This is a genomic window from Zwartia lucis (assembly GCF_965234455.1).
Taxonomy (GTDB): domain Bacteria; phylum Pseudomonadota; class Gammaproteobacteria; order Burkholderiales; family Burkholderiaceae_B; genus Zwartia; species Zwartia lucis.
On record NZ_OZ248474.1, the window covers coordinates 114,589 to 171,546 of the forward strand.

General features: G+C 52.0%; 56 protein-coding genes and 1 pseudogene (2 of these 57 cut by a window edge). 22 read left to right on the forward strand and 35 right to left on the reverse strand.

Translation table 11 applies throughout. The annotated features are described in order from the left end of the window. The 7 genes in view from AC8GE9_RS11215 to AC8GE9_RS11245 are tightly spaced (at most 23 nt apart) and all read left to right on the forward strand, a layout consistent with a single transcriptional unit that may run on beyond the window. A protein-coding gene (locus tag AC8GE9_RS11215) for an FAD-dependent oxidoreductase (RefSeq protein ID WP_506677255.1) crosses the window boundary here: on the forward strand, positions 1-958 show its 3' portion. The gene continues 419 nt to the left of window position 1, outside the view; the window shows 958 of its 1,377 coding nt (coding positions 420-1,377); its start codon lies beyond the left edge, outside the window; it ends in the stop codon at positions 956-958. 9 nt (positions 959-967) lie between these two features. Beyond that, complete coding sequence (locus AC8GE9_RS11220) at positions 968-2,374, forward strand: MmgE/PrpD family protein (RefSeq protein WP_506677256.1); 1,407 nt, start codon at positions 968-970, stop codon at positions 2,372-2,374. A gap of 23 nt (positions 2,375-2,397) precedes the next feature. Then, the gene (locus AC8GE9_RS11225) at positions 2,398-3,222 is read left to right on the forward strand and encodes an aspartate/glutamate racemase family protein (RefSeq protein ID WP_506677257.1); all 825 of its coding nucleotides are present in this window, start codon (positions 2,398-2,400) and stop codon (positions 3,220-3,222) included. Between the two features lie 9 nt (positions 3,223-3,231). Beyond that, the gene (locus AC8GE9_RS11230; protein WP_506677258.1) at positions 3,232-4,359 is read left to right on the forward strand and encodes a CobW family GTP-binding protein; all 1,128 of its coding nucleotides are present in this window, start codon (positions 3,232-3,234) and stop codon (positions 4,357-4,359) included. A 22-nt stretch (positions 4,360-4,381) separates the two neighbouring features. After that, positions 4,382-5,764 (forward strand): dihydroorotase, encoded by a 1,383-nt coding sequence (locus AC8GE9_RS11235; protein ID WP_506677259.1) that lies wholly within the window; start codon positions 4,382-4,384, stop codon positions 5,762-5,764. 23 nt (positions 5,765-5,787) lie between these two features. Continuing rightward, a complete protein-coding gene (locus tag AC8GE9_RS11240) occupies positions 5,788-6,468 on the forward strand; it encodes an isochorismatase family protein (protein ID WP_506677260.1) in 681 nt (226 codons plus the stop codon). Positions 6,469-6,482: 14 nt separating this feature from the next. Further along, complete coding sequence (locus tag AC8GE9_RS11245; protein WP_506677261.1) at positions 6,483-7,448, forward strand: Bug family tripartite tricarboxylate transporter substrate binding protein; 966 nt, start codon at positions 6,483-6,485, stop codon at positions 7,446-7,448. 36 nt (positions 7,449-7,484) lie between these two features. Here the strand turns inward: AC8GE9_RS11245 and AC8GE9_RS11250 are convergent, their stop codons facing one another. The 14 genes from AC8GE9_RS11250 to AC8GE9_RS11315 form a co-directional block, all read right to left on the reverse strand. Next, positions 7,485-8,429: a hydroxymethylglutaryl-CoA lyase gene (locus AC8GE9_RS11250; RefSeq protein WP_506677262.1), complete on the reverse strand. Its 945-nt coding sequence runs from the start codon at positions 8,427-8,429 to the stop codon at positions 7,485-7,487. 64 nt (positions 8,430-8,493) lie between these two features. Further along, the gene (locus AC8GE9_RS11255) at positions 8,494-9,672 is read right to left on the reverse strand and encodes a CaiB/BaiF CoA transferase family protein (protein WP_506677263.1); all 1,179 of its coding nucleotides are present in this window, start codon (positions 9,670-9,672) and stop codon (positions 8,494-8,496) included. A 34-nt stretch (positions 9,673-9,706) separates the two neighbouring features. Further along, positions 9,707-9,988: a type II toxin-antitoxin system RelE/ParE family toxin gene (locus tag AC8GE9_RS11260; protein WP_506677264.1), complete on the reverse strand. Its 282-nt coding sequence runs from the start codon at positions 9,986-9,988 to the stop codon at positions 9,707-9,709. Continuing rightward, complete coding sequence (locus AC8GE9_RS11265; RefSeq protein WP_506677265.1) at positions 9,988-10,212, reverse strand: ParD-like family protein; 225 nt, start codon at positions 10,210-10,212, stop codon at positions 9,988-9,990. Before AC8GE9_RS11265 ends, AC8GE9_RS11260 begins: the two co-directional genes overlap by 1 nt. A 72-nt stretch (positions 10,213-10,284) precedes the next feature. Next, positions 10,285-11,283: a lipoyl synthase gene (gene lipA, locus AC8GE9_RS11270; protein ID WP_506677266.1), complete on the reverse strand. Its 999-nt coding sequence runs from the start codon at positions 11,281-11,283 to the stop codon at positions 10,285-10,287. Positions 11,284-11,334: 51 nt separating this feature from the next. Next, positions 11,335-11,982, reverse strand: a complete 648-nt coding sequence (gene lipB / locus AC8GE9_RS11275) for a lipoyl(octanoyl) transferase LipB (RefSeq protein ID WP_506677267.1) — start codon at positions 11,980-11,982, stop codon at positions 11,335-11,337. Further along, positions 11,982-12,254, reverse strand: coding sequence for a DUF493 family protein (locus AC8GE9_RS11280; protein WP_506677268.1), 273 nt, complete (start codon positions 12,252-12,254; stop codon positions 11,982-11,984). Before AC8GE9_RS11280 ends, lipB begins: the two co-directional genes overlap by 1 nt. A gap of 30 nt (positions 12,255-12,284) precedes the next feature. After that, positions 12,285-13,169: a D-amino acid aminotransferase gene (locus AC8GE9_RS11285; protein WP_506677269.1), complete on the reverse strand. Its 885-nt coding sequence runs from the start codon at positions 13,167-13,169 to the stop codon at positions 12,285-12,287. A 38-nt stretch (positions 13,170-13,207) separates the two neighbouring features. Then, a complete protein-coding gene (locus AC8GE9_RS11290; protein ID WP_506677270.1) occupies positions 13,208-14,515 on the reverse strand; it encodes a D-alanyl-D-alanine carboxypeptidase family protein in 1,308 nt (435 codons plus the stop codon). Positions 14,516-14,601: 86 nt separating this feature from the next. Further along, positions 14,602-15,246 carry an alpha/beta hydrolase gene (locus AC8GE9_RS11295; protein ID WP_506677271.1) on the reverse strand — a complete coding sequence of 215 codons (645 nt, stop codon included), beginning with the start codon at positions 15,244-15,246 and terminating at the stop codon, positions 14,602-14,604. A gap of 63 nt (positions 15,247-15,309) precedes the next feature. Beyond that, entirely contained in the window at positions 15,310-15,948 is a 639-nt protein-coding gene (locus tag AC8GE9_RS11300) for an ABC-type transport auxiliary lipoprotein family protein (RefSeq protein WP_506677272.1), read from the reverse strand. Positions 15,949-15,958: 10 nt separating this feature from the next. Next, positions 15,959-16,915 carry an MlaD family protein gene (locus tag AC8GE9_RS11305; RefSeq protein ID WP_506677273.1) on the reverse strand — a complete coding sequence of 319 codons (957 nt, stop codon included), beginning with the start codon at positions 16,913-16,915 and terminating at the stop codon, positions 15,959-15,961. Continuing rightward, entirely contained in the window at positions 16,902-17,696 is a 795-nt protein-coding gene (locus AC8GE9_RS11310; protein ID WP_506677274.1) for an ABC transporter ATP-binding protein, read from the reverse strand. The genes AC8GE9_RS11305 and AC8GE9_RS11310 overlap by 14 nt, the downstream gene beginning before the upstream one ends. Further along, the gene (locus AC8GE9_RS11315; RefSeq protein ID WP_506677275.1) at positions 17,696-18,844 is read right to left on the reverse strand and encodes an MlaE family ABC transporter permease; all 1,149 of its coding nucleotides are present in this window, start codon (positions 18,842-18,844) and stop codon (positions 17,696-17,698) included. Before AC8GE9_RS11315 ends, AC8GE9_RS11310 begins: the two co-directional genes overlap by 1 nt. A gap of 81 nt (positions 18,845-18,925) precedes the next feature. On the opposite strand from AC8GE9_RS11315, the gene AC8GE9_RS11320 reads away from it, so the two are divergent. From AC8GE9_RS11320 to AC8GE9_RS11330, 3 genes are all read left to right on the forward strand, one after another. Beyond that, complete coding sequence (locus tag AC8GE9_RS11320; protein WP_506677276.1) at positions 18,926-19,858, forward strand: biotin--[acetyl-CoA-carboxylase] ligase; 933 nt, start codon at positions 18,926-18,928, stop codon at positions 19,856-19,858. 8 nt (positions 19,859-19,866) lie between these two features. Further along, positions 19,867-20,637 (forward strand): type III pantothenate kinase, encoded by a 771-nt coding sequence (locus AC8GE9_RS11325; RefSeq protein WP_506677277.1) that lies wholly within the window; start codon positions 19,867-19,869, stop codon positions 20,635-20,637. 69 nt (positions 20,638-20,706) lie between these two features. Next, entirely contained in the window at positions 20,707-20,880 is a 174-nt protein-coding gene (locus tag AC8GE9_RS11330) for a hypothetical protein (RefSeq protein ID WP_506677278.1), read from the forward strand. Here the strand turns inward: AC8GE9_RS11330 and AC8GE9_RS11335 are convergent. Genes AC8GE9_RS11335 through rfbD form a run of 3 tightly spaced genes read right to left on the reverse strand, consistent with a single transcriptional unit; the run spans position 20,831 to position 24,172 of the window. Continuing rightward, positions 20,831-22,249, reverse strand: coding sequence for a 3-deoxy-D-manno-octulosonic acid transferase (locus tag AC8GE9_RS11335; protein ID WP_506677279.1), 1,419 nt, complete (start codon positions 22,247-22,249; stop codon positions 20,831-20,833). The genes AC8GE9_RS11330 and AC8GE9_RS11335 overlap by 50 nt on opposite strands. A 9-nt stretch (positions 22,250-22,258) precedes the next feature. Continuing rightward, complete coding sequence (waaC, locus tag AC8GE9_RS11340) at positions 22,259-23,224, reverse strand: lipopolysaccharide heptosyltransferase I (RefSeq protein WP_506677280.1); 966 nt, start codon at positions 23,222-23,224, stop codon at positions 22,259-22,261. Between the two features lie 9 nt (positions 23,225-23,233). After that, positions 23,234-24,172 carry a dTDP-4-dehydrorhamnose reductase gene (gene rfbD / locus AC8GE9_RS11345; RefSeq protein WP_506677281.1) on the reverse strand — a complete coding sequence of 313 codons (939 nt, stop codon included), beginning with the start codon at positions 24,170-24,172 and terminating at the stop codon, positions 23,234-23,236. Between the two features lie 106 nt (positions 24,173-24,278). On the opposite strand from rfbD, the gene AC8GE9_RS11350 reads away from it, so the two are divergent. Both AC8GE9_RS11350 and AC8GE9_RS11355 read left to right on the forward strand, forming a co-directional pair. Next, positions 24,279-25,070, forward strand: coding sequence for an enoyl-CoA hydratase/isomerase family protein (locus AC8GE9_RS11350; RefSeq protein WP_506677282.1), 792 nt, complete (start codon positions 24,279-24,281; stop codon positions 25,068-25,070). Positions 25,071-25,154: 84 nt separating this feature from the next. Then, a complete protein-coding gene (locus AC8GE9_RS11355; RefSeq protein WP_506677283.1) occupies positions 25,155-26,426 on the forward strand; it encodes an O-antigen ligase family protein in 1,272 nt (423 codons plus the stop codon). Here the strand turns inward: AC8GE9_RS11355 and AC8GE9_RS11360 are convergent. Next, positions 26,415-27,179, reverse strand: a complete 765-nt coding sequence (locus tag AC8GE9_RS11360; RefSeq protein ID WP_506677284.1) for a sulfite exporter TauE/SafE family protein — start codon at positions 27,177-27,179, stop codon at positions 26,415-26,417. The genes AC8GE9_RS11355 and AC8GE9_RS11360 overlap by 12 nt on opposite strands. Positions 27,180-27,303: 124 nt before the next feature. Here AC8GE9_RS11360 and AC8GE9_RS11365 point away from each other — a divergent pair, with 124 nt between their 5' ends. Both AC8GE9_RS11365 and AC8GE9_RS11370 read left to right on the forward strand, forming a co-directional pair. After that, positions 27,304-28,101, forward strand: coding sequence for an ABC transporter permease (locus AC8GE9_RS11365; RefSeq protein WP_506677285.1), 798 nt, complete (start codon positions 27,304-27,306; stop codon positions 28,099-28,101). A gap of 17 nt (positions 28,102-28,118) precedes the next feature. Next, positions 28,119-28,865 (forward strand): ABC transporter ATP-binding protein, encoded by a 747-nt coding sequence (locus AC8GE9_RS11370; RefSeq protein WP_506677286.1) that lies wholly within the window; start codon positions 28,119-28,121, stop codon positions 28,863-28,865. Positions 28,866-28,947: 82 nt separating this feature from the next. Here the strand turns inward: AC8GE9_RS11370 and AC8GE9_RS11375 are convergent, their stop codons facing one another. Genes AC8GE9_RS11375 through AC8GE9_RS11390 form a run of 4 tightly spaced genes read right to left on the reverse strand, consistent with a single transcriptional unit; the run spans position 28,948 to position 32,948 of the window. Next, on the reverse strand, positions 28,948-30,057 hold the full coding sequence (locus tag AC8GE9_RS11375; RefSeq protein WP_506677287.1) for a glycosyltransferase family 32 protein: 1,110 nt from the start codon (positions 30,055-30,057) through the stop codon (positions 28,948-28,950). Positions 30,058-30,065: 8 nt separating this feature from the next. Next, the gene (locus tag AC8GE9_RS11380; protein ID WP_506677288.1) at positions 30,066-30,881 is read right to left on the reverse strand and encodes an enoyl-CoA hydratase; all 816 of its coding nucleotides are present in this window, start codon (positions 30,879-30,881) and stop codon (positions 30,066-30,068) included. Positions 30,882-30,883: 2 nt separating this feature from the next. Continuing rightward, entirely contained in the window at positions 30,884-31,765 is an 882-nt protein-coding gene (locus tag AC8GE9_RS11385; protein ID WP_506677795.1) for a FadR/GntR family transcriptional regulator, read from the reverse strand. Next, positions 31,755-32,948, reverse strand: a complete 1,194-nt coding sequence (locus tag AC8GE9_RS11390; protein ID WP_506677289.1) for a CaiB/BaiF CoA transferase family protein — start codon at positions 32,946-32,948, stop codon at positions 31,755-31,757. The genes AC8GE9_RS11385 and AC8GE9_RS11390 overlap by 11 nt, the downstream gene beginning before the upstream one ends. Before the next feature lie 182 nt (positions 32,949-33,130). On the opposite strand from AC8GE9_RS11390, the gene rfbB reads away from it, so the two are divergent. Then, a complete protein-coding gene (rfbB, locus tag AC8GE9_RS11395; protein WP_506677290.1) occupies positions 33,131-34,189 on the forward strand; it encodes a dTDP-glucose 4,6-dehydratase in 1,059 nt (352 codons plus the stop codon). Positions 34,190-34,336: 147 nt separating this feature from the next. Here rfbB and AC8GE9_RS11400 read toward each other — a convergent pair. Both AC8GE9_RS11400 and AC8GE9_RS11405 read right to left on the reverse strand, forming a co-directional pair. Then, positions 34,337-35,178: pseudogene (locus tag AC8GE9_RS11400) on the reverse strand (glycosyltransferase family 2 protein); the annotation flags it as partial. A 14-nt stretch (positions 35,179-35,192) separates the two neighbouring features. Continuing rightward, a complete protein-coding gene (locus AC8GE9_RS11405; protein ID WP_506677827.1) occupies positions 35,193-35,543 on the reverse strand; it encodes a hypothetical protein in 351 nt (116 codons plus the stop codon). Between the two features lie 5 nt (positions 35,544-35,548). Here AC8GE9_RS11405 and AC8GE9_RS11410 point away from each other — a divergent pair, with 5 nt between their 5' ends. Next, positions 35,549-35,761 carry a hypothetical protein gene (locus tag AC8GE9_RS11410; RefSeq protein WP_506677291.1) on the forward strand — a complete coding sequence of 71 codons (213 nt, stop codon included), beginning with the start codon at positions 35,549-35,551 and terminating at the stop codon, positions 35,759-35,761. 114 nt (positions 35,762-35,875) lie between these two features. Here AC8GE9_RS11410 and AC8GE9_RS11415 read toward each other — a convergent pair whose 3' ends face one another. The 5 genes from AC8GE9_RS11415 to rfbA are packed head-to-tail and all read right to left on the reverse strand — an operon-like array spanning position 35,876 to position 43,017. Continuing rightward, a complete protein-coding gene (locus AC8GE9_RS11415) occupies positions 35,876-39,715 on the reverse strand; it encodes a glycosyltransferase (RefSeq protein WP_506677292.1) in 3,840 nt (1,279 codons plus the stop codon). Further along, positions 39,712-41,010, reverse strand: a complete 1,299-nt coding sequence (locus tag AC8GE9_RS11420) for an ABC transporter ATP-binding protein (RefSeq protein WP_506677293.1) — start codon at positions 41,008-41,010, stop codon at positions 39,712-39,714. Before AC8GE9_RS11420 ends, AC8GE9_RS11415 begins: the two co-directional genes overlap by 4 nt. Beyond that, positions 41,000-41,536, reverse strand: coding sequence for an ABC transporter permease (locus AC8GE9_RS11425; RefSeq protein ID WP_506677294.1), 537 nt, complete (start codon positions 41,534-41,536; stop codon positions 41,000-41,002). Before AC8GE9_RS11425 ends, AC8GE9_RS11420 begins: the two co-directional genes overlap by 11 nt. A 51-nt stretch (positions 41,537-41,587) precedes the next feature. Further along, positions 41,588-42,133 carry a dTDP-4-dehydrorhamnose 3,5-epimerase gene (gene rfbC, locus AC8GE9_RS11430; protein WP_506677295.1) on the reverse strand — a complete coding sequence of 182 codons (546 nt, stop codon included), beginning with the start codon at positions 42,131-42,133 and terminating at the stop codon, positions 41,588-41,590. Next, positions 42,130-43,017: a glucose-1-phosphate thymidylyltransferase RfbA gene (rfbA, locus tag AC8GE9_RS11435; RefSeq protein ID WP_506677296.1), complete on the reverse strand. Its 888-nt coding sequence runs from the start codon at positions 43,015-43,017 to the stop codon at positions 42,130-42,132. Before rfbA ends, rfbC begins: the two co-directional genes overlap by 4 nt. A gap of 301 nt (positions 43,018-43,318) precedes the next feature. On the opposite strand from rfbA, the gene AC8GE9_RS11440 reads away from it, so the two are divergent. The 3 genes from AC8GE9_RS11440 to AC8GE9_RS11450 are packed head-to-tail and all read left to right on the forward strand — an operon-like array spanning position 43,319 to position 46,701. Beyond that, positions 43,319-44,296, forward strand: coding sequence for a glycosyltransferase family 2 protein (locus tag AC8GE9_RS11440; protein WP_506677297.1), 978 nt, complete (start codon positions 43,319-43,321; stop codon positions 44,294-44,296). Positions 44,297-44,299: 3 nt separating this feature from the next. Continuing rightward, complete coding sequence (locus AC8GE9_RS11445; protein ID WP_506677298.1) at positions 44,300-45,226, forward strand: NAD-dependent epimerase/dehydratase family protein; 927 nt, start codon at positions 44,300-44,302, stop codon at positions 45,224-45,226. Then, positions 45,223-46,701 (forward strand): sugar transferase, encoded by a 1,479-nt coding sequence (locus tag AC8GE9_RS11450; RefSeq protein WP_506677299.1) that lies wholly within the window; start codon positions 45,223-45,225, stop codon positions 46,699-46,701. The genes AC8GE9_RS11445 and AC8GE9_RS11450 overlap by 4 nt, the downstream gene beginning before the upstream one ends. Here AC8GE9_RS11450 and AC8GE9_RS11455 read toward each other — a convergent pair. Genes AC8GE9_RS11455 through gmd form a run of 5 tightly spaced genes read right to left on the reverse strand, consistent with a single transcriptional unit; the run spans position 46,698 to position 52,866 of the window. Next, on the reverse strand, positions 46,698-48,626 hold the full coding sequence (locus AC8GE9_RS11455; RefSeq protein ID WP_506677300.1) for a polysaccharide biosynthesis protein: 1,929 nt from the start codon (positions 48,624-48,626) through the stop codon (positions 46,698-46,700). The genes AC8GE9_RS11450 and AC8GE9_RS11455 overlap by 4 nt on opposite strands. 53 nt (positions 48,627-48,679) lie before the next feature. Further along, the gene (locus AC8GE9_RS11460) at positions 48,680-49,810 is read right to left on the reverse strand and encodes a glycosyltransferase (protein ID WP_506677301.1); all 1,131 of its coding nucleotides are present in this window, start codon (positions 49,808-49,810) and stop codon (positions 48,680-48,682) included. Positions 49,811-49,850: 40 nt separating this feature from the next. Beyond that, a complete protein-coding gene (locus AC8GE9_RS11465; protein ID WP_506677302.1) occupies positions 49,851-50,993 on the reverse strand; it encodes a glycosyltransferase family 4 protein in 1,143 nt (380 codons plus the stop codon). Then, positions 50,981-51,832 carry an NAD-dependent epimerase/dehydratase family protein gene (locus tag AC8GE9_RS11470; RefSeq protein ID WP_506677303.1) on the reverse strand — a complete coding sequence of 284 codons (852 nt, stop codon included), beginning with the start codon at positions 51,830-51,832 and terminating at the stop codon, positions 50,981-50,983. The genes AC8GE9_RS11465 and AC8GE9_RS11470 overlap by 13 nt, the downstream gene beginning before the upstream one ends. Next, positions 51,832-52,866 carry a GDP-mannose 4,6-dehydratase gene (gene gmd, locus AC8GE9_RS11475; RefSeq protein WP_506677304.1) on the reverse strand — a complete coding sequence of 345 codons (1,035 nt, stop codon included), beginning with the start codon at positions 52,864-52,866 and terminating at the stop codon, positions 51,832-51,834. The genes AC8GE9_RS11470 and gmd overlap by 1 nt, the downstream gene beginning before the upstream one ends. Positions 52,867-53,098: 232 nt before the next feature. On the opposite strand from gmd, the gene AC8GE9_RS11480 reads away from it, so the two are divergent. From AC8GE9_RS11480 to AC8GE9_RS11490, 3 genes are read left to right on the forward strand one after another with little or no spacing between them, the layout of a single operon-like run. After that, complete coding sequence (locus tag AC8GE9_RS11480; RefSeq protein ID WP_506677305.1) at positions 53,099-54,436, forward strand: MFS transporter; 1,338 nt, start codon at positions 53,099-53,101, stop codon at positions 54,434-54,436. 30 nt (positions 54,437-54,466) lie between these two features. Continuing rightward, positions 54,467-55,825, forward strand: a complete 1,359-nt coding sequence (locus AC8GE9_RS11485; protein WP_506677306.1) for a UDP-glucose dehydrogenase family protein — start codon at positions 54,467-54,469, stop codon at positions 55,823-55,825. A gap of 3 nt (positions 55,826-55,828) precedes the next feature. Further along, entirely contained in the window at positions 55,829-56,761 is a 933-nt protein-coding gene (locus AC8GE9_RS11490) for a UDP-glucuronic acid decarboxylase family protein (protein WP_506677307.1), read from the forward strand. Positions 56,762-56,802: 41 nt separating this feature from the next. Here the strand turns inward: AC8GE9_RS11490 and AC8GE9_RS11495 are convergent, their stop codons facing one another. Continuing rightward, a protein-coding gene (locus AC8GE9_RS11495; protein WP_506677308.1) for a hypothetical protein crosses the window boundary here: on the reverse strand, positions 56,803-56,958 show its 3' end. The gene runs 441 nt beyond the window's last position; only the last 156 of its 597 coding nucleotides appear in the window; its start codon lies off the right edge, out of view; the stop codon is at positions 56,803-56,805.

A 56,958-nucleotide genomic window follows, 5' to 3' on the forward strand; every position in this document is an offset into this window, starting at 1 on the left:
ATTAATAAACGGCCTCAGAAAAGCAGTTCAAAGCATGGACAACGTGACTTACGTTGATCGAACACCTGGCACGGGACTCCTCGTCAGCGAAAGCGGTGAAGTGCAAGGCGTGATTGCAAGCGCTGATGGACAAACACAGAATCTAGGCGCTAAGAAAGTCATATTGGCGTGTGACGGCTTTGGGTCAAATCAAGACATGATTGCCCAGTACATACCCCACATGCACGGCTTACCTTCGATCGGCGTTCAAGGAAACATGGGCGACGCGATCCGGTGGGGCATGGATCTAGGAGGCGCAGTGGCTCACATGTGTGGATACCAAGCCCATGGCTTGGTATGTGCAGGATATGGAACGCGCTTGGTGCCTGAGATTCCTCAGCTTGGCGCGATCATTGTGAATCGCCAAGGCAATCGGTTTGCGCGCGAAGATCAAGGTTACTCAGAATTTGCGCGTGAAGTATTGGCTCAACATGATCAAGTCGGAATTGCCTTCTTTGATCAACGCACAGTCGATATTGTGGCTCGGCTCGATCACTGGAAGGATACCGTGGCATCGGGTGCTGTGAAGTCGGCAGCCTCAATCGATGCCTTGGCCGCCCTATTCAAACTGCCAATAGAAGCAGTGCAACGTAGTTTTGACCAATGCAGTGGCCGACTACCCGATCCATTTAATCGAGCTGCATTGCCCATTCCTAGCCAAGGTCCGTTTTATGGCGCAGTCATCACCGGCGCCCTCGTTCATACCCAAGGCGGGCTTGTTGTGGACGTGCATGCGCGCGTCTGCAGACCCGATGGCTCCATCGTTCCAAATCTCTATGCGGGTGGTGGCTCAGCTGCAGGTTTATCAGGCGATCTGCCCGAAGGTTATCTTTCAGGTAATGGGCTACTGAGTGCCTATGGCCTGGGCCTCATCGCCGGCGAACACGCCGCAGCCACAATCATGGCAACTCAACACTAAAGGGTCAAAATGTCACAGCCTACCTCAGCTAGCAATGAGCGCGCCCTCTTGGAATCCTCTCTTCATGAGTTAGTGATGTGGGCGACCAATGTTGAAGCGAAAGACATTCCTGCTCACATTTTTCAGCGAGCGGCAGAGATCCTTTTTGATGACCTGTCTGCCATGATTGGGGCATGGGATGAGCCCGAGTTTCAACGCCTATACCCTTTGCTGTTTAAATCAGCTGGGCTGGCGAGCGCATCCATTTTTTGTAAACCTGGGACTCAGACAGATATCTACACAGCAGCATTAGTCAATGCGGTGTCGGCTAACTGGCTTGAACTTGACGAAGGCTATCGTTTGACCCCCTGCCATGCTGGCTTGTATGTGTTGCCCGCTTTATTAGCACAGGCCGAAACTGATGGCACGACCACCCAAGAGATGCTCACAACCTTGGTTGTCTCCTATGAAGTTATCACGCGCATTGCTCGGACATTTCCTCAACAACCGTCGGTCATGCAATCACATGGTCGATTTGCGGCGGTTGGTGCCGCCATTGCCACGGCTCGACACAAAGGGCTCGGGCCTGTCCAGATGGCTGACGCGATCAATTCTGCCAGTACGCTCATTACGCCAGCTCCGCGAAACCACCTTGCTGAAGGTGCGCTGGTACGAAACGTCTGGGCAGGGCTTGGCGCTCAATCGGGCCTAAGGGCATGCGAATGGGTTGATGCGGGCATCACCGGAACTCCTGCGAGTTTGTATGATGTTTATGTCACTGTACTGCGTGGTGGTTTCAAGCCCGAAGAGCTCACAAAGGACCTGGGCACCTCTTGGGCTGTTGAGCATGGATACACAAAGATTTATGCCTGTTGCCAGCATCTTCATTCCGCAGTCGAAGCAGTACTTGAAAGCAGGCCTGATCTTATACAAAGAGGTTTGGAGAAAATTGAAGGTATCAAGGTCTACACCCATGAACTCGCCTTGCCGCTTGATAACTCAACACCAACAAATACGCTTTCGGCTAAGTTCTCAATGTCGCACGCGCTCGCCTCGGTCCTCATCACAGGCACTGGGGGTGCCGAGGCATTCAATACAAGCACCTTAAGTCACCCTCAAATTAACAAGTTACGAGAGAAAATTAGTATGGCGGCATGGCCAGGTCCCATCCCTGCGTCACCTAACGATCGACCGGCGCGCTTACATATCCAACTCAATGATGGCAGCGAAGTTGTTACTGAATGCTTATCGGCCCGTGGCGGCTCTGATCAACCACTCACCAGCATCGAACGCCATGAGAAAGTGCGACAACTGACTCACGCTGGATACCCAGAGCTTGCAGCACTCGCTGTCGAGGTGATCGCAGGCAATGAATCTTATACGATGCGCCCCTGGTATGAACTCGTGGCGCTCATGCAGCCCAAACAATCCAGATAGCCCGAAAAGGCATAGGAAAGATCATGAAGATTTTGTTCCAGAGCCTGATTGAAATGGGACGCACGCCTACCTATTTTGCGGGGATGCAGGCCCGAGTAAAAACCATTGCCAGACCAGGCGTGACTGTGGACTTCGTGGGGATGCCTGAGGGCATCTATGGCCAGTACCCGCCCTCACAGGTCGTAAAGTACCCCTACATGGCGGCCATGACTGAGCAGTTCATTCTTGACAATGCGCTGCGAGCAGAAGCCCAAGGCTACGACGTGTTCGCGATTGGCTCGATTCAAGACCCAGCGCTTGAACAGGCGCGTGCACTCGTCGACATCCCTGTGGTGGGGTATGGCGAATCCGCCATGCATCTTGCTTGCTGCCTATCTTCAAAATTCGTTGTCATTGCCTTTGAGAAAGGCTTTGATCAAATGATTGATTTGCGCATCAAACGCTTGGGTTTAAGCGAGCGCGGATTACCGACGGTGATTATCGACGCTGACTTTAAACAAGTTAGCCAAGGATTTACTGAGGATAACGTGTTGATGGATCTATTCACCCAAGCCGCCCAACGTGCCATCGAACAGGGCGCTGAAGCAATCATTCCAGGTCAGCTTTACCTGAGCGAAGCGATCGCTCACGCCAAAATCACTCGTATTGAAGACGTCCCAATTATCGACGGCCTCAGTGCGAATTTGAAAATGGCAGAAATCATGCATGATTTAAAAAGCTTAGGCATCAGCACGACCCGTCGTGGTTATGTTCACGCCCGACCGCCCGCTGACATGATTGAGCATGCCCGAAAGTTTCAAGGGCGCGAGGATCTAAACAAGTCAACGTCTGCCAAACAGATGACTTGAAGGCTGATAATGCCCTCTTCCCAAACTCACCAAATTCCAGTCACCCTCATGACTGGCTTTTTGGGTAGCGGAAAGACTACTCAGCTGAATGCTGTGCTGAGTAACCCTGCATTCGCGGGAACGTTGGTCATTATCAATGAGTTTGGAGATGTGGGGCTTGACCATCTACTGGTCGATAGCGCCAAAGACCAAGTTCTTTTGCTTGATTCCGGGTGCTTATGTTGTGCTTCCTCCGGAAACCTTCGAGATACCTTGATTGATCTCTTCATACGTCGAAATTCGGGGGCTATTCCGCCATTTGACCGCATCATGGTTGAGACCAGTGGACTGGCACACCCAGGTCCTTTGACAGCCACACTCATCGGCGATTCAGCCCTGCTGTCGCGTTATAAACTTTCGCAAGTTCTGACGGTCGTCGATGCAGCCAACGGCGCGCAAACGCTTACATCTTACCAAGAGGCTCGTGATCAAGTTGCCCTGACTGACACTTTGGTGATCGGAAAAACCGACACCGCGAATCTCGCACAGATACAGCAACTCACGACAATGCTGTCGGGATTGAATCCATACGCGCCAATTCACCAATGGAAAATCGGACAGGATACGGCACATATCTTAGCTTCCGATTCCTCTACCAAAAACACTGTTATATCCAAACCAGAAGTATGGATTGAGAACCTGATGGGGTCACGCCATCTAACGTCCAAAGATGTCAAGCCTGCATCGTTATGGGGCAATGACCTCCTTAATAAAAAACGTTTGTCTGCGTTTACACATAGCAGTGCATTTCAGAGCATGCAAACTTATACATTACGTTTCGGCAACACTCCGATGAGTTGGCCTAGCTATGCGGCCCTAACGCAGGCGCTTTCACACAAGTTTGGCCGAATGATGCTTCGTTGCAAGGGTCTACTTAGATTACAAGGTGAGCATCCATGGGTCATTCAGGGTGTTCAAGGCTATTTTGCTAAACCCACTCGACTTTCGGAACATCAAGTCTGGAATGAAAGTTCATTTCTAGTGTGCATTGGCGCTACGCTCAGCGCTGAGCGTCTGCGCGCGATCACGGCAGAGATCCCAGAGCTCAGAGACCTTGTTATCTCATCCTCACACTCTTTAGACAAAATCAACAGCTGACAAATGAATGAAGGACTATGTAATGACTGACAAAGTGATATTTCGAGGCGGTACCGTTGTGCGTACAGATCACCCACCGCAAGCGCTAGATATCTTGATTGAGAACGGTGTCATTCAAGCACTGATGTTGCCAAACACACCTATTGACCAAACGGTTAGTGAGCGACGGATCGACGGACTACATGTATTTCCCGGTCTCATTGATGCACATGTACATTTCGGTTTCGGCGAAAAAATCACTGAGTACGAAACTGAAACTGCGCACGCGGCAATCGGTGGTTTCACCACAATTCTTGCCTACTTGCTCAGTAGCGAAGCCTACGGTGAAGTCTACGAGAGCGAGCAAGCCTTTGCCAAGCCCCGCGTTCATACGGACTACGCTTTGCACTTTAGCGCCGCCACTGAACAGCACCTCGAAGAGCTGGGGCGCTACGTAGAGGAGTGCGGTGTCACTTCGTTCAAATACTTTATGAATTTTAAGGGTGAAGAGGGGCGCTATTTAGGCTTAGATGGTACGGATGACGGTTTTTTCTACGCGCTGATGAATAAAGCGGTCTCGGTCGGTGGCCTCACTGTCGTGTGTCACACTGAAAATATCGAGATCGTGAATCGGCTTAGAAACACCCAACTCAACGTGGGCATGCACACGTTGAAAGATTGGGAGGCCGTCAAACCCCCCATCACCGAGGCAGAGGCCGCAATCAGGGCGATGCTTTTTGCCGAAAAATCAGGTGCGACCATTTACATTCCGCACATGAGCTCAAAGATGGGCCTCGATGAAGTCAGATTTTGGCGTAAGCGATACTCAAAGGTGTTTGTAGAAACCTGCCCTCACTACCTCACGCACACCAGTGATATGGACCTAGGGGGCATGGGCAAAGCAAATCCACCTTTTCGAGGCGTCGATGAACGCGAGGCGCTTTGGGAGGGTTTAATCGATGGAACAATCGATGTAGTGGCCTCAGATCACTGCCCACGCAAGCGTGCCACCAAAGATAAGAGCCTATGGCTCGCCTCTCAAGGGTTTCCTGGAACGGCCACCATACTGCCCGTGCTCTTGCATGAGGGCTATCACCAGCGGGGATTATCTTTACAGCGTATTGCGCAACTTGTTTGCCACTCACCAGCTCGAATATTCGGATTAGATCACCGTAAAGGAAATATCGCGCCAGGGCTTGATGCCGACCTGACCTTGGTAGATCTAACTCTAGAAAAAACGGTCAACCATGTTGATCTGCTTTCTTATTCTGACTACAGCATCTACGATGGCTGGACCTTCAAAGGCTGGGCTGTAGAGACTATTTTGCGTGGTAAGACAATCATGAAAGACGGTCAACTCACGGGTAAGCCTGGCGATGGGCAGTATCTATTTCGAACAAATGCTGGCTCAGTCACAGCAAAATAAGAACACTTTTTGGAGATGAAGAAATGAGACCTTGGAGCGGAATTGTCGGTGATGAAGAGCTACGTGCCTATGATGCATCAGGATTTGGACGCCCCAGCGGTTTAGGAAAGCGCCCCGCCCTACTGATCATTGATATTCAGTATCGCACTGTTGGAACGCAGCGCAAGCCCTTCTGGGAAGCGATCAAGGAGTTTCCAACCTCATGCGGTGAAGTCGGCTGGCAAGCTGTGGACTCAATCGTTCCGCTGCTTGCTTTGTTTCGTGAGCGAGGTTGGCCTGTTATCTATCCACACGTTGCTCCCAAGCAAAGCTATGACGGTGGACGCCTTGCAGAGAAAGTTCCCGCAATCATGGGTATTTCAGCGAAGGGGTACGAATTTGTCCAAGAGCTTGCACCCAACGCCCACGACATCCTACTGCCCAAAAAACACCCAAGCGCCTTCTTTGGCACGGCTCTTTGCAGTCACCTTATTGATAAAAACGTAGATACCCTGGTGGTCACTGGCTGCACGACCAGCGGCTGCGTTCGAGGCACTGTCGTTGATGCCTTTTCACTCAATTTCAAAGTCGCTATCCCCGAGGAATGCGTCTATGACAGAGGCAGGACCTCACACGCGGTGAACCTTTTCGACATGAGCCAGAAGTACGCTGATGTCCTTCCCACAAAAGAGTTGCTCGACCAACTCAAAAATATCCAACAATAAGAGGCAAATATCAAATGAAAGCTTTTCAGATTTCTCGCCTCCTAGCAATTCTTGCTCTCTCGACAAGTGCGCTTGCTCATGCGGCCTACCCAGATCGTCCCATTAATTTAGTCGTCCCTTTTCCACCTGGAGGGGGGACTGATGCCACCGCACGCCTGATTGCTGATGCAATTAGCCCGCTGCTCGGGCAAAACGTGGTCGTTGTAAACCGGGCTGGGGCCGCCGGATCAATCGGTGCACAATCAGTTGTCGATGCAAAACCAGACGGATACACACTATTTTTTACAACCACTGGTGCACTCGTTATCAATCCGCATCTCTACAAAAAATTACGCTATTCGGTTCAAGACTTCACCCCCATCGCACCCGTCGGGGAATCGGCTAATGTCCTCGTTGTCAATCCGAATGTCAAAGCAAACTCAGTGAACGACTTGATCCAGTTGGCGCGTGCGAACCCCGGCAAATTAACCTATGGCACCTCAGGCGCAGGGAGTTCGAGCCATCTTGCTGGCGTGCTGCTAGAGTCTCTCACCGGCGTGCAACTCACTCATGTTCCCTACAAAGGCTCCGCACCTGCCATCACAGATTTGGTCAGTGGCCGAATCGACCTGATGATTGACAACATTCCGAGTTACGTAGAGCTTGCAAAAGCTGGAAAAGTACGGCCACTCGGTGTGTCAGGCAAGAAGCCTTCATCACTATTTCCTGGGATACCAACCATTGCTCAAGCAGGCGTACCTGGTTATGAGGTGACGATCTGGTACGGATTACTAGGCCCCGCCGGGATACCAACTGAAGTGATAGAAAAAATATCAGGTGCCGTTCGTGTAGTACTAGGTCGTCCTGAGATGCAAGAAAGACTTCAGAAAATTGGCGCTGATGCCATGATCATGTCGCCAAAGGAATTTTCTGATTTTATCGCTCGCGAAAATACGAAATGGGCTGATATAGTGAAAAAATCGGGTGCGGCACAAGATTAAAAATACAACCCTGTGACTCGTCCACATTCTCGCGCCTCATCCTACCGCGCGTCGCACCGAATCCAGCGACATCAGCTTGAGGCGTGGACCGGCCTTCATCATCTGACCGGGCAATTGACGCCCCATCATCTGTTCAACCTGCTTGGCGACGCCGATGAGTTTCTCCAGATCGATTCCGGTCTCGTACCCACACTCTTCGAGCAGATAGACCAAATCCTCGGTACAAATGTTGCCCGTCGCACCTGGCGCAAACGGACAGCCACCCAGGCCTGCAATCGACGACTCAAACTCGCGCACGCCCAATTGCAAGCCGTTCATGACGTTGGCTAGGCCCACGCCGCGTGTATTGTGGAAATGCAAAGCAATTTCCATGTCTGGATATTTATTGCGCACGGCATCGACCACGCGCGTCACGACTGGAGGTGTGGCCATGCCGGTCGTATCGCCAAACGTGATGTTGCGAATGCCGTGTGCATCGTAAGAACCGACAATCTTCAAAATATTGTCGAGTGACACTTCGCCCTCAAAGGGACAACCAAACGCTGTCGCCACTGCACCGCGCAGCTGGATATCCCACTGACGCGCGATCGGCACCACCTCGGCAAAATCGGCAATCGCCTGATCAATCGATTTGTTGAGGTTTGTTTTGCAATGGCTTTCGCTGGCAGAAATGAAACCCACCATCATGTCGGCCTTAGCCGCCGCAGCGCGCTCAGCACCTCGCGCGTTAGGCACGAGTACGGCCAAGCGTACATTTGGATTGCGATGCACTTGGGCCAATACCTCGGCTGCATCCGCCAACTGCGGCAGCGCTCGGGGGGACACAAAAGACGTCGCCTCGATGCTACGCACACCTGCATCAATCAACCCGTTGATGGTTGCAACCTTGTTCGCCGTCGCGATGAACTCCGGCTCTGCTTGAAAACCGTCGCGGGTCCCGACCTCGGTGACCGTCACAAATTTTTTGGATTGCTCTGACATGATGATTCTCGTAAGTGAAGTCAAATAATACGTTTAATGATTGCGTTCAATATTACACAATCTATTACACAATTCCGCGACTTTTAAGAGAGGCGATCGCCTCTGCACTGAGTCCCAACTGCCCCAATACTGCCTCGTTATCTATTCCCAACGTCGGTGGTGGACGATGAATCTGACAAGGCTCGTCTGAAAACTTGATCGGAAAGCCCAGTACATCCAGGCGTCCATGCTCAGGATGCTCAATCGTCAACCGCATCTGCTGATGTTGCGTTTGGGGATCGTCGAAGACCTCGCCGATATTGAGTACACGCCCACAGGGCACACCTGCTTCGTTGAGCTTTGCTATCCAATGCGCAATCGGCTGTTGCCGGATCTTTTCATTCAACTCTGCATTGATGGCCTCGCGATTGGCAAAGCGCAACGCGTTGTTGGCAAACTCAGGACGCTCCCGCAAATGCTCGAGATCAAGCGCGGCCAGCAGTTTGAAATAAAACGTATCATTACTCGGTGCGATCGCAACCTGACCATCCGAGGCCTCAAACAACCCATAGGGTGAGGCCAGCGCATGATCATTACCCGTGCGCAAGGGCAACTGGCCTGTTGCAAAATAATTCGTCGCCAAAAACGCCAGCATGCTTGTTAAACCATCGGTCAACGAGGTCGTGACCTCCTCGCCCTGACCCGTCCGCGCGCGCCTCACCAATGCCGCCAAAATGCCCATCGCCGCATACGAGCCCGCAATCAAATCCGAGATCGGCGGTGCCGCCCGCATCGGCGGCGCATTGGCCGCGCCATTCACACTCATAAAGCCACTCATCGCCTGCGCAACGAAGTCAAACGATGGCCGATCCGCATAGGGACCATCCAGACCAAAACCCGTCACATTGCAACTCACCAAATCAGGTTTGATTTGCGACAGCGCCTCGCGTCCAAAACCCATCTTGTCCATAATGCCCGGACGATAGTTATTGACCACCACATCCGCAGTCTTGAGTAACTCACGCAAAATCTCTTTGCCTTCAGGCGCGCGCAGATCAAGCGTAATCGAGCGCTTGTTACGGTTAAAAGACGCAAAATAGTAGGAGTAGCCATTAGGCGCCTCGCCCTGTTGGCGCACAGGATCACCCCCCTTGGGATCCTCGATCTTGATGACCTCCGCACCCATGTCGGCCAGAAACATCGTGCAAAACGGACCAGACAAAATCCGCGTAAGGTCTACGACCCGGATACCTTGAAGCTGCATGGTGTGCGTGAAGCCTTTGTCAACGTTTAAAGCATTACCGCTTTAGATCGCGATAAAAATTTTCATGAGTACCTAACAACAATAAATATCTTGTCTTTGGATCAAACTCATACGCCAAAAGTATCTCGTGTTTTTGACTTTTGAATTTGTATACATACACACCAATTAAGTCACCGCGTTTTTGAATGCCGATGTGTGGATCTTTGATGATCTCTTCGATTCCAGCATCAACATCATTCTTTTGATTTTTATGGGGTTTTTTGTAACTTCTAGCAAAAATTGCGGATTGAAATACTTCTACTGTCCAACCCGGCATCAGTCACTTCCTTTTGGAATGAAAGGTGTAGCGAGGGATCTTCCCTCTGATCTTGCTATTAGCAAATCTCGAACAAAATCAATTGGTAAATCTGGATTGTCTAGAGCAGCTTTGCCAACTAACGCCCAAAATTCAACTTGGCCTGCAATAGTGCGTCGCTCAGCGTGTGCGTGGGCTTTCGCTTGCTCATAAAGATAATCATCAATACGGACTGGCATTCCCATGTCGCTTTCTCCTAAAACTACAATGAATTACTACAATTGTAGCAAGAAAGAATCAATTGTACGCTGTGGCAATTAACCGGCTGCACTCAAGCTCGCTGCATGCGCTTGCTCGTCTGCGTGATACGAAGACCGCACCATCGCGCCTACCGCCGCATGATGGAAACCCATCGCATACGCTTCACGCTCGAACATTTTGAACGTGTCGGGATGCACATAACGCAATACGGGTAAGTGATGCTCCGAAGGCTGCAGATATTGGCCAATGGTGAGCATCTCAACATCGTGCGCGCGCATGTCGCGCATGACTTGGAGGATTTCTTCGTCGGTTTCGCCTAAGCCCAGCATCAAACCTGACTTGGTTGGCGTATTAGGGTGACGCTTTTTAAATTCCTGTAGCAGCTTGAGCGAGTGCATGTAGTCTGAGCCAGGACGCGCTTGCTTGTACAAACGTGGCACCGTCTCGAGGTTGTGGTTCATCACATCGGGTGGGCCACCATCCAGAATCTCAAGCGCGCGATCGAGACGACCGCGGAAATCCGGCACCAAAACCTCAATGCGGGTCTCGGGGGACAGCTCGCGGACCTTTTGAATGCACTCTACAAAATGCCCCGCACCACCATCGCGTAGATCATCACGATCGACTGAGGTGATCACCACATATTTCAGCTTGAGCGCGGCGATGGTGCGCGCCAGATTGACCGGCTCGTTGACATCCAGAGGATCGGGACGGCCATGCCCCACATCACAAAACGGACAACGTCGGGTGCATTTGTCACCCATGATCATAAAGGTCGCCGTGCCCTTGCCAAAGCACTCGCCAATGTTGGGGCAAGAGGCTTCTTCGCACACAGTATGGAGATTGTGCTCGCGCAAAATGCGCTTGATGTCGTAAAACCTGGAGCCTGCGGGCGCTGCTTTGACGCGAATCCAGTCCGGTTTTTTCAGGCGCTCGGCCGCGACGACCTTAATCGGAATCCGCGAGGTCTTAGCCTGCGATTTCTGCTTTTGAGTCGCGTCGTAAGGCGCTGCAGGGATCGCAGCGACCGAGGTTTGTTCAGGTTGTGTGGACATAATCTACGTGGACGTTTGCGTCCAGCCGTTCAGTGACTGTAAGTAGTCATTTTACCTGTTGGAAAGTGTCAAGCCACAGTACCTTGTAATTTGTTGGGACAATGTTTGTGCAACCTCATCCCAGCCCGCGGTGACACCCAACTGAGCCATAGACACCGTCTGCAAACCCACATAACCACAGGGGTTGATGCCGTTAAATGGGGTCAAATCCATGTCTACATTGAGCGCCATGCCATGATAGGTACAGCCTTTGCGGACCTTGATACCCAAGGCGGCGATTTTGGCGAGCTCAGCACCCGATTTTGCTGCACCTATAGGGACGTATACCCCGGGTGCGCCTTCTTTGCGGCAAGCAGCCTCGATGCCATAAAGCTTCAGCGTCTCGATCGTGGCCTCCTCGATCTGATGCACCATGGCCTTGATAAACCGCCCGGAACGTCTGAGATCCGCGAGAATATAAGCCATCACTTGGCCGGGCCCATGATAAGTCACCTGACCGCCTCGGTCCGTTTGTACGACAGGAATGTTACCGGGATTGAGCAGATGCTCGGGCTTGCTGGCTTGACCAAGGGTATAGACAGGCGCGTGTTCGACGAGCCAGATTTCATCTGGCGTGTCGGGGGTACGCGCTTCGGTAAAAGCTTGCATGGCACGCCAGACGGGTTCGTAGGGCGACGGGCGTGGCCATGCTTGGCGCATCACAGCACGATCGACACCATCGGGTGTCCGTGCAGGGCGCGGTACAAGCCATCGAGTTGCTCACGCGAGGTCGCGGTCACGGTAAAGGTCAGCCCCATGTAATTGCCTCCCTTGCTCGGACGCATCTCGACCGTTGCCGGATCAAACGTAGGATCAAATTCGAGCACAAGCGCAGTCAAGACCTGAGCAAGCTCGGGGTTTTGCTTTCCCATCACTTTGATGGGAAAGGCACTTGGATACTCAATCAATGATTCGTTTTCAGGAATAGGCACTTCGGTTACCACCTAAATTACGGAGATGCGTCAAGCCAACGCCGCGATGCGGGAATCGTAAGCAGCACGCAGTTTTTGATAGACCGGTCCCGGCTTGCCCGTGCCGACCGCCTTGCCATCAAGCTCGACCACAGGCAAGATCTCGCGGGTGGCAGACGACATCATCATTTCGTCCGCTTGACGAACTTCTTGCTCGGGGACGACACGCAGTTCGAACGGGATGCCAGATTCTTTGCATAACTCTTCAAACAAACCGTAGCGAATGCCTTCGAGCACCAAACTGTCTTTTAAGGGCGCAATGACCTTGCCGCCTTTAACAACCCAGATATTGCAGGAAGCACCCTCAGTCATGTTGCCATTACGGAACTGCACAACCTCATCGACGCCTGCATCGACCGCAGCTTGTTTAGCCAAGACGTTACCAAGCAAAGAAACTGACTTGATATCGCAATGCAGCCAGCGCTCATCGGGAATGCTCACCAGGCGCACGCCTTTTTCACGTACGCCGGCGCTCGGTGGTGTCATCGGTGCGACCATGGCAAACACGGTCGGCTTGACCGCCGGCGCGGGAAAGGCATGATCGCGCTTGGCCACACCTCGCGAGATCTGGATATAGACCATGCCTGTGGCTTCAGTTGTCCTGGACACAAGATCCTTGACTAAACCTTCCCACTGGGGCTTTGTCATTGGCTGCTGAATATGAAGCTTGGCCAGACTACGCTCGAGGCGAGCTAGGTGCTGCTCCATACGGAAAGGCTTGCCGTGATAGATCGGCACAACCTCGTAGATCCCGTCACCAAAAATAAAACCTCGATCGAGCACCGAAATTTTGGCTTCGGACAAGGGTCCAAAAACACCATTCAAATACACAGTCGGATCGCCCGATACACCTTGAATCAACATATTCTGAACCATTTTTCTATGCTCTCTTTTAAAAGAATCACTCAGTTTTTTTACTCAGGTTTTTTGCGGAACCACAATCTCACGGAATCCACCGTCCGACCCACAAAGCCGGCGCGCTCAACAGGGTCGAGGACCAACAATGGACGGGTCAACAGCATCTTGTCATCTAGCATCAGTGTCAGCGTGCCGACACGTTCATCCTTGGCCAGCGGGGCGAATAAGGGGTCCGGACGTTTGGCGATAGGCTTGACCTCGCCTGCCTTGCCACGCGGTACCGTCACCCACAACGGCTCCGATACACCAAGCTTAGTAAAGTCAACCTTGCCCTGCCAGACTTGGGCTTCGACCGCGGCGTGAGTCTGATCAAATAGCTTGACCGTTTCAAAGTTCTGGAAGGTCCAATTCAACAACTTGAGGCTTTCCTCAGCACGTGTGGCCATACTGTCAGAACCGACCAACACCGTAATCACGCGTCGATCGCCACGCTTTGCGGTCGCCACGAGACAATAGCCCGCAGCATCCGTATGCCCGGTCTTCATGCCATCAACCGAAGGATCCGCCCACAATAAACGATTGCGATTGGATTGCTTAATCTTGTTGTACGTAAACTCACGCATCGCATAATAAGGAAAATAAGTCGGATGATCATTGATCATCTGTCGCGCGAGTGTGGCCAGATCACGCACCGTCGTCAAATGCTGCGGGTCAGGCAAGCCCGTTGTATTGACGAAGACCGTATTCGTCATGCCCATGCGACGTGCTTCTTCGTTCATGACTGACACAAAGGCCGACTCGCTTCCCGAGACGGCTTCGGCCAAGGCAACGGACGCGTCATTGCCTGACTGGATAATCACGCCCTTGAGCAACTCGTCGACCGTCACCGGCTTGCGTGGCTCGATAAACATGCGCGAACCACGGGTTTTCCAGGCCAGTTGAGACACATTGGCCTGCTGCTCCAGCGAAAGACGCTTTTCCTTGATTGCGGTAAAGGCCACATAGGCCGTCATAATCTTGGTCAACGAGGCGGGTTCGATTTTCATGTCGGGATTGGACGAAGCCACTATCTGACCGCTCGTCACATCCACGGTAATCCAGGCCTTAGCAGCAATCGCAGGGGCAGGCACGGGAGACAACTCGCCGACCTGAACAGGGGCGAACACCGACGGCGCTGTCGCGGCGACTGCAGCAGTCGAAGGAGCGGCGGGGGCGGCAGCAGGGGCTGGAGACTTTTCTGAGGACGCTTTTTGCGCCAAGACCGGCATTAGGCTCGACGTGATCAAGAGGGCGAGCGTCACCACTGCAGCATTCGCGACCGGATTAATGATGCGACGGGCGACGCAAAGAGAGTGGTTAAGCATAGAAGGTACTCACTGACATAAACAACCTATTATAGGCATGACCATCCCGCCCTGACCGCGACTGAAGCTAAATTAATAAGGTGGTTTTACAAAGCTTTCAAACGCGTCTGTACGAGCTGGCGTAATACTAATAATTTACCGTGAAAAAAATGTCCCGCCTCTGGGATCACGACAACCGGCATCCCCAACGGGCGCGCCCACTCCATCACCTCGGACAATGGCACCACCTCGTCAAGCTCACCATGGATCACCAAGGCATCCTCAGGCGCTTTGGCCTCGCTGTGACGAAAACGTAAAGCCGCCGAGCCTGTCAAAATGACGATATTGGGCAAATTTTTACCAAGCTTATCCCACTGCGCATACAGTTGCACCCCGATTGAGGTGCCAAAAGAAAAGCCTCCCAATACCCAAGGCTTGGCCGCGATCTCGGGATAGCGCGCGCGAAGCTGCTCAACCAAGGCTGCCATATCAAGCAGTTCGCCCTTACCATGATCAAAATGCCCCCCCGAGGCACCAATGCCACGAAAATTTGGGCGCAATGAGACCAACCCCTGCTGCACGCATGCACGTGAAAGTGTGGTGACCACCTTGTTGTCACGCGTACCCCCTTGCGAAGGGTTGGGGTGCAAAATCAGCGCCCAGCCGGTCGGCACGCCTTCAGGCCAGTCGATGGCGCAATCGATGAGGCCAGCCAATCCGTCAAAACTCGTATTTTCAGTGTGAGCGGGCATAAGTCAGTATGTGTTCAATTGATATGTATTCATTGATTCAGTCATTGCGCGTCATTGTGGTGCTTAACGCTTGACCGTCGCCCGCAAACTGGTGAGCCATTGTGCCACTTGTTCGGCAGCCTGATCGGTTGCGACGCGCAACGCCAGCGCCCCCCCGGGAGCATCTTGGGTTGTAGCGGGCACTTGGATGTTTATCAAACGCTGACTCACTACCTCGAAGCCTCGCATGAGCACAGCCTGCAACGTCAGTTGTGCCTGGCTCGACGTACCATCAACAGAAAATGTTTGCTCGAACCGCTGCAAATTGAGGCGCAGTTGAGGGACCTCCGTACCCATACTTTGCTGCAGCACCGCGCCCTGCAAGGACAGTCGATCGACGATGCGCTGAGTGACCAATCGTGCAGGCGGCGCGACCCACCGATAGGTTGCGTAGGCTTGTGGTTGTCCCTGATCACCCACCCGCCAGACCACCATCGTCTCGGTCAAAAGCGAGGCAGCGTTTGCAGGAGGCACTGCGATCGGTGGCATTGGCGCCAACGCCGTCGCGCCCCCTGCGGAGGTGCCCACAGTAGCACTCGTCATCCCGCCCGCGCCTAAATCAAGCTGCTTGGGCGTAGGTGCACTATCACCCAACGCGCACGCGGTCAGCAGACTCACCACACTCAACACGGCACCCAAACGCATCGTCGTCAACATCTTCATCTTGATATCCTCAGCGCCCAGCGGCACCAAAACCTGCAAAACCTGCCTCACCCGGTCCCGCCACGGCCCGCGGAGGGCCAAAAATCAATGACTGCGGTGATTGACCCAACTGACGTGCCGTTTGCGTAAACGCACGCGACGCGTCGGTGGCACCCAGCATCAACATCGACACATCCGGCAAGGTCGATCCCTGCAATTGCGCGACAGCCTGTCTTATTTCTTTGAGACTCTGCGTCATCTGCATCATCGCCCCCCCCGGCGCATTCAAACCATCCAGCGTTTTTTGCGCTGAAAGCGAGAGCTTACGGATATCGACCATGGCCTCATCCACACGCTGGCCCGTCACCGTCAGCCCATCGATAAAGGCTGGCACCTTGGCCAACCCAGGTTCGAGCAACACGACAGACCGCTTGAGCTGATCAGACAAAGACGCCACATTGCGCAGGGTCGCGCTCAGCGCTTCGATATTTTCATCGGTCGCGATTTTTTGAATATGGACCAATAAACCCTCTACCGCAGGCGCCATCGTTGTCGCCTGAGCGATCAGACGATCTAGAAAATTTGGCCGAATCGGAATCTGATGAATGTCGGTAGCACTCGATTCGAGTCGAGTCATCGACGTCCCATCGTCGCGCAACTCCACATTTGAGATTCCCGTCACGCCCGCAATCACAATTTCAGCCCAGGTCGCACGTGTGACAGGCGTACTCGGATCAATACTAATCAAAATCAAGACCTTGCCAGGCTGTTCAGGGACAAAACGCAGAGACTCGACGTTGCCCACCGGCACGCCTTGATAGCGGACCTGGGATTGCACAGACAGGCCTGTGACGGGAGAGGTCGCGATCAACTCGTAGGGAATGCGCGGCAGATTTTGCTTGCTAACCCAAATTGCAGTCACCCCCGCCGCTATCGTCAGCAACAACGCAAATAGTCCCGCCAAGAGGGCATGACTACGATTTTCCATGATTCTGTTCCTTAGGATTGTTCACGCCAAACGCACGCACGGCGCGTTCGCCATGGAAGAACGCGTCAAGGAAGGGATGCTTGACCTGCATCACCTCCTTGAGCGTACCTTCGACTAATACTTTCTTTTCCGCCAGCACCGCCACGCGCGTCGACAAAGCCGCGATCGTATCGAGGTCATGCGTCACCATCACGACTGTAAAACCCAGTTCACGATGCAGCGCATGGATTAACTCCACAAATTCGTCCGAGCGTTGCGGATCCAGGCCGGCAGTGGGCTCGTCCAGAAACAACAATTCAGGATCCAGCGCCAGCGCACGGGCCAGGGCCACTCGCTTGATCATGCCGCCCGAGAGATCAGACGGCATCAGGGCCGCATCGCGCTCCGACATCCCCATCCAGCTCAGACGCATCAACACCACCTCGCGGATCAAATCCTCCGGAAGATTGTGTACCTCGCGTAAAGGAAGTGCGATGTTGTCAAACACCGGCAAGGCGGAAAACAACGCCCCCGCTTGAAACAACATCCCCCACCGTTGGGTCAACGCGACGCGCTCAGCGCCCACATAATCATGCACAGGACGGCCAAAAACACTCACCACACCCGCACGCGGTCGATCCAAACCCAAAATCTGCCGTAATAACGTCGTTTTGCCGGCGCCCGAGCCACCTACTAAGGAGAGGATTTCCTTGGGATAAATCTTTAAATTCAAATCCTTGTGTACAACGTGCGTCCCAAACGCCGTCGTAAGATTGTCCACCACGATAATGGGGCTCCCCATCAAATCCTCATCTCGTCAAACAAGATCCCATACAAAGCATCGATCAAAATCACCCCAGTAATCGCCGTCACCACCGAAGCCGTCGTACCACGACCCAAACTCTCGGTGTTGGGCTCAATCCGCAACCCAAAATGACAGGCAATCAAGGCGATCCAGACACCGAAAGTCACACCCTTAATCAAGCTGATCTTGTAGTTGGTGATCCCCACCGCATCGGGTAGCTCACTAAAAAACCACTGCATCGACAGGTCCAGCTCAAATTTTGCTGCGATCATCCCACCCAACAAGGCTAGCGCATCGGTCCACAAGACCAGTAAAGGCATCGCAATCGCCAGCGCAATGACACGCGGCAAAATCAGGCGTTGCCCATGAGAAATCCCCATTACCTGCATCGCGTCAAGCTCTTGGGTGACACGCATCACACCGATTTGAGCCGTAATCGAGGAACCCGAGCGTCCCGCCACCAAAATCGCGGCCAACACAGGCCCCAGCTCTCGCACGGTCGCGATGCCCAGCAGCTTGACGATAAATTGACCCGCACCAAACACCGCAAGCTGTTGCGCCGACAAATAAGACAGCACGACGCCAATCAAAAAACCCACCAGCGCCGTGATCCCCAAAGCCTGAGTACCCACGCGATACACCTGAGCAGAAATTTCGCGCCACGGGCCGCGCAAAGGGTGTCGCACAAGCTTTGCAAAATCTAACAAAACCCCGCCAAGCAGGAGCAAAAGCTTTTGGCCATGCTCCGCCAATACAAACACCCCTGCGCCGATCGCCACGATCCAAGCCAAGCGATCAGTCGGGACTTTCTGAGGAACGGGTTCGCTCGGGTGATCCGCCAAAATCTGAAACAGTGCCTGCTGACCTGGAGACAGGTCCGTCCCCGGTGGGATCTTTTGCCCCCAATATTGCCAAAGCAACTGAGCGCCGACTGCATCAAGTAAGCCTACTCTGGAGAGATCCCAAGCATCCGCGCCCTCGGCCGCTGATAAAGCCTTGCGACGCCGGCTTACCTCGCCCTTGATCGCCAAAGCCTGGACATTCCAGTTGCCCATCAGCACACAACGCCCACCCTCCACCGACACGAGTGAGGTACGAGGGGCGTCGATTGTGACGAGTGCTGCAGGTGGAGAAGCTAACGCCATAAGGGACTGGAATCCGTCAAAAAATGCGACTTTCAGTCAAACTGATACCCTCCATCATAATTCACCCCGTAAAATCAAGGAATGCGCATTTCTGTCCACGCCGACCTCAACACCAGCTTTCCAAGCCCAGAAGAGCTGAGCGCAACGCTTACCGAGGCCCTGCCAGGCTTTGGATCAGTACAATGGGTCAGCAGCACTGGCTCCACCAATGCGGACTTAACTCAGCGTGCGAGACAGCAACTGCGTGACGTACAGAGCAGTCTTGCAACCACCACGCTCCGCCCTCCTCGCCCATGGCTCTTAGGTGCTCATCGTCAGACCGCAGGCAAAGGCCGTGCCGGTCGTCCTTGGGCGAATGAGGCTGGATCAACGTTGATGTTTTCCTGCGCTTTTGAAACCCCGATCCCGCTGGCTCAGCTACCCGGCATCGCGCCCGCCCTAGGGGTGACAACCTGTCTCGCGCTTAGGTCATTGATAAACGCACAGAGCGTAGACGCAGAACTCCAGCCCCTCACCCAGCACCTCAAACTCAAGTGGCCCAATGACCTGCAGTGGCACGGTGCCAAGCTTGCAGGCTTATTGATTGAAACGGCCCCCTCCTCCACGGTCGTGATTGGCATGGGGCTTAACCTCAAAGGCGCCGACGTACTGAGTGCGCAACTCGGCCGCGAAATCGCTGACCTGAGTCAGATTCAAGCGCTTATTTCTTCCGTGCTTACTTCTTCCGTGCTTATTTCTCCCGTCTCTCTCGTGGCGCATCTCGCCCAAGCTTGGCAGCAGGCTCTCAAAGAGTATGTAGATCACGGTTACGCGGCTTTTAAACCTGCGTTTGATATAGTCGATGCACTCGCAGGACAAACCGTACACGTCATGGATCAAGGCAATATCCTCTATCAAGGCTTGGCACAGGGCACCGACCTCCTTGGTCGTTTGCGTGTACTGACGGAAACTGGCATGACGCCCGTCGTGGTCGGCGATGTTTCGATTCGACCCACGACGGCTTTAAAAGCATAGGGGACATCATGATCGTCTTGCTCGACGTTGGTAACAGTCGCCTCAAACTAGGCTGGTTTCACCCGAGCCTAGGGCGCGAGAGTGCCGTTCATGCGATCGCACTCAACCCAATGGCGCAGCTCCCAGAGCGACTGCGCAAATGGCTGGCCACGCTGCCAGTGCAGCCACGTGCGGCCATGGGCGTCAATGTCGCCGGAAGCGTTGTGGCTGAAATGCTGACGAAGGTTTTTCTAGAGGCCAGATGCCCGCTGAGCTGGAATGCGTCCGCAATGCGCCAGCTCGACGTGCACAATGGCTATGACAAACCCGAACAGCTTGGTGCCGATCGTTGGGCTGCGCTCTTGGGGCTCGCCGGGCATTTTCCAAAAACGCATCCTCCGCTGGTGCTCGCCACCTTCGGTACCGCGACTACTGTCGATGCCCTCACCCCAGAAAAGCGCTTCGAAGGCGGACTCATCCTGCCCGGGCCCGCTTTGATGCGCCAGTCGCTTGCTCAAGGCACAGCAAACCTACCGCTCGCAAGCGGGGCGGGCTCAGACTATCCAACCCACACCCTGCAAGCCATTTCCACGGGCGTTGTTGCCGCACAAACCGGCGCAGTCTGGCGCCAATGCGAAATCACCCGTCAACGCTTTGGTGTATCGCCGATCCTGTGCGTGAGTGGCGGTGGCTGGCCCGAAGTCGAACCCGAGATCCGTCGCATGCTCGCCTCACTCGACATCAAGTTCATTGCACACCCAGTCCTTGATGGCTTGGCGCGGGTATTGCAGAGCGTATAGTTTGACTCAGCTCCAGGCACCCATTACAGTGAGCTCTTGATGAGGCATCACCCGATAAGGTATCAAGGCATGCGCGCTGTTTTTATTGTTTTGATGTTGATGAATCTTGGTGTTTTTGGCGTCGGTCAGGGCTGGTTTGGCACGCCCCGCGCCGAGGCCGGTCGTACAGCGAACAATCGACTACCCGTGCCGCTTAATGCCGACGCTGTAAAACTTGGTCCCGCGCAACTTCAAAATCGTTGATATGCTGCAAAATACGGGCTGTGGCGCCCGTATGCAGCGCGACCCACTCCCGACCTAAGCGACCGCGCTCACTCAACGCCTCAGGTTCCTTCAGCCAATTGAGTGCAGTCGCCACCGCACGCAAAGCAGGACCCACGATCTCAGAGCTTTGGATCTGAATCGCAGCGCCTGCTGCCACAGCCCCCTGCACCGCATCCGCAAAATTACGCGCAAAAGGTCCCACGATTACGGGCGTCCCCATCGCGCATGCCTCAATCAGATTTTGACCACCATGTGGCGCAAAACTACCCGCCACAATCGCGACATCGCTCGCCGCGTAAAAAAACGGCATTTCACCTAACGTATCGCCTAGCACTACCCGTACATCAGACAACGCACGATCCGTATGCGTGTTATGACGAATATCCGACCACCGAACAAACCTTAAGCCCGACTGTTCCAGCAATGTCGCCGCCTCATCAAAGCGTTGAGGGTGACGGGGAATCAAGAAAAATAGCGGTGGCGGTACTGCAGGGATGGGCGTCAGAATCGGATCAAAATGTACGGCATGAGCCGAGTAATCTTCAGGCAACACTTCGGGATGCTTTAACTGATGTTGGATCGCGGATACAAACATTGCATCCTCGCCCTCACGCGTACTCGCAATCGAGATTACAGGTCTAGTCAAGCGTTGCCGCCAGGCGCGTCCAGCATCGACCGCCACCAAGGGCAGCACCACATCAAACTTTAAATTGCCGACGATCTGGACGTTAGTGGCGCCAACCTCGAACAATCTGCGCGCATCGTCCTCAGACTGGGCAAGCACTAGATCAATACTCGCATACGCATCACGCATGAGGCTTAAGAAAATCTGATCAATCCGTCGCACATGACCCTGCGCACGCTCAGAAAATCGCGCGCTCGCCAAGATCATCGGCACATCGGCTTCTTGAGCTTGATTCAACAGGTTAGGCCAGACCTCTCGCTCGATCAAAATACCTAGCCTAGGGTGGTAGTGCTTAAAAAAACGACGCGTCGCACCCGGAAAATCATAGGGCAGCCATTGTTGCCGCAATTGACCCGTGGCGATTTCAGCAGCAAACAATTTTGCGCCCTCGGCACGACCGGTGGGTGTAGTGTGCGTCAACAATACGCGATCACCACGCGACAACAAAGACACAATCAAAGAATGCGCCGCACGCGTCTCACCCAAGCTCACTGCATGCACCCAGAGTGGCGCCTCACCGTCCCACGGCAGCGCGTAGGAACCAAAGCGCTCAGCCGAAAAAATCTGCCAAACTCCGCCCGCGCGCCGGGCGCGCCAATACATCCACCCCCAGATCAGAGGAGAAAGCAATCTCAAAAGGAGGGTATACGCCTGTTGTGCCATGGCGAGATACTAGCGCAGAGCGTCGTTCAATGCACTTAAAACTGTCTCCCGAGCAGGAGATTTACCCCGATCGCCGAGGCTGGCGGTAAAGCCTGCGCCTACCAAAGGGGTTCTGACTGGTGTCGAAGCTTTGTAAATACCAATCGTTGGGCGCCCAAGAGCGGCACTGAGATGCGTCAATCCGCTATCTAACCCAACCATGACTCTCGCCGCCGCCAAACAACGCGCCGTCTCCGTGAGATCCATACGCGGCAGCACCAATGCATTCGAGTGCCCAGCCACCAAGGCCTCGGCACGTTGCATTTCCGCATCATTCCCAGCCAACAACTTCAGCTGTAAATCATCATCATTTAGACGATCAAACACTGCGTGCCAGTCTTCGACCGGCCAGAGCTTGTCGTCACGACTTGCCGACGGCATGATCACCGCATAAGCATCCTCGTGCGTACGTAATACGCACGCTTCTTCTTCAAAAGCCTGCAAACCAAAATCAGGCGCGCCCTCGTAGGTGTAACCAAACGTCGCTGCCGCGAGCTCACGCTGACGGGTCACCGCCGGCTGCCAGAATTTCACACGATGACGCACGTCATAAAACAACGCAGCCAGCGGTTCACGCGCGGAGGTAAAGCCAAGGCCATGCTTGGTGCCAGACGCCATGCGCGTGAGCCAAACCGATTTCAACAGCGCTTGCATGTCCAGCACAATATCGTAGCGGCGTGCGCGCAGATTGAGCTCAAGCGCATGACGCTCAGCTCGCACCTCAGCCGACCACCAGGCCTTGCGCCAACGACGATGCGAAACACGAATCACTTCGTGCACAGCGGGATGCCAGGCTGGAATCTGCGCAAAACTATCCTCCACCAACCAGTCGATCTGCGCGTCCGGCACATGATGCGCGATGTCAGAGATCGCTGGCAACATGTGTATCAAATCGCCAAGCGAGGACGTGCGAACGATGAGAATTTTAGTGGTCATCTCAGGTGGTCATCTCAATGAACGAGCCTGCTTGAGCTCTTCCAACACCTCATCCACACCCACCCGCCAGTCCGGCAAACTCACGCCAAACGCCGCACGTACCTTAGTTGTATCCAGACATGAATTCATCGGCCGCGTCGCAGTCACGGGATAGTCCTCGGTCCGTATCGCCGCAATCGCGTCATCCGCAACCTTGATCGGCCAGCCCGCAGCACGGGCCTGGGCAATCACATAGCTTGCATAGGCATGCCAGTTCGTCGCGCCACCCGCGGTCAGGTGATAGAGACCCCAGCGCGGATCGTCTGCCGGCTGTCCAGCCATCTGACTCAAAATCTGCGCCGTCGTCTCTGCAATCAACTCCGCCGAGGTCGGTGCGCCAATCTGATCAGCCACCACTCTCAGTGCCTCGCGCTCTTGAGCGAGTTTGAGCATCGTTTTTAAAAAATTACCGCCGTGGGCCCCCACGACCCAACTGGTTCTAAAGATCAAATGCCTGGGGCACGCCTCGGCTACGGCTCGCTCACCCGCAAGCTTGCTGCGACCATAGGCCGACAACGGCTGCGTCTCGTCTGTTTCAACGTAAGGGGACTTTTTAGTCCCCGCATACACATAGTCCGTAGAGTAATGCACCATGCACGCACCGACTGCCTGCGCGGCCTTAGCCAGCAGACCGGGGGCGACGGCATTAATCGTGTGCGCAAGCTGAGTTTCGGTTTCAGCGCGATCAACAGCGGTGTAGGCAGTCGCATTCACGATGATGCTTGGTTTAATACGCGACACTAGGGCCGAGATTGGGCATTCTGCGCCATCATCAATATTGCTACCCACCACACTCAAGTCCAGCTCGGCACGTGTACACACAGCGACCTCACCCATCGTCTGAAGAGTGGACTTCAGAGCATGACCAACTTGGCCGTTGCCGCCAATCAAGAGGATTTTCGTTTTCATCCGTTAATTATGCATCATCAAACACATCTAATAATCAGGGAGCGAAGTTGTTATGCTTAAGGTTACCCAGACAAATCAATCCATAACATCCGGAGACACTCAAACCATGCCCAACACCTTTCTGCCCCAGATGACGCAACTCAGCTGCAGCCTTGTCGGCCACGTCGCCGTGCTGAGCCTCAACAACGCTCCCGTCAATGCGCTATCCAAGACACTCAGCGACGAGCTCACCGTGGCGCTCGACATCATCTCCGAGACAGCCGAAGTGCGTTCAGTCGTCTTGACGGGCGAAGGCAAAATATTTTGCGCTGGCGCTGACCTCAAAGGCCGTGCTTCCGTCATCAAAGGACCAGGCGACCTCCCCGCGCACTCACGTCGCACGAGAGAATGTTTTCATGCGATCCGAGAGTGCACCAAGCCCGTTATCGTGGCCCTCAACGGCCCCGCCCTCGGCGCGGGACTCGCCATTGCAGCCTCAGCCGATCTGATCATCACCTCAGAGAAAGGCAGTCTGGCACTTCCTGAGATCGATGTCGGCCTACTCGGTGGAGGCAGCCATGCGGCACGCCTGTTCCCCCACACCATGTTGCGTAAAATGATGTTCACGGGCTACCGCGTCCCAGCCGACGAGCTTTACCGCTTGGGCGTCGTACTTCAAGTCACGACCCCTGAGGGACTCATGCCTGCCGCGCTGGAGCTTGCGCAAACGATTGCGAACAAGAGCCCAATGTCAATCGGTCTAGCCAAGCAGACGCTCAATGCGATCGAAGACATGAGTCTACGTGATGGTTACCGCTACGAACAAGACATGACTGCGGCAATTGCCAAAACCGAGGATGCAAAAGAAGCGCAGAGAGCCTTTCTAGAAAAACGGTCGGCGGTTTTTGTGGGGCGCTGATTAGTCATCGCAAATAAAAAGCGACAGGTCTATGCTAAACTTTAACTAAGTTAATCTTGTATTTTGCAGTCGCTCAATCACTCCATGTTCACAACCCGCGCACAGCAGCTCGGCTGGTACCTTTGGCTACTTTTGGTGGTCCTTTCGCCCGCCTCAGCCAAAGTTGCTGGGGCCGCCTGGATCATTGCCATCGTCTGGGGCTTTTGGCTTGCCCACACGCAGGCCAAACTTCCCGCGGACACCCTGGGTGCTCAGGCACTTTATCGTGCGACTGATTTCATCCTCTGGTTTTTTGTATTGGCCTTTGTTTTGCGTACGATCGGTCAAGCTTATTGGTGGGACAACTGGCAATACCGTCATTTCGACGCCCGCATGCTGTTTACCGCGATTGCCATGCACATCGTTGTCAGGCGCATCACGTTCACAACCAAAAGGCGCAATGAGCTTGTGCTTGCTTTAGCTTTGGCGAGCATCACCGCTCTTTATGTGGTCTTTGAATACATACGCATCAACACCTCTCCGACCACCATCATTCCCTGGGCCTATGGGATGGTGCTGTTTTCTATTGTGCTGGCATCAGTGCGCCTGATTCACGAGTCAACACAAACCAAAGCCACAACCGCCATCCATTGGCTCAGTTCTGCAGCTGCGGCGTTGTTTCTGATTGCTGTCTTTTTATCAGGCGTAAGGGGGGCTTATTTCGCAGCGCTGTGGGTAGCCTGCATCGTTATTTTTAGCTTGAAACATACGTTGTCACTGCGTCTCTTCAAAAACAAATACCTATGGATGTCATCTATTGTCGTTGCCTTAGGCCTCGGTATATTGATCAAAAGCGTACCGCAAGTCTACGAGATACCTCAGGCTCGCATCTCGATCGCAATAGCAGAGATCAGGGGATTTCAAGATGACAAACGCGACTCCTCGGTTGGCATACGTCTTCATTTTGTTGAAAAAGGGATTGAGGCCTATTTGCAAAAACCCTGGCTGGGCTACGGTATCGAGCAGCGCACTCAGCTCGTCAATCAGTGGGCTGTCGACGTTGACCCATTATTCACAGACATGACGCATACGCACAATGAGTACCTCAATGCCATATTGGATTACGGGGTACTGGGTGGAGCCGCCTTGCTCTCGTTCCTACTAGGTTTGATGCTGGCAGTCTTTACGTTGCGGCGTGTCAATGTTCCACTCACTGTGACGCTTGCCAGTTTCTGCTTTGCCACATTCTCAACGTTTTTAACCAATGCCAACACCTTGCACAATTACACAAGCGTCACGCTTGGCTTGGCTTTGCTGTACTCCGTTTTCTTTTTTGCAAGATCCCCGCCCTCGTGCGCCTCTGCCTCACACCGCTAGCGTCGCCACCCCCACTACCAACAAAAACCAAAGCGACAGCCGACGGATCAAATACGCGTTGCCTTTTAAGGCTTTGTGAAACAAATACGTCCCCAGTAATGTTGAGACGATATAAACCGGGATAAACGAGACCGTATACACAATCTGGGAAACATTCACCAAGTTTTTAAAGATAAAGAGCGTGATCGTCGCGATCTGGGCAATCGTAAAAAACATCATAAAAAATGCACGGATAACCTGTGGGCTGAGAGACTTGTCACTGAGCAAATACACCACCAAGGGCGGCCCGCCGACCCCGGCAAGCGAAGTCAATGCACCCGAACTCACCCCCACGATCCAAGCCTGAAGGCGACCGCGCGGTCCGTTGTAGGTCCAGCCGATCAACATGATTGCAGCCAAAATCGCTACAGAGCAACCAATCACGCGACGAATCATCATTGGGTTGAGCACCTCGATTAACCAGACCCCAAGCGGCACACCGATCAGCGAAGGTATGACCATGGCCCAAACCAGAGGCCAAGGCGTCATCTTCCATGTCTCAGAAAGAGACTGGACTGAGGTCACAAAATTCAGCAGCAACACCACCACGACCAAATCGGCTGGTGACATAAAGAAACTGAAAAAAGGCGCAAGTACCAACCCTCCGCCAAACCCTGTAAATGAGCGAATCGTTCCGGCCAACAAGACCGTCACGCACATCAACAAAAATACAGAAATAGAGGGGAACAGCTGGTGCCACAGATCAAGAAGCATTAGAACTCTTTAGACGCACACTAAACGTATTATATTTAGAAGCCATTCCTTCAGACATGGCTCCGACATTCTCACATAAAGTGAGAATGTGAAATAATGCATGACATTAAACAAACGACCAAATATGAGCAGTCAAATAAACATCGCCGTCCAAGACGTGTTGCTCGCCACACGCCAAGCAGATCTTGCAGGCACATTAGGTTGGCAGGACGTCAAGCAGCGCTATCGTCGTTCCAAGCTCGGACCGTTTTGGCTCACCATCAGCATGGGAGTCATGATTGGAGCGTTGGGATTGGTATTTGGTGGGATTTTTAACTCCCCAATGCATGAATTTTTACCATTTCTGGCGATCGGCCTTGTCCTGTGGACATTCATTTCGACCGTTATCAACGAAGGATGTACTGCTTTTATCGCTGCTGAACCGATGATAAAACAGCTGCCGCTCCCCTTGTTTTTGCATGTCATGAGAGTGATATGGCGCAATATTCTAATCCTTGCCCACAACTTAGTGATTATTCCCCTATTGTTTTTGGTCTTTTTAAAACCCCTTGAAATAGTTTCGCTGCTCTCTATCCCTGGATTTTTCTTAAGCCTCTTGAATTTAACTTGGGCTGCTCTACTCATTGGCATACTTTGTGCTCGATATCGGGATCTCACCCAAATCGTCAATAGCGCACTTCAAATCGCGTTTTATGTCACTCCCATTATCTGGATGCCAGCCATGCTCGCAGACCGACATGGTTATCTTTACCTTGATATTAATCCGCTGTATCACATGATTGAAGTCATCCGTGCTCCGTTGCTGGGTAGCGCACCCTCGATGACGAGCTGGCTAGTATCGATTGGCTTGGTCATTGTTGGTTGGATCGTTACTCTTTCCGTTTATGGAAAATACAGAAAACGAATTAGTTATTGGCTATGAATAATGGGCAACCAGGTATGGCATTGATTGACTTTCAAGATGTGTGTGTTGACTTTCCCATTTATAACTCGACGGGTAGGTCGCTAAAAAAACGTCTGATGAGTGTTGCGACAGGTGGCCAGCTCTCTGCAGATGCCCTTGGGATTGTCATTATCCGTGCACTAGACAACTTATCTTTTAAGATAAATGATGGTGAAAGAGTGGCACTGCTTGGACATAATGGTGCGGGCAAGTCCACATTGCTACGGGTGATGAGCAGCGTATACTCACCCACCTTCGGCTCTGCTCACATTCAGGGCAAGCTTGGTTCACTGATTGATATTTCGCTTGGTATCGACCCCGAAATCTCAGGCATTGAAAATATCTACATCCGAGGTAGACTCCTTGGCCTAAGCGCTGCCGAAATCAAGAAAAAAACGCCTGAAATCATCGAATTTTCTGAACTTGGCGACTTTATTGAAATGCCTGTCAGAACGTATTCGACTGGTATGCACATGCGCCTAGCCTTCAGCATTTCCACGACACTGCGCCCAGAGATTCTGCTCATGGACGAATGGCTCTCGGTCGGTGATGAGGGGTTCAAACATAAAGCTGAAGCTCGCATGAAAGAAGTGATTCAGTCCAGTAGCATCCTTGTGGTTGCCACTCATTCTCGTGAACTTGCAATGAACACTTGTAACCGAGCCATATGGTTAGAGCATGGCAAAGTTAAAATGGACGGAGCTTCTCAAGAAGTGTGTCATGAGTATTTTGAACGGCGTTGAGACGCGTTTGAAATTATTTTGTTCTCAACACAACAGGTTTTCATTCCTGCGTGGACTTTATTAAGCTTGAGACCACCATCTTTTATTTTTTTCGTTCAATCTCCAAGCGTTCAATTTTGAATTCGATCGCTTGATATATAAATAGCCTCACTTCAAGATTATCGGCGGGCTCTTTTATATGAAAAACTCCCCCTATCGCAACTAAGCCATCATCAAGATCATCTGATTCCTCTTCAATAAAATCAATTAAATTTTTACCAAAATTTTTACATGCATCAATACTATAGGGGCCATGTTGTTTCAATAATGTTAGATCATGTTGTGAAACAATAAATCTTGCGCGATAGGTGCCCGCAGTTAATTTGGCATATGGCCCATAAATTGCTATTCCTGCAGGAAACTTGCCTTCATCATTTTTTTTAGCAGTGTGTCCACGAAAAATTAGCTCTTGAAAAGTCCAGGTTTTTTTATTTAAGTTGTGACTGTAAATTTCTCGATCATTGTAATAATCGTTGTAGTTATCCGTTAAGTGTGCCCCCAACGAACTTAATCCTGGTGCAGCTTTTACCGAGAATGCCACCACATCACCTGGTGCGTTTAAAAAAGCATATGCATGGCCTGACGAACGGTTTATTTTTATAACCTCACCAGATGCGATTTCGAATAAAGGCGTTGTTTGAGCCAGCATCGCTCCAAAAAGATTTGGCCCTGTCGGACACAATGCATTCGTACCGTAGTAATCATGATTAACATGTTCGACTATTTTTTTTATGCAAGATTCAAACACCTGCATTTGTGGTTGCGTGACAATCAGCGAATTGCTGGCAATCCACGGCGCCCTACTGAACCCATCCCGATAGACGAATATTTTTGCATTTTTATCGAAAGCCAAAGCAGATGAATGAAAGTAGAGCGAAAGATCAGCGTAAATTCCACCCAACTCATATAGCAAACAATAACGCAACAGATCCGCTTTGTAAGCCATGGGCCTCAAAGAATCGAAGGCGGACAAAATATCAGTATCAAAGTGGAGTTTGATAAATTGTCTACCAAGGTCAAGATTATAAAGTTGATGTTCTGACTCAGGATGACAGTCTTTAAATGAATCAATATTTCTAACTATTTTGCTAGGTAAACACGTAACCTTATCGCTCAGATCACGTGTTAAATATATAGAGTGCAATTGATGCATTTTTTTTATTACTTACCGCGAAACACCGGTGCACGCTTCTCAGCAAAGGCACGCTTGCCTTCCTGATAGTCATCGCTCGCGAAACACGCCAACACCATCTGCTTGATGCCCTCAACGTCCACATGTGGAGGCACTTTCTGAAACTCGCGGATTGCTTTTTTACCTGCACGCAGCGTGATCGGAGCATTTGCGACAACTTTAGCCAGATAGTCATCCACTGTCTTGTCCAACTCAGCAACGGGAACCAGGTGCTGAATCAGCCCTTTGGCCTTGGCTTCTTGTGCAGTAAAACGCGATGCCGACAACATGATGTCCAGCGCCTCGGGGGCACCGATGGTGCTGACGAGGTTGCGGATAGCGGTCAGGCGATAGCCCAGACCCAGACGACCTGCGGGAATACCGAAGCTGCTGGCATCCGAAGCGATTCGGATATCGCAACACAATGACAAGTTCAAGCCTCCACCGATGCAATAACCGTCGATACGGCCAATCACAGGCTTGGTGCAGTTATAGATTGAGCCCTGGGCTTCTTCGCCGACGCGCTCGTACTCAGCGACAGCATCTGCAGCGGTACGCAGTTTTTCAAACTGAGAGATATTGGCACCACTGACAAACGACTTGCCGCCAGCGCCAGTCAAGACGACCGCACGAATCTCGACATCGTTTTCAAACATTTTGATAATGCCGGGCAAGGCCGCCCACATGTCGTAAGACATCGCATTGTGTTTGGCAGGATCATTAAACGTGATCCAGCCCACAGCGCCTCTTTTCTCAATGATCAAGTTGTCTGTGATTTCGCCCTGCAACAATCTGGTAGTCGTCATTTTCAAAGGTCTCCAAGTAAAGTTCGATAACGTGCCATAGCGGTTTCTAAATGGGTGCGCATTGCGAGGCGAGCACCTGCTGAGTCACGCCGTGCGATCGCATCGACAATGTTCTCATGCTCACTCTCTATTTCTTCTACACGAGTCGTGCCAATCGTTCTAAATCTAAAGGTGCGAACAGCATGATGGATCACATGACTCAAATGACCCATGATGCGAACAAAGTAAGGATTGTTGGCGCAATGCGCGACCGCCAGATGAAAATCCACCGATGTGTGTGCGGCCGCCTCCCAATCATCTGCATGTTGTTCCAGACGCTTGAGCGACTGGCGAAGTGATTCGAGTTGAGCAGCCGTGCGGTGGGTCGCCGCCAGCGCGGCCGCCCCCGATTCAATCTCAATCCGCAGCTGATGCACATGGATGAGCTGAGATAAATCCAGCAAATCATCGTGCGACACCTCAAACGGACGAAGTGCAATATCCGCACAGACAAAGGTGCCCACCCCATGACGCGTCTCAACCAAACCCGTCAGCTTGAGTCGCGCGATGGCTTCGCGCACCACATTGCGACTGACACCAAATTGCGCGCCAAGCTCTTGCTCAGTGGGCAGACGCTGACCGGGTGCGAGGCTTTCATTTAGGATGCGTGCGCGCAACTGTTGAGCAATTTCATCCGGGAGATTTTCAGGGCGACCGAGACTGTCAAAGGCAGAGGCCGTGGAGGCAGGCTTAGTCTGGCCGAACGCGCTGAGCGAACCAAAGGCACTACCTGCTAGGCCCGTCACCGCAGTTTTACCCGCCGAGCCACGACGCCCCGACGTGGCCTCCCGTCTGGACGTATAGACCGTTGTGGTGATTCCTGGCTTATCCAACTTAGATCGCACCTTCAAGGGCGAGCTCTTCGATGTGAGCCGCGCTGATGCCAAACTCGGCAAACACTTCTTTGTTGTGCTCGCCACGATCTGGCGCCGCGACAAATACATCCCGCTTGGAGCGACTCATGATGACAGGCTGACCCACCACGCTGATTTCACCAAGCTTAGGATGCTGGAGCTTTTTAGCCATACCGAGGTGCATGACCTGCGGATCTTCCATCGTTTGCTGAACGTTCTTGATCGGACCGCAAGGCACGCCTTCCTTGTTCAGCAAAGCGATCCAAAATTCCGTACTCTCCTGTTTCGTCCGCACGTTGATGGCGGCATTGAGCTCAGGTCGATTCTTGGCGCGCAGCTGGAGTGTCTTGAACCGTGGATCCTCGATCAGCTCTGGCAAGCCCAGCACGGTGGCCAAACGAACATACATTTCTGTACCCATGGCGGCGATGTTGATATAGCCATCCGATGTTGAATACACACCTGTCGGCGAGCTGGTTGGGTGGTCGTTGCCGCTCTGACCGGGGATTTCCTTGTTCATCAGCCAACGCATGATCTGGAAATCCATCATCCAGACCTGCGCCTGCAAGAGCGAAGACTGCACCCACTGGCCCTCGCCTGACTCCTCGCGCTCAAGCAAGGCGACCAAGGTCCCGATTGCGCAAAACAAACCCGAGGTCAGATCCGCCACCGGAATGCCCGCGCGCATCGGTCCGCGACCAGGCTCCCCCGTCACCGACATAATGCCGCCAATGCCCTGGGCGATCTGATCTAGTCCTGGACGATCCTTATAAGGACCATCTTGCCCAAAACCAGAGACGCTTGCGAGGATGATGCGTGGATTGACCTTGCGCAGTGACTCGTAATCGATCCCAAGCTTGAATTTCACGTTGGGGCGATAGTTTTCAATCACCACATCCGCCTGCTTGACCATCTCCATGAACAAAGCCTTGCCCTTGGGGTGCTTTAAGTTGATGGTGATGCTGCGCTTGTTGCGATGGGTGTTTTGATAGTCTGCAAATTGCGCCGAACCGCCCGGCTTGTCGTCCGGCATATCGCCCGGCTCTTCAATTTTGATGACATTGGCACCCCAGTCTCCTAGCTGGCGGACCGCCGCGGGGCCTGAGCGAACGCGCGTCAGGTCGAGCACGGTGAAACGGCTGAGCGGTAAACGGCCTGGGGGCAGAGTGGTCATGCAGGTCTCCGGGGCAATCTATGTTGCGATTTTCGATACGTTTTAGGATGTTGGACATCTTACAATATCTTGAGAGACTTTAATCAAGCTCAGGTTAATTTATGCGCCCAATACAGCCGAGTCTGCTTTAAAAGTATGATCTAGCTGCCCATCATGATCTTTTTATTATTTGCGAATTAAAAATGATTTTAGTCACAGGCTGTGCCGGTTTTATTGGTAGTAATTTCGTCCATACATGGCTCGAAAGTCATGATGAGCCTGTTGTTAATCTCGACAACCTCACCTACGCAGGTAATTTAGAAAATTTATCCGCACTTGCCCTAGACAAACGTCATATTTTTGTCCATGGCGATATTGGTGATCGTGCTTTAGTCGATGCTCTATTGGCGCAACACAAGCCTCGAGCGGTGTTGAATTTTGCAGCCGAGTCTCACGTTGATCGTTCGATCCATGGACCAGGCGATTTTATTCAGACCAATGTGGTAGGAACATTTAATCTGCTCGAGTCTGTTCGTGCCCATTGGTCTACGCTCCCAGACACAGAAAAACTAGCTTTTCGCTTTCTGCATGTTTCCACCGATGAGGTCTATGGCACATTGTCTGCCGAAGATCCCCCTTTTGCAGAGACCAATCCTTTCGAACCCAATAGTCCGTACGCTGCCAGCAAAGCCTCCTCTGATCACCTTGTCCGTGCTTGGCACCATACCTATGGCTTACCAGTACTCACAACGAATTGCAGCAACAATTACGGCCCATTTCATTTTCCGGAAAAACTGATTCCACTCGTTATTCTGAATGCACTAAACGGTAAACCTCTGCCAATTTATGGTGATGGACAGCAAGTGCGAGATTGGTTGTTTGTCAAAGACCACTGCACGGCAATCGCTCGTGTACTCGAATCTGGACGTGTAGGCGAAACTTACAACATTGGTGGCTGGAATGAAAAAGCCAATATTGATGTTGTCAAAACGATTTGTGCTCGACTTGATCAACTACGTCCTCGAGTAGATGGCAAGCCCTATGCCGAGCAAATCACCTATGTCAAAGACCGCCCTGGGCATGACCGACGCTATGCAATAGATGCTCGGAAGATTGAGCGCGAATTAGATTGGAAGCCATATGAAACGTTTGAGACCGGCATAGAAAAAACCGTTCAGTGGTATCTGGATAATCCCAAATGGTTAGCGGGTGTTACGAGCGGTGAATACCGGAAGTGGCTAGGTAAGCAGTATGGGGGTTGAGGTAAGCAAACATTGCTACTGAATCGAACTCCGCCTTGATTTCCAATCCAATCAAATTAAGATTCAGAAAATCGAAGAATACAAGGCGAAATGATGTTGGCGTGAACCGCCAACCATGCACATCGATGTCATCAGTTGCAGAAAGTGTCAGAGTAACTCGATGCGTGGTGGCCATGCATAAGAAAAGTCTTCATGATCTAAAGTCAAGTTGGGACTGTAAGCTGGGTCATTCATAAGAGAATCTCCCCAGCACTTTTTCATATACAGCACTTCGTCCCTGAAACGTATTTGCTTTTCCGGAGTGTCCTCATAACCGCGTATTGCCGATTCGTGATGGTACAGTTCGGCGTAGGGTATCCAAACATTACGATAACCTGCTTCACGAACACGTAAACAAAAATCAACATCATTGAACGCCACCTTGAGATCGGTTTCATCCAACCCGCCGACCTCTTTGTAGATACTTTTCTTTATCACTAAACATGCCGCGGTCACTGCAGATAATGTTTGAATCAGCTGTGCGCGGTAAAAAAATCCTCGTTCGTATTTACGTCAATATTTATGTGAGTGGCCTGCGACACCGCCTAGTCCAATTATCACGCCACCATGTAGTGAAGTATCGTTAGGGTACCAAAGCCGGGCACCCACTGCACCGACACCAGGTTGCATAGCCAGACCATTACGCGTGGGGATAATCAGACTAACCAATGGTGCAGGTGCTGTAATAAGGTAACGCATGCGATACATGCCAAAATCCAGCAATTCAGCTTGTGCAAGAATTTTGGCGCGTTCAAAATGGTCATTTAAAACACGTTCGCCAGCCAACAGTGCATATTTTTTGCACTTCCTGCATACGCAGCACTACTCGAATGGCTGCGCCAGTGATAAAGAACTCTCGGAATATGCACACTTTGATGGGGTGCAAGATGTTCTGTACAACGCAAAGCCAAATCGTAGTCCTGCGCGCCTTCGCATCCTTGCAGGAACCCCTTAGCCCTCGTGTTTATGTCGGGGGATATTTCAATGGGTGGTGCTTGTGGGTAGCGCAAACCCCATAGCTTTGAAAGCCATGATGGCTTGCGAGCAATCCCCATTCGATATCCACGTAATCGATGAACAGATCATCCCGCATGCCGCCCATCTTATCCAGTACCGACATCGGAATCAGGCAGCCAGAGGGAATCAGGTAATCCACCGGAACGACAGTCCTCGCGGTTGGGCAAGTACATCGCACCAAACGTAAGTCGCTAGTAACATCGCAACCATACCAGGCGCGGGGATACTGTCCTGGTCCACCAGTAGCACATAGCGGGCGCCCTGTGGTTGGCCCAGTCGATCCCGTTGTTGTGTGCACGGGCGATGCCGTGGTTGGTCCCCCAAGGCGAATATCCTGCGCGCGCGGGGCGTCAGCTGCTCGTTCCAGTTGGCAATATTCTCGGCGGAACCGTTGTCCACCACGAGCACACAGATACCCTGTTGATGGAGTGCTGCGATCAGTTGTGCCAAAACGGCCAGATCGGACTGGTAAGTGATGATGACCGAGACAATCGATGGCATCAATTCAATCCTTGAGTCATGTCGCTCGATGGCATTTGCTATCGAAGGCGAATTCAGAAATGATTCTGCACATTCCGGATTCGCAGGCCGCTGTTCGTCTGCAAAAATGAATTGGTAGGTAGCTGTGCATCAGGCAGAATTTCTTGGTGCAGTGGGGACTCGATCTGCGTCCAGGCCCTCAACCATGGACTCAATCACTTCAACCAGGCGTTTGCACGAAGCCTCCCAGGACCACACCTTGGGAACGCGCGGTGGTTGTGCGGCTGCGTTTTGAAGAACCCAGTCCGCAGCAAATTCGACATCGTTGGTCACGTCAATGCCGAAGGCTCGGTGCGCAGGAATGTCGGACGCAATCGTCGGCAAGCCCATTGCGAGCGCTTGCCCAATACCGAGATTGTAACCCTCCCATTGCGAGAAGTTTGCATACGCATCGGCTGCGCAATACAGATCCGTCATTTCTTCGTCAGTGACGTTGGCTGCCACCGTCAGGCCCAACGCGGTTATGGCTTCCACGTCTGCTGGCGTGCCCTTGCCGCAAAGCACAAACACAGCTTGTTGAGATCCCGCGGCTGATTTTTGCTTCGTTGCCGCACTCACCTTGGCATAGAGGTCAACGCCTTTGTAACGACGTTCGCCACTGTGGAAACGGCAGACGTTGAGGACGACGAATTTGCCCTGCCAGTCGCGACGCGCACGCACCGCATCTCGCCTGGCGACAAGGTCTTCAGTCCACCGACCCAAGTGCGCATTTCCCAGTGGAATGACGCCATCGACAGGTGTCCGGCTTTCCGATGTGATGGCGTTTGATATCGCGTATACCGCCGTTGCCATCATCAGCGATTGATCTTTTTCCGCCAGGATGGTCTGTCGCTCGGCGGTATCAGGGAACCACTCAGGTGGTGGTTCGCCGTAATCGTAAGCAATGACCGCAGGATGGCCGCCCGTCCAACGAGCGACGCTGAAGAACGGAGGGGTGTGCGCGATGATGAGATCCACACCATGGACCGCAGCGAGCGTGGCTGCCGAAAGCGCATCGTGTACCTCTACCCGTTCACAGTCAGGATAGGGGAAGTCATTGGGGGTCTTTGGGCCACCTATCAGAACCTCATAGCCTTGGCGGACCAGTGCTGCGGCATGCATCGATATGACGACCGGGACGCCGTGGCCAATGGCGTGGGTGACCGACAACATCATGACCCTCAAGGGGCGGGACCGGAGCTTGTCCCAAGCCAGCCCCCGCCTCGGGGCAAAAGCCAACTCATACGGGGTCCATAGAGAGAGGTTGGGTGAGTAGAACGGATCTGCCCTCATCAACTCGGCATACTGTTCCCAAACCTTGCGTGCTTCAAACAGGTTAAGCGCTTTTTTCTCAGGAGTGTCGTCATAGCCCCGGGACTTGCTCTCATAGTGGATGAAGAGCGGATCGGCGACATACACGTTGCGCTTGCCCAGCTTGTGCAGCGCAAAGCAGAACGCTGTGTCGTTGAATGCCACTCGGAAGTTTTCGTCGAAGCCACCCACGGCGTCGAAGTTCTGCCGGGTCACCACCAAGCATGCTCCTGTGACAGCGCTCACCTCGTGTGTGGTGATCGCCAGATTTCGATAGCCTCCTGCGTCCGGCTGCAGGAATAGATGGGCATGCCCCGCCACGCCCTGGATGCCCGCGATCACTCCGCCGTGCTGGACCGTACGATCTTCGAACAGCAGCTTGCAGCCGACAGCTCCGGTTTCCTCTCGGAGGGCGTGGGCTGCGAGCTTTTTCAGCCATGTCGGATCGGCCACTTCGGTGTCATTGTTCAGGAACACCAGCAGCTCGCCGCGGGCACCTCTGGCTGCCACGTTGTTCAGGCGCGACCAGTTGAACTGGCGGTCGTCTCGGATCACCTGGATCTGGCCATTTTCCTCGGCCTTAGCCAGCATCTTCAGCGTCTTGGCATCGGTGGAGCCGTTGTCGACCACGACGATGTCCAACCGGTCGGCGGGCCAACTGGTCTGGCGCAAGCTCTCCAGGCAGGCACCCAATAGGTCCCAGCGGTCGCGGGTCGGGATCACAATGCTGACCACGGGAAGTTCGTCAGGCAGTTCCAGCGTCAGTGCCGTCGGCAGGGCCGGGGGGAGCGCATCGTGAAACAGCACGTGCGGGATGTGGATGATACGGGATGCTCCGGCTTCCTGAGCATAGCGACGGCCAAAGTCCGACATATTCGAGGCCGCGGTGCAGAGCTGGGTCCACACACGGTCCTGATCGCTGTCGCGTACTGCCAGCATCCGCCCGAGCAGCATGCCCTGACGGGACAGCAGGGGCGAAAATTCAGGCTTGAACCACGGATCTGCCGGGGTGGATCCTTCGATGAGGCGATCCTCGTCTGAATATGCCAGCAGGGATGAGGGGGCGTTGCGCAAGGCATCTGCAAAGAGGCGCAGCGCATGCGGGCGTGGCAGCGCCCCACCTTCGATCAGTATCAGAATATCGGTCGCTGGAGGTGCAGCGGTGCGCTCGAACGATAGCCGCAGGTCGCTCTTTGTCGCTTGCCTGACGTCCTGAACCACCTGCCTAGCATCGACGTCCTGCGCAAAAAGGAAAACGGCAGTCCATGGCTGGCCGATGCTCGCCTGCAGGCGCCGGGCCAGCTCAGGGGCCTGTTGGGCCGACGACGAGTCGAAAGTCACCAGGATGCCCACGGGCTTCAGTGCCTCCCCCGAGCGGGCCAGTCGCTCCAGCGCCACCGGGGACGGCGAGTCAAAGCGGGCGGCCCATGCTGGATAAGACGCGACCACCGTTTCCCTCAGCACTTCAGCCTCGTCGTTCGGCCTTTGTTGCAGCCGGTGGTAGAGCCGGCGCAGGGACTGGGTCATTCCCAACCGGGTGGCGACAGCCTGCAGTCGGTTCCGTAGGGCTGGATGTGCCTTGACATAGGTGATGCCGGCTCGAGCTATCTTTTTGAATATCTTTCTGACCAAAGCCTTGGAGCGGGCTGCCGCACCCTGTTCGCGCAGGCGCTGCTGCTGCACCAGCCATCGCAACGGTCGCGTGAAGCGCCAACTCCGGGAGTTGGTCATGAGGCGGATCGTCTCGTTCAGGGCAGCCACCTGCTGCTGTCTCCTTCCTTCGGCATGGAGCGCGGCAATTTCTTGCCGCTGCTCCATGAAGACTTTTTCCGGCAACATCTCTGACTGGCTCCAGTAATTGGCCGCCTGATTGGGGACGGCCATCAGCGTGTCGTTCAGTTGCAGCACCACCGGCCAGACTTCTGCGGTGCCGCGGGTGACGATCCGGCGTCCGAGCTGGTTGTGCTCCGCAGGTTTCTTTCGGATCACACAGATCGAATTGATGAACTCGATGGAGTGGATTTCGGCGAGTATCTGCTCGTCCATCGAGCAGGCGTATTCCGAAAAAAACCCGCAGAGGACTTCGCTCCTGGCTTTGGGAATGCCCCAGTGCTCGTGGGAGATCACGTCGGTCAGGAGTTTGAAAAAGGCGATAGAAGACAGAGGGTGGAACAGGCCTCCTTCGTATTCCGACCAGTAGCTGCAGTGCAGGTCCTCGGCAACGAAGATGCCACCATCGGTCACGCGCGGGAAATAGCGGGCAAACGACTTGATGATGTCGCTGGACCGATGGGATCCGTCATCGATCACGATGTCGAAGTCCGATGCGAGATGCCGTATGTCGCGCTCGATATCGTCGGTGTTGGAGTCACCGACCACGACGCGGATGCGGGCGTCGGCGTATTGGAGCTTCTGGCAATCGGGGTTGATGTCGCAGCCGACGATCAACGCGGCGTTGGCGAAAAATTTCGACCAAATCTCGAGCGAGCCGCCATTCTGGATGCCGATTTCGAGCAGGTTGACAGGGCGGTCTCTATAGGGTCCGAACAGATGGTCGTATTCAGCCAGATAGATCGACCATTTGTCGGAGACTTTTCCGGTGTGCTCGGAGTACAGCTGCTGGATATCTTTGTTTCTCATTGAAGCACTTCCATTAAAATATTGCCGAACGTTAGGCCAACTAGGCCCCATCGCACCTTGCTGGACGATACGTGGCTCACCAGGGCATAGTGAAGATAGTGATGCTTGGTTTTGTGGTGCAGGTCACCGTCCGCAGCCGATGCCATCACCACGTAACTGCCGTTGGGCACCATAGGCAGCACGAAGACGAAGACGAACTCGGCCTCGAACTCTTGGTTGGCGGCGACAGTACGGGAGTGCAAGGCTGTTAGCGGCAAGGTGTTTTCACTAAACAGATCCTGGCCTAGCCGATCCCTGACCAAGAAACCCGGGATGGCACTCGAAAGATTCTGAGGCGCCTTGGCGCGAATCCGCATGCAGACACGTTCTCCGCCCTCGAATACGTCTGAAGGATGTCCGGAGAGGTTTTCCAGGAACACGCCGATAACCTCGGCTGCGTCGCTCTTCCATCCCGTGGCCGCGCTCAGGTTGTCGATGACGGACATGCGCGCGGCATAGTCGACGATCACCGAGCCGGATCGCTCATCCGGTTCTTTGCCCGTCGTGGTCTGGGTGTCCTCGCTGGTCGATTTGAGATGGATGGAGTTCCCGTAGACGTCCTGCAATGTCTGTTGCAGATACGCCTCAGCCACCGTTTTTGACGATCCGTGCAGTCGAACCTGTCCGCGGTCCAGCCAGACGGCCGTCTCACACAGGTTCTGCACGGACCCCAAGTCGTGACTCACAAAGAGCAGTGTGCCGTGTCGCTGAAACTCGTGGATGAAGAGTATGCATTTCTGGGTGAACACGGCGTCGCCAACGGACAAGGATTCGTCGACGTCCAGGATGTACGCGTCCACATGCGCGATGACAGCGAAGGCCAGGCGCAAATACATGCCGTTCGAATAGGTCTTTACAGGCTGCTCAATGAACTGTCCACTATCTGCAAAAGCGGCAATGTTATCAAAACGTGCGTCGATTTCTTTGCTATTTAAGCCGAGCTCCAAAAGAGCCGCGATTCGGCCATTGGTTTGTATGCTGCCACTTGTAGGGGTGAGCGTGACGCAGATCATTTGCAACATGGTAGATTTACCGCTGCCATTGCGCCCGATGATGCCGACTGTTTCGCCTTTTTTGATTTCAAACGAAACGTCTTTTAGCGCCCAGAACTCGCGGAAGTATTGCTTGGAAGGCTGCCCTGCCAGGCTTTGCAGACGCGGCAGGACGAACTGTTTGAGCCGGTCCCGCGGAGTGGTGTAGATCTCGAAGCGTTTGCTCAGATTGCTAACGCGAATGGCGAAATCGTTAGAGGACATCGGCGAAGCCCTTTCTGGTTTTTTGGAACCAGGCGTAGCCTGCCCAAGCAATGGCGGCGGCGGCCAAGGTGTAAATTGCCAGTCGGATCCAGTTCGGCAGATGCCCCCAAATGAGCACTTGTCGCGCCTGTTCAATGATGAAGGTCAGCGGGTTGGCCATGATGAACGGGCGGAATCTTTCTGGCACGGCGGTCACGGGATAAAAGACGGGGGAAAGAAACATCAACACGGTGGTAATGATGCCAATGGTTTGCCCGACATCGCGCAGAAATACGCCCAGGGATGCCAGCATCCAGGCGAGACCCATGGTGAGGATGACCAGCGGCAGCAGTAAGCCCAGGCTGATGAAGCTGTGGAAGAGCGCGGTACCCATGGCAATGACTGGCAGTATTATAATCGGGAACACCACTTTTTTGACGTAATTGACGTTGGAAACAATCAACCCGGGAGCGCGATTGAGTACCTCGCTAAACAGGCTCAGCACGATGAGCTGGCGGTTGCGCCAGAGGCTTCTGGCCAGTGCCACGAGGGATGTGGGTTTGGGCAGCGTGGGGGTTGATCGCTGTTGACGAGTGAGTCATGGGAAGTGCTCCGCTTCTACCAATGCTTTAGCTTGTTGGTCTTTTGCGGACAAGGTGGGTTCGCCTTGAATAGGCCATTGTATGCCGAGGGCGGGATCGTTCCAGGCAATGCTGCGCTCGAATTCGGGCGCCCAGTAATGAGTGGTTTTGTAGAGAAACTCAGCCGTGTCTGACAACACTACAAAGCCGTGTGCAAAGCCTTCGGGCACCCACAACATGCGCTTGTTTTCGGCAGAGAGCTCCACGCCAATGTGTTGCCCGAAGGTGGGCGAACTACGCCTGATGTCCACGGCCACGTCAAACACGATGCCTTGCACCACGCGCACCAACTTACCTTGGGGTTGCTGAATTTGATAATGCAAGCCGCGCAGAACATTTTTAGCCGATCGGCTGTGATTGTCTTGTACAAAATCTACGTTGCGCCCGATCAGTTCAGCGAATTGGCGGCTGTTGAAGCTTTCAAAAAAGAAACCGCGATCATCGCCAAACACTTTGGGTTCGATGATCATGACATCGGAAATAGCAGTTGAAATCACATTCACGGCTGAATCCCTTCTTTTAGCAGGCGCTGCAGGTATTGCCCATAACCGTTTTTGGCTAGCGGCTGCGCCAGCCTTTCTAGTTGCTCGGCATTAATGAAACCCTTGCGGTAGGCAATTTCTTCTGGGCAAGATACTTTCAAGGCCTGGCGGTGTTCGATGGTCTGAATGAAATTACTGGCTTCGATCAAGCTTTCGTGGGTGCCGGTGTCAAGCCAGGCATAGCCACGGCTCATGATTTCCACATTCAGTTGGTCGCGCTCAAGGTAAATACGGTTCAGGTCGGTAATCTCCAGCTCGCCCCGGGCCGATGGCTTGAGTTGGGCGGCGATATCAACGACCTGGTTGTCGTAGAAATACAAGCCCGTAACAGCATATTGACTCTTGGGGCTGACGGGTTTTTCTTCTAGGCTTGTGGCACGACCTTGGGCATCAAAAGCCACAACGCCATATCGCTCAGGGTCTTGCACATGATAAGCAAAAACCGTTGCACCCTGATCGCGCACCATGGCTTTTTCAAGCAGGGCGTGGAGGTCGTGTCCGTAGAAAATATTGTCGCCTAGCACTAGAGCGCTGGGGGCGTTGTCTATGAAGTCTTTGCCAATGATAAAGGCCTGAGCGAGGCCATCTGGACTGGGTTGCACGGCATATTGCAGGTTGAGGCCCCAATTGCTGCCGTCGCCCAGCAATTGTTCAAAGCGCGGCGTGTCTTGAGGCGTAGAAATGATGAGGATATCTCGTATACCTGCCAGCATCAGCGTGCTGAGCGGGTAGTAGATCATCGGCTTGTCGTAAATGGGTAGTAATTGCTTGGAGACAACTTTGGTGACCGGGTAGAGCCGAGTGCCGGAGCCACCGGCGAGGATAATGCCTTTGCGTTGGATCATTTTTTTTTCAAAAATTTAGAAAAGCATGGGAGCGGACGCCACTTTGCCAGCCAGTTGCAAGTTTTCAGAACTAAAGTCGAAACTTGCCAGCCCAAACGTTAAGATATCTATCTTTGGCGTCCATTTTCGGAGATGGGGTTTGAGAGCATCTCTTAAAAGCTATCTTCACGATAAAAATTTATAAAAGTAATTTTAACATTGACATTGACATTGTTCATTATCTTCTAAATATTGCAGCTTATCCTTGAAGCGATCTTTTGTTTAAAGTGTATGAATATACAAAAATCAAAAAGAGTACAGATTGACTAACTTAAACAAAACGATACCTCCTAAATTAACGGTAGTCATCGTCAACTGGAATGGCGAACGTTTCCTTAACAATTGCCTGTCAGCCTTAATGAAACAGACAGTCTCGCCATACGAAATTATCCTCGTAGATAATGCAAGCACGGACGCATCGCTCGACATCGTAAGAACTTTCCCCTCCGTTCGTTTACTGGCTCAGAGTGTGAATCTAGGCTTTGCGCGCGCCAACAACTTGGCGATTGAGTTGGCGGATAAGGAATCTGAATGGATCGCCTTACTCAACCCAGATGCCTATCCAGAGTCCCGCTGGTTAGAAACCTTACTATCCGCCTCTTATGAACAACCCTCTTTCGACATATTCGGCAGCAAACTAGTCGTTGCGGCCAATCCAAAAGTGCTTGATGGAGCAGGCGACGCTTACCATATCAGTGGACTGGTTTGGCGTATGGCAAACGGAGAGCCCGATGTATGTTCCTCAGAACATAATCAGGAGGTATTCTCACCTTGTGCTGCGGCAGCTTTGTACAGGAGAAGTGCAATACTTGAGGTCGGTGGTTTCGACGAAGATTTTTTTTGTTACGTCGAGGATGTTGACCTGGGGTTTCGTTTACGCCTAGCTGGTTATCGGTGCCTTTACGTCCCCTCATCGGTCGCGCAGCATGTCGGCTCTGGTACGACGGGTGGACAACATAGCGATTTTTCTGTTTATCACGGACACCGGAACGTGGTGTGGACTTATGTAAAAGATATGCCTGGATTGTTGTTCTGGACGTTCCTACCACTCCATTTAGCCATGAATGTCCTCACATTAATGATATTTACCCTACGAGGACAAGGTAAGTTAATATTTCGTGCTAAGCGAGATGCTGTTCTAGGTTTACCTAAAATGTGGTCTAAACGTCGACAAATTCAAAAAAAACGGGTTGCCTCGTGGCGAGACATTCTTCGCATAATGAAGATAAGATTAAGGTAGTCAATGGGTTCGGACTTTCAAGTCATTTCGGAATTGAACGTAAATGATTGCTCTGGCGTCGGAATTCTAGGTGCGACTAGTCTAGTTGGCGAGTGCCTGATTTCGCTACTCACGTATCGGACCCCTGACGTCTTTGCGTTTTCAAGAAGCCCTGTTCAACACAATGCAGAATCTAAAGTCCAATGGCTCCAGCTAGATGGGTATTCAACATCTTTGCAGGATCAAGTTGCCACACTCAAAATTAGTCATTGGTTGTCCGTTGCTCCTGTTTGGATATTACCTCCATATTTTTCAATGCTTGAATCCTACGGCGTCCGCCGCATCGTCACACTGTCCTCGACCAGCCGCTTTACCAAAGATGACTCTTCAGATTCAGATGAACAAACCATTGCCCTGCGTTTAGCAGAGGCCGAGGCTCGCGTGCAAGAATGGGCATCAAGCAAGGGTGTGGAATGGATCATCCTGCGTCCAACTCTCATCTATGGTGTTGGACGCGACAAGAACGTTGCCGAGATTGCGCGATTTATTCAACGCTTTGGCTTTTTCCCCATTTTTGGTAAAGCAACGGGTCTCAGACAGCCCATTCATGTGGAAGACGTCGCGAGTGCTTGTATAGCTGCGTTAGAGTCTCCTATTGCGACGAACCACGCGTATAACCTGTCTGGTGGTGAGACTATCACCTATCGTGAAATGGTGACACGTATCTTTGAGTCTCTTCAACGGCCTGTACGATTACTCCAGGTTCCACTGTTTGCTTTTCGGTTTATCGTATCAATTTTGCGTTTCATACCGCGCTACCGTAACTGGTCATCTGCCATGGCCGAGCGCATGAACAGTGACTTGGTATTTGATCACTCTGAGGCAACGCGAGACTTTGTGTTTAAGCCCCGCCCGTTTCTTTTGAAAGCTGAGAAAGTGGATAGTCAATGAACTCAACTTGTCAGCCTGTTTCTGTCATCGTCGTTAACTACAACGCGGGCGTCCTATTGATCGACTGCGTGCGTGAAGCGCTGGAGCAGGCTCAGCAAGTCATTGTTGTGGATAATGCATCGTCCGATTTCAGTATGGACATGCTGGCTAAAAAGTTTCCTAGTGAGCCGAAACTACTGACCCATTACGAAACTAAAAATCTTGGCTTCGCAGCAGGCTGTAATCTTGGTATTCATCTCGCCACACAGCAATATTTATTATTTCTGAATCCGGACTGTCTGATCGGCAGAGGATCTTTGCTGCGCATGGTTGCGGTACTCGAGCGCGACTCGCGTGTAGGCATGGTAGGCGGTCTGTTGACCAACCTAGATGGGAGTGAGCAAGGGGGCGGACGACGGGCCGTACCTACCCCTTGGCGCTCTTTGGTGCGAGCATTTGGTCTTACTCGCTTCAGTCAAAGATGGCCCAAGCTTTTTTTCGATTTCCATTTACACAAGCAGCCATTGCCCGATGCACCTATTGACGTCGAGGCAATTTCTGGTGCGCTCATGTTGGTTCGCCGCTCTGCCATCGACGATGTTGGTCTTTGGGATGAGGCCTATTTCCTACACTGCGAAGATCTGGACTGGTGCATGCGCTTTCGGCAACGTGGTTGGCACATCCTCTTCATACCGGATGCGCCTGTCCTGCATCACAAGGGGCATTCCAGCAAAGCGCGGCCCTTTTTTGTGGAATGGCACAAACACAAAGGAATGCAGCGTTTTTATCATAAGTTTTTTCAACAACAATATCCTGGGCCGTTGATGTGGCTTGTAAATGTAGGCATTTGGTTTCGATTTGTGTCTATCTCAATCTACTACAGTATTCATTTCGTGTTGAGTCGCTTGCGTAATTTGCCTATTGCGACAAACCTATGGAAACGTGTATTTGATTTATTGTTAGCTTTTACATTCTCAATCGTGTTGATACTCCCCATCTGCATCGTCTCTTTACTCGTCCGCGTCACATCTAAAGGTCCCATCCTCTATTGGTCCGATCGAGTCGGTCAAAACAACAAACTTTTTCGTATGCCGAAGTTCCGAACGATGCGTATCGGAACACCTGCTGTCGCGACACATCTACTAATAGACCCAACATCATATTTAACGCCGATAGGTTCTTTCTTACGCAAAAGTAGCCTAGACGAATTACCTCAGCTGTGGAGCATCATTAAAGGTGACATGAGCTTTGTAGGGCCGCGTCCTGCCTTGTTTAATCAAGACGACTTGATCGCCTTGAGAACTCAAAATGGTGTCTGTGCATTATTACCAGGCCTAACGGGTTGGGCGCAGGTCAACGGGCGCGACGAGCTACCGATCCCAGAAAAAGTTGCCTTAGATACATATTATTTAAACAACCAAAGTTTTTGGCTAGATATACGAATTTTGTGGATGACGTTTTTGAAGGTATTAAAAAGAGAGGGGGTATCGCATTAATGAATATGATTATGTTTATGCATGTACACCCAGTCCACAATCCCTTCGCTCGGCGTATAGTCTGAGACGAGCTGAGCCAATACAGATCGAATATGTTGCACGTCGTTCATCTCTAGCGCGGCGCTTAACTCTTTTAAATTGATTTCCAATTCTGGCCATAAGACAAACTCGTCTTGTGCACGCATAATTCTTGGATGGGAGGTCTGTAGTGGATTGTCCCCAATCAGTAACTCCTCAAACAGCTTCTCGCCGGGGCGAAGACCGGTAATTTCAATAGGTATATCTCCATCTGGATTGAGCGCATCTCTCACCGTCAGGCCAGACAGCTCAATCATCCTTCGCGCCAAATCCATAATTTTGACAGGCTGACCCATGTCTAATACAAACACATCACCACCTTGCGCCATGGCCCCCGCTTGAATCACCAACTGCGCAGCTTCTGGGATGGTCATAAAATAGCGCGTGATCTCGGGATGCGTCAGTGTGATGGCCGTACCCTCGCGAATTTGCTGACGAAATTTCGGGACAACCGAGCCCGATGAATCAAGCACATTCCCAAAACGAACCATAGAAAATTTAGTGATCGGATGCGTCGCAGCAATCGCTTGCAGCACCATTTCTGACAAACGTTTACTTGCACCCATAATGTTTGTGGGACGCACAGCTTTGTCTGTGCTGATCAATACAAAATCCGAGACACCATAAGCAGCCGCAACCTGAGCGACACGCAGGGTCCCAAAAACGTTATTTTTGACGCCTTCGACAGGATTATGCTCAACTAAAGGTACGTGCTTATATGCGGCTGTATGAAAGACCGTATCAGGCTGCCATGCCGCCATAATCTCTTTAATACGAGCCTCATCTTGAACCGAAGCCAATAGCGGTACTAGGCTTGTCTCAATATTGATGCGTCTGTCTTCGAGTTCCTGATGAATCGCATACAGACCAAACTCATTTTGTTCAACCAGCAACAACTTTCGAGGCTTGAGTCCCAAGATTTGTCGGCACAGCTCACTCCCAATAGATCCACCCGCACCTGTTACTAACACCACTTTGTCATGCACTGTTTTAGCAAGCAACACCTCATCAGGTGTGACAGACTCTCTGCCAAGTAAATCGTCGATGTCCAACTCTCTTAAATCTGCGACACTGACCCGCCCTTGGGCAAGGTCTGTTACGCTAGGTAAGGTTCGTACCGAGACCTGTACATCACGCATTTGACTGAGAATTTCATTTCTACGCTTGCGACCAATATTGGGAATGGCCAACAATACCGTTGTGACATGCAGTGTCGACACTAAATTCACCAATTCACTCGGACGGTAGATACGTTGCCCATTGAGCACGCGACCATGCACCCTACTGTCATCATCCAAAAAGCCAACGACTTGCATTTCATGGCTATTGGCCATCGCTGCAACAAGCTGACGCCCCGAGCTACCCGCACCATAAACAAGAACCTTCGGTCTGGATACTTTTCTTAAAATATTTTGATACTGACCGCCCAACCATAGCCGCGCAAACGAACGTGACGCCCCCACTAGTAAAAGAAGAAGGATTGGTTGAATAATGCCTAAGGTCCTAGGCACCTCAGGGAAACCTACCGCGGTAAAGAGCGTGGCATACAACAAACCATAGATCGTAACCGCACGTGCAACTGTGACAAGAGCAGGCAATCCGCTATAACGAAAAATTGCCCGATACAAACCCGACACGATAAAAACGGGTAAAGCGATGGCAATCGATGCTCCGGCTGCAAGCAGCAAATTCCCTGTCAGCGCGACAAACTCACCCAAGCGTAGGTAGTAAGCCAACCACACAGCCAATACGCAGAGACTTGCATCGACTAAAAGTGCGACGAAGCGTTTAACCATCCTAGGTAAACCAAGAATAGGGCCGACCAACCAAGGGAAAATCGTTTTCATTTGATCCTAATGCGATGAAACAGACTGCGTTTCAATTTTCATCGTACGAAATTTTATTCACGCTTATTTTCTAAAACCTCTCGGTATAGCCTTGCGTAGGCCTCACCCAATACCGGGCCAGAGAAATTCTTTTCATAGCGCTGTCGAGCTGCTTGACCAAAACCTTCTGCAGCCGATACATCCTCTAAAAGCGTATTCATCGCACTCGCCAAAGCAGTGGGCGACTCAGGCGGCACCACTAAGCCTGTTTTTAAATGTTTGTTTACAAAAGAAGTGCCTGTATTAATTTTACAGCTGATCATCGGCTTGCCATACATACTCGCTTCGACGAGAACCATTCCAAACGCTTCAGATCTCAAGTGTGAAGGTAACACTAGGGCTCTGCACGCCTTGAGCAAGGCGATTTTTTCTGCTTGACTGATTTGCCCCGCAAAAGTCACGTTTGACAAGCTTAAACGTTTGGCCTGTGCTTGCAAAGCGGCGCCCTCAGGACCAGAGCCTGCAATGACCACCCGTCCCTTTGTATGTTTGCAAGCCTCCAACAGGGTATGAAGTCCTTTGTAATATCTTAAGACTCCAACGAAAAATATGAAAGGCTCCTCCTCTTTTATTGCCAGACGGGAAAGAATGGTGCTGTCCGGTTCAATGTTGTAAGAGCTTTCTTCAATGCCGAGAGGAATTTGTCTGATCTTTGCAGTCAGGCTGCTTTGCGTCAGTACAGGACTTGTTTCGGCGTACTGCGGCACATTTGAAACAATGGCATCCATCCCTCTCAAAGTCCGCCACATCAATGGCTCATACAATGCCTTCAATCTTTGCTGCCTGACGATGTCAGAGATATAGGTCAATACCGAAGGTTTTTTCGGTGCGACCTCATGCAACAAATCAGCAAAAGGCCAAGGAAAAAGGTAATGCACGACATCAGACTGCTGAACGAGGGAGCGAAAGGTTGCAAATGCCTGCGGACCACCTAGGTCACAAGAGGCAGGAGCCGCCCAAGAGCGGCAACGCACGACCTTGGCTTCTGGGCGCAGAATGATGCTTGGCTCAGGGTTGGGTGATAAGGTGAAAAGAGTATTTTCCACCCCATAGGGCTGCGTACTGAGACAAATCTGTCGAATTGCCTCCTGGGTCCCTCCGGGAGGGTCTGGAAAATAAGTACGATATACGTGCAAGACCTTCATGATGCGCTACATATCCAATTTTTATCGTATCTAAAGTTTCTTATGCTTTACCAAGCACCTGCTCATACACTTTTAAAGTTTTCTCCGCACAAGCATCCCAAGTGAACATGTTTGCACGTGCCAAGCCCTTTTGTACAAAATGACGCGCGAGCGCCTGATTGGTCGCTAAAGCTTGCATGGCCTCTGCAATTGAATGCACATTCGTTGGATCTAGCGTCCAAGCTGCATCTCCCGCTACTTCAGGCAAAGAAGATGTATTAGATGTAATCACAGGCGTTTGACTGGCAAAGCCTTCTAAAACAGGTAACCCGAAACCCTCTAACAATGAAGGAAATACCATTGCGGTCGCGCGCTGCATCAGTACACGCTTTTCAAAATCGTTGATATTTTGTAACCATCGGACAGGGCCATTTGGTTGAGCTGTGTTGAGTTTGTTTACAAGCTCTTCACAACCCCATCCCTTACGACCCACAATCAGCAAAGGACACTGCGCTCGCAAAGCGGCCGGGAGCATTTCATGCGCGTGCACAATGCGCTCTATGTTCTTGCGGGGCTGAAGCGTACCAATAAAAATAAAAAATTGATCAGGCAGCGCATACTGACTCAATACTTGATCAGCCGCATTTCCAGACAATCTATCAAAATACCGCTCATCTACACCCAAGGGAGTCACCGTGATTCGGGACTCAGGGATCCTAAAGTGTTTGGCGACTTCTTGTCTTGAAAACTCAGAGATCGTGATGATGTGATCCGCCCATTGCGCAGAGGTACGCCAAAGCCAATTCTTTAAAGTACGTAAGTTTTGGTTGACCCACCGTGGGTGAGATATGGGTATGGCATCCATGAACGTCGCAACGACTGGGACACCTTTGAGTTTTGGCGTACAGTGATCTGTCGCATGAAATATATCAATTCTTTTGGCCAGCAAACTGCTCCCTCTAAATGGGAAACCAGTCAATGCAGACAAAGCCGTTGAAACGCCGTAACGATCTAAACGAATGGCGGGATGATGATCAAAGGATTCTGGTCCCTGCTTGCCAAAAACGATCGGAGTAAGATGAGTATTTTTATTTTCAAGCTGACGAAAAATCTCTTGCGTGTAATAACCAATCCCATCAAGTTGATGATTTTCAAGACCACGTCCCCAGATTGTGGCGCCCATCCCAACTTTTATTGTTGACATTCAAGCATCCAAGCCAAAGTTTCCTCTAACGTATAAACGGGCAAAGGACCCGTGCACTGCAGGAGCTTGTCTGTGCTTCCGCACAAGCGATGAACTTCGTTGTCTCGAACGAAGGCGGGATTAACATCTACGTGGAGACTATAGTGAGTCAATGTTGTGAGCGTATTCAGTACATGCTCAAGCGTGAAAGGTTTTCCCGAACAAACGTTATATACCTCACCTGACTCACCCTTGTTGAGTAAACTCAAATACGTATCACACACCATCCGTACATCATTAAACTCTCGCTCAACATTTAAATTCCCGAGCTCTATTGATTTAGCACGTCTTGCGAAATGGCTGATTAACTTGGGTATTAAAAAATGAGGTGCCTGTCCAGGTCCCGTGTAATTGAATGGACGCGTGATCACAATTGGCAAACGATCCATGTAAGTGCGTGCCATCTGTTCCATCGCAAGCTTACTGGTTGCGTAGTGATTCATGGGGGCGGGCTCTTGTCGCTCACTGATTGGTGAGGCCTCACAATTGCCGTACACATTCGCACTGCTGGCGAGCAATACCTTTTTCAAAGGGTATCGAAGCTCAACCAGCGCTGAAAGTAAATTGGTCGTTCCCACTACGTTCACGGCATAAAACGCTGCATCCTCTGCATGACCAACAAAACTGATTCCAGCCAGATGAACGACCGCATCGGGTTCAATGCCAGCCACCAGCGTTGCCACAGCGGCTTTGTCCGTCAAATCCGCATCCAATGCAATGATTTCATGCCCAGCAGCGATCGCGGCCTTTTGAAAAAAAAGGCCGGTAAAACCAGCCGATCCCGTTAATAAGATTTTCATTAAAATGAAAAACCAGCTTGATTACGACACAAATCAGCCTCAACCATCATCTGGCAAAGTTGCTCCAGTGTCGTTTGAGGCTCCCAGCCCAACTTAGCTTTAGCATGCGCCGGATCACCAATCAGCAACTCAACTTCAGCCGGGCGATAAAATTTTGGATTTATTCGCATCACGATCTTACCTGAGGCCACATCAATCGCAGTTTCTGCCTCAGCATTGCCTTTGAAGTCTACCGTTATACCCGCAGCCTTGAAAGCCATCCGCACAAAGTCTCGCACGGTTACAGTTCGGTTCGTCGCCAAAACATAGGTGTCCGGCGTATCGGCCTGGAGCATTCTCCACATACCTTCGACATACTCTTTTGCGAAACCCCAGTCCCGCTGAGCGTCAAGGTTACCGAGCTCAAGGCAGTCGAGCTGACCAAGCTTAATCTTAGCAACGCTGTCGGTAATCTTGCGCGTGACAAACTCACGACCACGAAGAGGGCTTTCATGGTTAAACAAAATACCACTACAACCAAAAATATCGTAACTTTCGCGATAGTTAATTGTCATCCAGTGCGCAAAAAGCTTTGCCACGCCGTATGGACTGCGAGGATAAAAAGGCGTGTCTTCTTTTTGCGGAACAGCCTGAACCTTGCCAAACATCTCTGAAGTGCTTGCTTGATAAAAACGAATTTTAGGATTAACTAAACGAATGGCTTCCAACAAATTGAGCGCACCAATACCCGTAATTTGAGCTGTAGTGCTGGGTTGCTCGAAAGAGACTCCCACAAAGCTTTGGGCTGCTAAGTTGTAAATTTCGACAGGCTTTACCTTTTGCACGAGAGCAATACTCGCACCTAAATCCGTCAGATCGTACTCAACCAAATGAAGATTTGGATGGTGTTGTATTCCTAGCTCATCCAGGCGCCAAAAATTAACAGAGCTTGTTCTGCGATAGGCTCCATAAACCCGGCAGCCCTTTTCAAGAAGCAATTGCGCCAAATAGGCACCGTCTTGACCGGTGATACCCGTAATAATGATATTTTTCACTGTTCGATATCTCTATATTGTTGGAAAGACATGATGATTTTATGGGGTGATTGATCAGTGGTGCTTTCCGTCCATAAATGAGTGACAGCTGAAAACTTTGTGCACTAAGTGATAACCCGTATACTTCAAGGCGTATTTTACCAATATCAAAGTCCCAATGCCCGACGCTGGTCACAAAATCGCTTTAGTTGCTGCATCACCTCCTGCCTCACAAAAGGAGTTGCTATTAGCAATGTCCGGTATCGCTGCCTCAGCGATTGTCGTAGCCTTTGACGCCACCATCGTCAGCACCTCCTTACCCCAAGTCGTATCCGCTCTCGGCGGCATGGATCTCTATGCTTGGGCCGGCACGGGCTACTTTCTAGCCTCCGCAATTACCATCCTGATTTTCGGTCGCCTAGGTGATCTTTATGGCCGCAAGCCCTTAATGATCATTTCAATGGTGTTAGTGGTGCTCGGATCTGTATTGGGTGGACTCTCTCAGACTATGGAGCAACTGATTGCTTTTCGCGTGCTTCAAGGACTAGGAGGGGGGATGATGATAGCCAGCACGTTTGCCGCTCCAGCAGACCTTTTCCCGGATCCGCGTCGTCGGGTGCGTTGGATGTTAATGATTTCTTTGACCTTTGCAACAGCCAGTGGCTTTGGTCCCGTCTTGGGCGGGATCATTACTCAATCATTAGGGTGGCGGGCGGCGTTTTTTGTGACGCCTATCGCCGCTTTGATAGGGATTGTGACGACTTGGCGATATTTTCCTTGGATTAAACCGGTACGGGATACCAAGTTGCGCCTTGATTGGGTGGGATCATTGTTGTTGACGCTGGCTGTAGGCGCTCCTCTTGCGGGAGTCGAATTGCTGACGGGGCTGGGTGAATCGACCTATCGGCTCTGGGGCATTGGTTTGATTGTGTTGGGAGTTGGGGCAGCTGCTCTGCTCGCACCTGTCGAAAGACGCGCGCAAACACCTATATTTCCCCTCAGAGTACTCAGGACCACAGAGTCACAATTAATTAATCTGGCAGGGTTACTGTCAGGTGCGGTGATGTTTATTTTGATTTTTTACATCCCACTACTGTTACAAGATGTCTTTGGCTATAGCCCCTCGCATGCGGGTTTATTAATGACGCCTTTAGTCGCAGGGACTTCCGTGGGTAGTATCATCAATGGGCACTTATTTCCTCGGCAAAACGAACCAGGTCGGTTGATGGTGTTTGGCAGTGGATTGCTCGCCCTAGGCTGTGTATTGACCTTGACGTTTTCTGCCTACAGCCCTGGATGGTGGATTTTGTTGACGATGTCTTTGTGTGGCGTTGGGTTGGGGTTTTTGTTACCCAATTTCACTTTGTTTATGCAAATGTTGGCTGAGCAACGAGATGTCGGTGTCGCCTCGGCACTGATTCAGACAACACGGGCATTGGGGAGTGCGTTTGGCACGGCAATTGTTGGGATTGCGGTGGCACGGATTTCGATCACTGTGGGGGTCAAGGCCGGGTTGGTTTGTTGTGTTGTGATGTCGCTGGTGATTGGTTGGGTATGCTCGCGCATTCACATGCGAAATTTTAATAAATAGTGTCTATAACGATGGCTATTAGGAGCTTGAGTGAATATTCTAGTGATTGGTGCAGGCTATGTGGGTCTGGTCACGGCAACATGCTTGGCGAGTGCGAGCAACAAGGTTGTTTGTGTCGATAATGATCCGCGCAAGATCAAGATGCTGCTTGAGGGCGAGGTCCCTATTTACGAGCCGGGTTTAAAAGAGCGCTTAAACGATGCTGTGGCGCAGAGCTATTTATCCTTTGCAGACGGGATTCGCAGTGGCTTGGACAGTCTCAGTGCGGGCGGCGTTTCAACTGAGCCTGTTTTAATTTTTATTGCCGTCGGTACACCTCAGGGCGAGGATGGTTCTGCCGATCTACGTTATGTCTTGGCTGCCGCCTCTGAAATCGGGCGTGAGATTAGCGCAGCAGCCATCGTCATCAACAAGTCCACCGTCCCTGTGGGTACGGGCGACTTGGTTAAGGGGGAGATTGCTTGGCAACTATTTCAGCGCAAACTATTTATAGAATTTGATGTCGCGAGTAATCCTGAGTTTCTCAAGGAAGGCGCGGCACTCGATGACTTTTTTAATCCAGACCGTGTGGTGATTGGCACCTCGAATGACAAAACGCGCGATCAGCTATTGGCACTCTATCGCCCCTTTGTGCGTGAAGACAGCCAACTGCTGTCTGTGGGGATCAAGGAAGCCGAGCTGATTAAGTATGCCTCAAACGGCATGCTCGCTGCACGGATATCGTTTATGAACGAGATGGCAACGTTGTGTGATCGTTTTGAGATTGATATCGAGGCGGTCAAGCGTGGCGTAGGCTCAGACTCTCGCATTGGTCCTGCGTTTTTAAACGCTGGAGCGGGTTATGGTGGCTCTTGCTTTCCCAAGGATGTGCAAGCACTGATCCGGATTGCGCAAAGCGTTGGGGTGGAGCCTCTGCTGCTACAGGGCATCGAGGCGCGTAATAAAAAGCAAAAACAATATTTGTTTGAAATGCTCATGACCCGAATGGGCAAAAGCATTGTGGGTCGCCAGATCGCGGTTTGGGGCTTGGCGTTTAAACCCGGCACGGACGATATGCGTGAGGCCTCCTCGGTGAATTTGATTCGTGCGTTATGTGCGGCAGGTGCGCAAGTCATAGCGCAAGATCCAGTTGCAGGAGAGGTCGCTGAGCAAATTTTTGCTGATTTGCTGCGGAGTGGTGATCTAGTCATTGTGAACGAAGCGCTTGAGGCTGCTCGGGGTGCGGATGCGCTAGTCGTGGTCACAGAGTGGCCGGAGTATCGAGCGATCACTCCAGAACAGCTAAAATCAGTGATGGTCGGGAGTTTAGTACTGGACGGGCGCAACATGCTTGATGGTCAGGCGTTTAAGCAACATGGTTTTAGTTATGCTGGAATTGGACGACGCTAGAGAATGAAAACAATATTAGTCACAGGTGGTGCGGGCTTTTTAGGTAGTCATCTGTGTGATCGCTTGTTAGCCCAAGGACACCATGTCATTTGTCTGGATAGTTTTCTGACAGCTGGGCGTGACAATCTGCGTCATCTCAAAGACGAGAGAAACTTTTCTCTGATTGAGCAGGATGTGATTCATCCGGTTGAGATTGAACACGTCGATGAGATTTATAACCTCGCCTGCCCTGCCTCTCCTGTGCATTATCAGCACGATCCGATTCATACGATGCAAACGAGTGTGATCGGTGCGATGAATGTCTTGGAATTGGCTCGCAAGACTGGTGCACGGATTTTTCAAGCCTCAACCTCTGAGGTGTATGGCGATCCGTTGATTCATCCTCAGACCGAGGCGTATCTCGGCAACGTCAATCCCATCGGACCACGCGCCTGCTATGACGAGGGCAAGCGTGCCGCTGAAACCCTGTTTTTTGATTATCACCGCCGCTATGGCGTGGAGATCAAAGTTGTCAGGATCTTTAACACCTATGGTCCGCGGATGGCGGCCAATGATGGTCGTGTAGTGAGTAACTTTATCGTGCAAGCGCTGCGTGGTGAGGATCTGACGATCTATGGTGATGGCTCGCAAACGCGTAGCTTTTGCTACGTGGATGACTTGGTGGAGGGGTTTATACGATTGATGGGGTCTGAGGCTGGAGTGCTTGGGCCGGTCAATCTGGGTAATCCTGGTGAATTCACGATGCTGGAGCTGGCAACGCAAGTCTTGAGACTGACTGGGTCGAAAAGCAAGTTGAGCTTTCAGGCGTTGCCACAGGATGATCCTAAGCAGCGGCGCCCGGACATCACACGTGCGCGTGAGACGCTTGGGTGGGCACCGACTGTGGAGCTGGAGGCTGGTTTAAAGCGAACGATTGCGTATTTTCGAGAAAATTGACTTACTTCACTTCATTTGCTCACATTGCATCATCAACAGTCTTACTCACATGAATAATCGGTTCTCTGCACGCCATTGCGCAACGGCGAAGTCAGATCGCTGCTATACGTATCCCCAATCAGGCGATTTTTAGGCAACAAGGTTTGTCTCAACCATGTCGTCGTCATGGCAACAAACTGCCCCCATTCGGTCAGCTT

Excerpts from the sequence above, each read along its gene's own strand:
- rfbD (WP_506677281.1), bottom strand. The coding sequence starts at position 24,172 with ATGAAAACGAAAATCCTCTTGATTGGCGGCAACGGCCAAGTTGGTCAT.
- rfbB (WP_506677290.1), top strand. The coding sequence starts at position 33,131 with ATGATTTTAGTCACAGGCTGTGCCGGTTTTATTGGTAGTAATTTCGTC.
- AC8GE9_RS11260 (WP_506677264.1), bottom strand. The coding sequence starts at position 9,988 with ATGCCGGGTTGGACAGTAGAAGTATTTCAATCCGCAATTTTTGCTAGA.
- AC8GE9_RS11285 (WP_506677269.1), bottom strand. The coding sequence starts at position 13,169 with ATGGTTCAGAATATGTTGATTCAAGGTGTATCGGGCGATCCGACTGTG.
- waaC (WP_506677280.1), bottom strand. The coding sequence starts at position 23,224 with ATGACCACTAAAATTCTCATCGTTCGCACGTCCTCGCTTGGCGATTTG.
- AC8GE9_RS11325 (WP_506677277.1), top strand. The coding sequence starts at position 19,867 with ATGATCGTCTTGCTCGACGTTGGTAACAGTCGCCTCAAACTAGGCTGG.
- AC8GE9_RS11220 (WP_506677256.1), top strand. The coding sequence starts at position 968 with ATGTCACAGCCTACCTCAGCTAGCAATGAGCGCGCCCTCTTGGAATCC.
- AC8GE9_RS11250 (WP_506677262.1), bottom strand. The coding sequence starts at position 8,429 with ATGTCAGAGCAATCCAAAAAATTTGTGACGGTCACCGAGGTCGGGACC.
- AC8GE9_RS11380 (WP_506677288.1), bottom strand. The coding sequence starts at position 30,881 with ATGACGACTACCAGATTGTTGCAGGGCGAAATCACAGACAACTTGATC.
- AC8GE9_RS11245 (WP_506677261.1), top strand. The coding sequence starts at position 6,483 with ATGAAAGCTTTTCAGATTTCTCGCCTCCTAGCAATTCTTGCTCTCTCG.
- lipA (WP_506677266.1), bottom strand. The coding sequence starts at position 11,283 with ATGTCCACACAACCTGAACAAACCTCGGTCGCTGCGATCCCTGCAGCG.
- AC8GE9_RS11240 (WP_506677260.1), top strand. The coding sequence starts at position 5,788 with ATGAGACCTTGGAGCGGAATTGTCGGTGATGAAGAGCTACGTGCCTAT.
- AC8GE9_RS11290 (WP_506677270.1), bottom strand. The coding sequence starts at position 14,515 with ATGCTTAACCACTCTCTTTGCGTCGCCCGTCGCATCATTAATCCGGTC.
- AC8GE9_RS11365 (WP_506677285.1), top strand. The coding sequence starts at position 27,304 with ATGAGCAGTCAAATAAACATCGCCGTCCAAGACGTGTTGCTCGCCACA.
- AC8GE9_RS11390 (WP_506677289.1), bottom strand. The coding sequence starts at position 32,948 with ATGACCACTCTGCCCCCAGGCCGTTTACCGCTCAGCCGTTTCACCGTG.
- lipB (WP_506677267.1), bottom strand. The coding sequence starts at position 11,982 with ATGCGCCAAGCATGGCCACGCCCGTCGCCCTACGAACCCGTCTGGCGT.
- AC8GE9_RS11305 (WP_506677273.1), bottom strand. The coding sequence starts at position 16,915 with ATGGAAAATCGTAGTCATGCCCTCTTGGCGGGACTATTTGCGTTGTTG.
- rfbA (WP_506677296.1), bottom strand. The coding sequence starts at position 43,017 with ATGATCCAACGCAAAGGCATTATCCTCGCCGGTGGCTCCGGCACTCGG.
- AC8GE9_RS11420 (WP_506677293.1), bottom strand. The coding sequence starts at position 41,010 with ATGTCCTCTAACGATTTCGCCATTCGCGTTAGCAATCTGAGCAAACGC.
- AC8GE9_RS11315 (WP_506677275.1), bottom strand. The coding sequence starts at position 18,844 with ATGGCGTTAGCTTCTCCACCTGCAGCACTCGTCACAATCGACGCCCCT.
- AC8GE9_RS11235 (WP_506677259.1), top strand. The coding sequence starts at position 4,382 with ATGACTGACAAAGTGATATTTCGAGGCGGTACCGTTGTGCGTACAGAT.
- AC8GE9_RS11465 (WP_506677302.1), bottom strand. The coding sequence starts at position 50,993 with ATGTCAACAATAAAAGTTGGGATGGGCGCCACAATCTGGGGACGTGGT.
- AC8GE9_RS11460 (WP_506677301.1), bottom strand. The coding sequence starts at position 49,810 with ATGAAGGTCTTGCACGTATATCGTACTTATTTTCCAGACCCTCCCGGA.
- AC8GE9_RS11455 (WP_506677300.1), bottom strand. The coding sequence starts at position 48,626 with ATGAAAACGATTTTCCCTTGGTTGGTCGGCCCTATTCTTGGTTTACCT.
- AC8GE9_RS11295 (WP_506677271.1), bottom strand. The coding sequence starts at position 15,246 with ATGCCCGCTCACACTGAAAATACGAGTTTTGACGGATTGGCTGGCCTC.
- AC8GE9_RS11310 (WP_506677274.1), bottom strand. The coding sequence starts at position 17,696 with ATGGGGAGCCCCATTATCGTGGTGGACAATCTTACGACGGCGTTTGGG.
- AC8GE9_RS11375 (WP_506677287.1), bottom strand. The coding sequence starts at position 30,057 with ATGCATCAATTGCACTCTATATATTTAACACGTGATCTGAGCGATAAG.
- AC8GE9_RS11330 (WP_506677278.1), top strand. The coding sequence starts at position 20,707 with ATGCGCGCTGTTTTTATTGTTTTGATGTTGATGAATCTTGGTGTTTTT.
- AC8GE9_RS11320 (WP_506677276.1), top strand. The coding sequence starts at position 18,926 with ATGCGCATTTCTGTCCACGCCGACCTCAACACCAGCTTTCCAAGCCCA.
- AC8GE9_RS11335 (WP_506677279.1), bottom strand. The coding sequence starts at position 22,249 with ATGGCACAACAGGCGTATACCCTCCTTTTGAGATTGCTTTCTCCTCTG.
- AC8GE9_RS11450 (WP_506677299.1), top strand. The coding sequence starts at position 45,223 with ATGAACTCAACTTGTCAGCCTGTTTCTGTCATCGTCGTTAACTACAAC.
- AC8GE9_RS11415 (WP_506677292.1), bottom strand. The coding sequence starts at position 39,715 with ATGAGAAACAAAGATATCCAGCAGCTGTACTCCGAGCACACCGGAAAA.
- AC8GE9_RS11470 (WP_506677303.1), bottom strand. The coding sequence starts at position 51,832 with ATGAAAATCTTATTAACGGGATCGGCTGGTTTTACCGGCCTTTTTTTT.
- AC8GE9_RS11410 (WP_506677291.1), top strand. The coding sequence starts at position 35,549 with ATGCCGTGGTTGGTCCCCCAAGGCGAATATCCTGCGCGCGCGGGGCGT.
- AC8GE9_RS11370 (WP_506677286.1), top strand. The coding sequence starts at position 28,119 with ATGGCATTGATTGACTTTCAAGATGTGTGTGTTGACTTTCCCATTTAT.
- AC8GE9_RS11230 (WP_506677258.1), top strand. The coding sequence starts at position 3,232 with ATGCCCTCTTCCCAAACTCACCAAATTCCAGTCACCCTCATGACTGGC.
- AC8GE9_RS11300 (WP_506677272.1), bottom strand. The coding sequence starts at position 15,948 with ATGAAGATGTTGACGACGATGCGTTTGGGTGCCGTGTTGAGTGTGGTG.
- AC8GE9_RS11490 (WP_506677307.1), top strand. The coding sequence starts at position 55,829 with ATGAAAACAATATTAGTCACAGGTGGTGCGGGCTTTTTAGGTAGTCAT.
- AC8GE9_RS11350 (WP_506677282.1), top strand. The coding sequence starts at position 24,279 with ATGCCCAACACCTTTCTGCCCCAGATGACGCAACTCAGCTGCAGCCTT.
- AC8GE9_RS11445 (WP_506677298.1), top strand. The coding sequence starts at position 44,300 with ATGGGTTCGGACTTTCAAGTCATTTCGGAATTGAACGTAAATGATTGC.
- AC8GE9_RS11480 (WP_506677305.1), top strand. The coding sequence starts at position 53,099 with ATGTCCGGTATCGCTGCCTCAGCGATTGTCGTAGCCTTTGACGCCACC.
- AC8GE9_RS11255 (WP_506677263.1), bottom strand. The coding sequence starts at position 9,672 with ATGCAGCTTCAAGGTATCCGGGTCGTAGACCTTACGCGGATTTTGTCT.
- AC8GE9_RS11360 (WP_506677284.1), bottom strand. The coding sequence starts at position 27,179 with ATGCTTCTTGATCTGTGGCACCAGCTGTTCCCCTCTATTTCTGTATTT.
- AC8GE9_RS11225 (WP_506677257.1), top strand. The coding sequence starts at position 2,398 with ATGAAGATTTTGTTCCAGAGCCTGATTGAAATGGGACGCACGCCTACC.
- AC8GE9_RS11265 (WP_506677265.1), bottom strand. The coding sequence starts at position 10,212 with ATGGGAATGCCAGTCCGTATTGATGATTATCTTTATGAGCAAGCGAAA.
- AC8GE9_RS11355 (WP_506677283.1), top strand. The coding sequence starts at position 25,155 with ATGTTCACAACCCGCGCACAGCAGCTCGGCTGGTACCTTTGGCTACTT.